This is a genomic window from Pseudomonas sp. R5-89-07, from assembly GCF_003851685.1.
Taxonomy (GTDB): domain Bacteria; phylum Pseudomonadota; class Gammaproteobacteria; order Pseudomonadales; family Pseudomonadaceae; genus Aquipseudomonas.
The window spans coordinates 1428343-1486013 of the sequence record NZ_CP027727.1 but is presented as its reverse complement, the minus strand read 5'-3'; the positions used below and the strand labels follow the sequence as shown (position 1 = coordinate 1486013).

Genomic DNA, 57671 nt, shown 5'->3' with positions numbered 1-57671 from the left:
CCGGCAACTGGATGATGTCGCACACCTCGGCGACCACGGCAGCCTGCTCGGGCTCGTGGACGTCGGTGATGATCGGCACGCCGAAGGCTTGCTTGATGTCCTGGAAGATCCGCATGCCTTCTTCAAGGCCCGGGCCGCGATAGGAGGTCACGGACGAACGGTTGGCCTTGTCGAAGCTGGCCTTGAATACATAGGGAATACCCAGCTTCTGGGTAACCCGCACGTACTCTTCACAGACCTGCATCGCCATGTCGCGGCTTTCCAGCACGTTCATGCCGCCGAACAGCACCATGGGCTTGTCGTTGGCAATTTCGATGTCGCCTACGCGAATGATCTTCTGGGCCATCAGGGTTATGCCTTCTTCTGATGTTGCGTCAGTGCAGCTTTGACGAAACCGCTGAACAACGGGTGACCGTCGCGCGGCGTCGAGGTGAACTCGGGGTGGAACTGGCAGGCCACGAACCATGGATGATCCGGTGCCTCGACCACTTCAACCAGCTTGCCATCACCGGAGCGACCGGAAATCTTCAGGCCTGCTTCCTTGATCTGCGGCAGCAGGTTGTTGTTCACTTCGTAGCGATGACGGTGACGCTCGACGATCACGTCCTTGCCGTAGCAGTCGTGTACCAGGGAACCGGCTTCCAGCAGGCAATCCTGTGCGCCAAGACGCATGGTGCCGCCCAGGTCGGACGTTTCAGTGCGGGTTTCAACGGCGCCGGTGGCGTCTTCCCACTCGGTGATCAAGCCTACGACCGGGTGGCCGCTGGTGTGATCGAACTCGGTGGAGTTGGCGTCTTTCCAGCCCAGCACGTTACGGGCGAACTCGATGACGGCCACTTGCATGCCCAGGCAGATACCCAGGTACGGCACCTTGTTCTCGCGAGCGTATTGCACCGCAGTGATCTTGCCTTCCACGCCACGCAGGCCGAAACCGCCAGGAACGAGGATTGCGTCCACGCCTTCAAGCAGCGCGGTGCCCTGGTTCTCGATGTCTTCGGAGTCGATGTAGCGCAGGTTGACCTTGGTACGGTTGCTAATACCTGCGTGGCTCATCGCTTCGATCAGCGACTTGTACGCGTCCAGCAGTTCCATGTACTTGCCGACCATGGCGATGGTGACTTCGTGCTCAGGGTTGAGCTTGGCGTCGACCACGGCTTCCCACTCGGACAGGTCCGCGCCATTGCACTGCAGGCCGAAACGCTCGACGACAAAATCATCCAGGCCCTGGGAGTGCAGGATGCCCGGGATCTTGTAGATGGTGTCGGCGTCTTCCAGGGCGATCACCGCACGTTCTTCAACGTTGGTGAACTGCGCGATCTTGCGACGCGAGGAAATATCGATCGGGTGATCGGAGCGGCAGACCAGCACGTCCGGCTGCAGGCCAATGGAACGCAGTTCCTTGACCGAGTGCTGGGTTGGCTTGGTCTTGGTTTCGCCGGCAGTGGCGATGTACGGCACCAGGGTGAGGTGCATCAGCATCGCGCGCTTGGCACCGACTTCGAAACGCAACTGACGGATGGCTTCGAGGAACGGTTGGGATTCGATGTCACCCACGGTGCCACCGATCTCGACCATCGCCACGTCGGCATCGCCTGCACCCTTGATGATGCGGCGCTTGATTTCGTCAGTGATGTGCGGGATCACCTGGATGGTTGCACCCAGGTAGTCACCACGGCGCTCCTTGCGCAGCACGTGCTCGTAGACACGGCCGGTGGTGAAGTTGTTGTTCTGGGTCATAGTCGTGCGGATGAACCGCTCGTAGTGGCCCAGGTCCAGGTCGGTCTCGGCGCCGTCATGGGTGACGAACACTTCACCGTGCTGGAACGGGCTCATGGTGCCCGGGTCGACGTTGATGTACGGGTCCAGCTTGAGCATGGTGACTTTAAGCCCCCGCGCCTCCAGGATGGCCGCCAATGAAGCGGAGGCAATGCCTTTCCCCAATGAAGAAACAACACCGCCCGTGACGAATATGTAGCGCGTCATGAAAAACCCTAGAAGTCTGCGTTAAAGCGGTACGAGCCGCCGGGGAAAGCGAAGAGAGGCCGAAGCCCCCGATCACCTGCATTAATCACAGTGCACCTTTCAAAAAAACCGCCGCGTTGTGACAGACCAGCAGTGGAACACCGGTACGTTGATCGCTACACATTTTTTGGAATCGCCCAGCAAAGACTGCTTGGTAATCGGCAACTGCTGCGATTCAGGCGAATCCACAGAAGTTGTATCAAGAAGGGAGCGTAGTCTACCGGAAAGGCTCTATCAGCTCAAACCTTGATCGCAGGTCTGTGGCATCCAATGTAATTGCCAGTCATCCGGTGAGCTGGCCCATAACCCCGCAAGGGTTGGGACAGCCAGCAATTGTTCTCCCCGATAGAGCAGCGGCAATCTGCCACGCACAAACCCCGGCAGCCCCCGCTCATTCAACAGCCGCTTCAGGTCACGTCGGCCGCGACCTGGCACTTCGACGATTTCACCGCCCTGGCGGTAGCGGACTTGCAGCGGACCTTCGGGCGCCTGGCCAATGAATTTCAACTGACCATTGCCCGGTAACTCCAGTGGTTTTTGCGGGTCTGGCCAGTTCACCGACGCATCGGAAAATTCCGACCACAGGGAGGGCAGCCACCAGATACGTTCGCCGCTACGGTGCAACTCGCCGTCGGCCAGACGCCACAGGGGGTGTGCATCGCCTTTGGCATCGCGCAGGGAATACCAGCCGGCCCAGTGGTTGCTGTCGGGTAGGCGGGTCAGTGGTGCCAGCCAATGGCGCAGCGCATTGCGCTGGCGCGCCTCGGAAAGTTCGCGCAACGGTGCAAGGGCCAGGGAGTGCAGGGGCAACCAGGGAAACCGCGAGGGTTGATCGGCACATTGCAGGTCCATGGCCGCCAGCTCATCGAGCAAGCCCTGGGCTTCGCCCAGGTGCTCAGCCGTACGGGCCAGGCTGGACACCACTTGAGGCCAGCGCTGCGCCAAAACGGGGAAGACACGGTGCCGCAAGTAATTGCGGGAGAAACGTGGATCAGCATTTGAAGGATCTTCAATCCACTTTAGATGATGTTCCCGGGCATAGGCTTCCAGCTCGACACGGGTGACATCCAGCAGCGGCCGCACCAGATGCCCCTGCGCCAAAGCGCGATGCTCGGGCATCGCCGCAAGCCCACGCACCCCGGCGCCGCGCAACAGGCGGAACAACAGGGTTTCGGCCTGATCGTCGCGATGTTGACCGGTGAGCAGCACCTCCCCTGCCCCGGTCGCCTCGGCAAAGGCCTGATAACGAGCAGCACGCGCGGCCTGTTCTACGCTGGCGCCGGGCTGCACCTGCACGCGCATCACCCGCAAGGGCACGTTTAAGCCGTCACACACACGCTGACAATGACCGGGCCAGGTGTCAGCGGCAGTTTGCAGGCCATGGTGAACATGTACAGCGCGCAGAGGTGGAGTGTTTGCCAGAGCGGCCAAGAGATGCAGCAGGACGGTGGAATCGAGCCCACCCGAAAAAGCGACGTGCCATGCCGGGGCGTTGCGCCAGGCGGCCAGACTGTTCAGGACCTTGGCGGATAAAAGTGGCTTCATCAGATAGTACCGCCGCAACCCTGGAATACGTTGACCAGCATACACAAAGCAAAAGTGGGAGGGGGCTTGCTCCCGATAGCGGTGGACCAGTCACGAAATTTTGTGACTGACACTCGGCAATCGGGGGCAAGCCCCCTCCCACATGGGTACTTCAGCGACGTTAGAGGCCGTAGCTCATCAAGCGCTCATAACGACGGGCCAGCAGTGCTTCGTTATCCAGCTTCTTGAGCATCGCCAGTTGCGAGCCCAGCTCGGCGCGGATAGTCGCGGCCGCAGCAGCCGGGTCGCGGTGAGCGCCGCCCAGTGGCTCGGCGATGACTTTGTCAACGATACCCAGGCCTTTGAGGCGATCAGCGGTGATGCCCATGGCTTCAGCAGCGTCCGGCGCTTTCTCAGCGGTTTTCCACAGGATCGAAGCGCAACCTTCCGGCGAGATGACAGCGTAGGTCGAGTATTGCAGCATGTTCAACTGGTCGCAGACGCCAATGGCCAGTGCGCCGCCGGAACCACCTTCACCGATCACGGTGGCAATGATTGGGGTCTTGAGGCGTGCCATGACGCGCAGGTTCCAGGCAATCGCTTCGCTCTGGTTGCGCTCTTCGGCATCGATACCCGGGTAGGCACCTGGGGTGTCGATGAAGGTCAGGATTGGCATCTTGAAGCGTTCGGCCATTTCCATCAGGCGGCACGCCTTGCGGTAGCCTTCCGGGCGCGGCATACCGAAGTTGCGACGCACTTTTTCGCGCACTTCACGGCCTTTTTGATGGCCGATCACCATCACCGGCTGGTCGTCCAACCGAGCGATACCGCCCACGATGGCCGCGTCGTCGGAGAAGTGGCGGTCGCCATGCAACTCGTCGAACTCAGTGAAGATGTGCTGAATATAGTCCAGTGTGTACGGACGGCGCGGGTGGCGAGCCAGGCGCGCGATCTGCCAGCTGGTCAGCTTGCCGAAGATGTCTTCGGTGAGCGTGCTGCTCTTGTCTTGCAGGCGAGCGATTTCATCGCCGATATTCAGCGAATTGTCATTGCCGACCAGGCGCAGCTCTTCGATCTTGGCTTGCAGGTCAGCGATCGGCTGTTCGAAATCAAGAAAATTCGGGTTCATAAGCGTCCGTCTTGGGTCGACGGCCAAGGGGTGCCTGGCCAGCCGGTTGTCTATTCGCGCCCTACCTTAAGGGAGAGGCGCGTTTAGGTCGAGATTAAATGTTTGGCCGAGATCAGGCGACTGCTCTTCATGGAAAAGAAAGCGCCTGGCCATCAGCGGTATTGGAGAAAGACGTTGTCACGGCCGAACTGGTCACGCAATGCTTGAATCAAGCCGTCAGCGGGATCGATTCGCCAGGTCTCGCCGAACTGCAACATGGCCTTGGCGTCGTTGCCGGTGTACTCCATGGTCACCGGGCACGCGCCACGGTGGCGCTTGAGCAGGTCACCCAGCCAGCGTAGCTGATCGCCCTTGAGCGCCTCAGTCTTGACCTTCAGGCGCAGGCTTTCGGCCAGGTTGGTCCGTGCATCTTCCATGCTCATCACGCGCTTGATGCGCAGACGCAGGCCGCCGGAGAAGTCGTCGTTGCTGACCTCCCCTTCCACCACCACCATGGCATCGGTCTGCAGCAGCGACTGGGCGGAGTGGAACGCGTCGGCAAACAGCGACGCTTCGATGCGGCCCGAACGGTCATCGAGGCTGATGAAGCCCATCTTGTCGCCCTTCTTGTTTTTCATCACCCGCAGGGCAATGATCATGCCGGCGACGGTCTGGGTATCCCGGGCCGGCTTCAGGTCGATGATGCGCTGACGGGCGAAACGGCGAATCTCGCCTTCGTATTCGTCAATCGGATGACCGGTGAGGTACAGGCCCAGGGTGTCTTTTTCGCCCTTGAGACGCTCCTTGAGGGTCAGTTCCTTGGCTTTGCGGTGGTTGGCATACACATCCGCGTCTTCTTCGACGAACAATCCACCAAACAGGTCGGCGTGGCCGCTGTCATGGGTACGGGCGGTCTGCTCGGCGGCCTTGATCGCTTCTTCCATGGCGGTGAGCAACACGGCACGGTTACGGTCGATATTGGCCTGGTAAGCCTTCGGCTCATCATGGAAATACGGGCCAAGACGGTCCAGCGCGCCACTGCGGATCAGGCCGTCTAGGGTACGTTTGTTGATACGCTTGAGGTCGACCCGCGCACAGAAGTCGAACAGGTCCTTGAACGGCCCGTCCTGACGCGCTTCGGTGATCGCTTCCACCGGCCCCTCACCCACGCCCTTGATCGCGCCGAGGCCATAAATGATGCGGCCTTCGTCGTTCACCGTGAACTTGAACTCCGAGGCGTTCACGTCCGGCGCGTCGAGGCGCAGCTTCATGGTGCGCACTTCCTCGATCAAGGTCACGACCTTGTCGGTGTTGTGCATATCCGCCGAGAGTACCGCCGCCATGAACGGCGCCGGGTAGTGGGCTTTCAGCCACGCCGTCTGGTACGACACCAGGCCATAGGCGGCGGAGTGGGATTTGTTGAAGCCGTAACCGGCGAACTTCTCCACCAGGTCGAAGATGTTACCGGCCAGGTCTGCGTCAATATTGTTGGTGGCGCAGCCTTCGATGAAACCGCCGCGTTGCTTGGCCATTTCCTCGGGTTTCTTTTTACCCATGGCACGACGCAGCATGTCCGCGCCGCCAAGGGTGTAACCGGCCATCACCTGGGCGATCTGCATCACCTGTTCCTGATACAGGATGATGCCGTAGGTCGGCGCCAGTACCGGCTTGAGCCCTTCGTACTGATAGTCGGAGTGCGGGTACGCCAGCTCGGCGCGGCCGTGCTTACGGTTGATGAAGTCATCCACCATGCCCGATTGCAGCGGCCCCGGACGGAACAGGGCCACCAGTGCAATCAAGTCTTCCAGGCAGTCGGGCTTGAGCTTTTTGATCAGCTCTTTCATGCCGCGCGACTCAAGCTGGAACACTGCAGTGGTCTCGGCTTTTTGCAGCAAGGTGTAGGTCGGCTTGTCATCCAGCGGGATGAAGGCGATATCCAGCGGCTCCTCGCCCACCTTGGCGCGGTCGCGGTTGATGGTCTTGAGCGCCCAGTCGATGATCGTCAAGGTGCGCAGGCCGAGGAAGTCGAACTTCACCAGGCCGGCCGCCTCCACGTCATCCTTGTCGAACTGGGTCACCAGGCCGTCGCCTTCTTCATCGCAGTAGATCGGCGAGAAGTCAGTGAGCTTGGTGGGCGCGATCACCACGCCACCGGCGTGTTTACCGACGTTACGCACCACGCCTTCGAGCTTGCGCGCCATGTCCCAGATTTCGGCGGCTTCTTCGTCGACCTTGATAAAGTCGCGCAGGATTTCTTCCTGCTCGTAGGCTTTTTCCAGGGTCATGCCGACTTCGAACGGGATCATCTTCGACAGGCGGTCGGCCAGGCCGTAGGACTTGCCTTGTACGCGAGCCACGTCGCGGATTACCGCCTTGGCCGCCATGGAACCGAAGGTGATGATCTGGCTCACCGCATTGCGGCCGTATTTCTCGGCCACGTATTCGATCACGCGGTCGCGACCGTCCATGCAGAAGTCGACGTCGAAGTCGGGCATGGAAACCCGCTCCGGGTTCAGGAAACGTTCGAACAGCAGGTCATATTCCAACGGGTCGAGGTCGGTAATCTTCTGCACATAGGCCACCAGCGAGCCCGCGCCTGACCCCCGGCCCGGACCTACCGGTACGCCGTTGCTCTTGGCCCACTGAATAAAGTCCATCACGATCAGGAAGTAACCGGGGAACCCCATCTGGATGATGATATCCAGCTCGAAATTCAGCCGGTCGACGTAGACCTGGCGCTTGGCTTCGTAGTCTTCGGTGGTGTCCTTTGGCAGCAGCACGCTGAGCCGCTCTTCCAGGCCATCGAACGACACCTTGCGAAAGTACTCGTCGATGGTCATGCCATCGGGAATCGGGAAGTTGGGCAGGAAGTGCTTGCCCAGCTTCACTTCGATATTGCAGCGCTTGGCAATCTCGACGGAGTTTTCCAGGGCCTCAGGCAAGTCGCTGAACAGCTCGGCCATTTCCTCGGCGCTTTTGAGGTATTGCTCTTCGCTGTAGTTCTTCGAGCGGCGCGGGTCATCCAGGGCCCGGCCCTCGCCGATGCACACGCGGGTTTCGTGGGCTTCGAAATCTTCTTTCTTGATAAAGCGCACATCGTTGGTCGCTACCAGCGGCGCGCCCAGCTTGTCGGCCAGGGCCACGGCGGCGTGCAGATGCTCTTCATCGTTGGGCCGATTGGTGCGCTGCACTTCCAGGTAGAAGCGGTCAGGGAACACCTGCATCCACTCGCGGGCCAGCACTTCAGCGTCCTGTGGGTTGCCGCCGAGCAGCGCGATACCTATCTCGCCCTCTTTGGCGGCCGAAAGCATGATCAGGCCTTCGCTGGCTTCGGCTACCCACTCGCGCTCGATGATGACCGAACCATTGCGCTGGCCATCGATAAAGCCACGGGAAATCAGTTCGGTGAGGTTGCGATAACCCACGCCGTTCATCGCTAAAAGGCTGATGCGGCTCAGCGGGTTATCCGGGTCCTTGTTGGACAGCCACAGGTCGGCGCCACAGATCGGTTTGATGCCGGCGCCCATGGCGTTCTTGTAGAACTTGACCAGCGAACACATGTTGTTCTGGTCGGTAACCGCTACCGCCGGCATGTTCATGCCCACCAGGGTTTTGACCAGCGGTTTGATCCGTACGAGGCCGTCGACCAGGGAGTATTCAGTGTGCAGGCGTAGATGAACGAATGAAGCCGGCATAGTGATCCTGTGCAGTAACATGGAAACAACAAGGCCCGGGATTGTACCGGGCCTCGAGCAAAACATCAGCCTTGCGACTACACCTCGCTGAGGCTCTCGCGCAGCTCATAAGCCTGGCGCACCGGGGCGAACGAGCGGCGATGGATAGGCGTAGGGCCGAGTCGCGCCAAGGCTTCCAGATGAACGGGCGTCGGGTAGCCTTTGTGGCCACCCATGCCGTAGCCGGGGTAAACCAATTCGAAAGCAGCCATTTCACGGTCGCGACTGACCTTGGCCAGAATCGACGCCGCTGCGATGGCTGGCACCTTGCTGTCGCCCTGGACCACCGCCTCGGCGCGCATCGCCAGTTTGGGGCAGCGGTTGCCATCGATCATCGCCAGCTTAGGCGTAATATGCAGCCCTTCAACCGCACGCTGCATGGCAAGCATGGTGGCATGCAGGATGTTCAGTTCGTCGATCTCTTCCACTTCTGCCCGGGCGATATGCCAGCTCAGGGCTTTCTCACAGATCTCGTCGTAGAGCTTTTCGCGACGGGCTTCGGTGAGCTTCTTCGAATCGTTAAGGCCAAGGATCGGACGGTTCGGGTCGAGGATCACCGCGGCCGTCACGACCGCACCGCACAACGGGCCGCGCCCGACTTCGTCGACGCCCGCCACCAGTTCGTGGGCCTCTGCAACCAGGCTGAAATCCAGGCCCATCTGCGTGCTCATAAGGCTTCCTGTTTATGGCCGATCAGGTTCAGCACGGCGTCGGCCGCCTGGTTCGAGGCATCACGGCGCAGGGTGCGGTGAATATCGTCGAAACCACGGGTCTGCTCTTCGCCGCCGTCAATCAAGGGTAGTAGCGTTTGCGCAAGCGCTTCGGGCGTAGCATCGTCCTGCAACAATTCTGGCACCAACAACCGCTGGGCCAGCAGATTGGGCAAGGAAATATATGGGCTTTTGACCATCCGCTTGAGTATCCAGTAGGTCAGCGGCGCCAGACGATAGGCCACCACCATCGGACGCTTATACAACAAGGCTTCCAGGGTGGCGGTGCCCGAGGCGATCAATACGGCATCACAGGCGGCCAGGGCCAGGTGCGACTGGCCGTCGAGCAGGGTCAACGGCAGGTTGCGCCCTTCCAGCAGTGTTTCAATTTGTGCGCGACGCTGCGGGCTGGCGCACGGCAGCACAAACCGAATACCCGGCTTGAGCGCTTGAAGACGTTCGGCAGCATCAAAAAACACGCTGCCCAGGCGTCCGACTTCGCCACCCCGACTGCCCGGCATCAGCGCGACCAGCGGTCCATCGGGCAAACCCAGCTCGGCACGCGCTGCGGCGCGATCAGCCTGCAAAGGAATGGCATCGGCCAGGGTGTGGCCAACAAACCGCACCGGCACGCCCTTTTCTTCGTAGAACCGCGCTTCGAACGGCAGCAGGGTCAGCATCAGGTCGCAGCCTTCACGGATCTTCAGCACACGCTTTTGCCGCCATGCCCATACGGACGGGCTGACATAATGCACCGTCTTGATCCCGGCCTGGCGCAACTTGAGTTCGATGTTGAGGGTGAAATCCGGGGCATCGATACCGATAAAGACGTCGGGCTTTTCTTCGATCAATGTCTTGATCAGCAGCTTACGGCGAGCGAGCAATTCACGCAGGCGCCCCAGCACTTCCACCAAGCCCATGACCGAGAGGCGCTCCATCGGGAAGTAGGAGGTGAGGCCTTCGGCCTGCATCAACGGGCCACCGACACCGATAAATTCGATGGCGGGGTGTTGGACCTTGAGGGCCCGCATCAAGCCGGCGCCGAGAATATCGCCGGAAGCTTCTCCGGCGACCAATGCGATACGTAACTTGGCCATGATCAGCGGGTGATGCCGCGAGTCGACGCCTGGATCGAGTCACGAAACACCGCGACTTCCGGGAACGACGCTGCAGGCTCAGCCAGTTCGGCGAGGGCCTGTTCAACCGTCAGCCCGTGACGGTAAACCGTCTTGTAGGCGCGGCGCAGGGCCTGGATTGCGTCATCGCTGAACCCGCGACGGCGCATGCCTTCAAAGTTCATGCTGCGGGCTTCGGCCGGGTTGCCAAACACCGTGACGAAGGCAGGCACATCCTTGCCGATGGCCGTGCCCATGCCGGAAAAGCTGTGGGCGCCGATATGGCAATACTGATGCACCAGGGTGAAACCAGACAGGATCGCCCAGTCATCCACATGCACATGCCCGGCCAACGCGGTGTTGTTGACCAGGATGCAGTGGTTGCCAATCACGCTGTCGTGGCCGATATGCGCATAGGCCATCACCAGGTTGTGATCGCCCAGCGTGGTCTCGGCCCGGTCCTGCACGGTGCCACGGTGAATGGTCACGCCTTCACGGATGATGTTGTGGTCACCGATTACCAGGCGCGTTTCTTCACCCTTGTACTTCATGTCCGGGGTGTCTTCGCCTACCGAGGAAAACTGGTAGATACGATTGTGTTTGCCAATGCGGGTCGGACCTTTAAGGATCACATGCGGCCCGATGACAGTCCCCTCGCCGATTTCCACACCTGCGCCGACGATCGACCAAGGGCCGACCTCAACGTCGGCGGCCAGTACGGCCGACGGATCGATGATTGCGCGAGGGTCAATCAAACTCATAGTTTGCGTTCCGCACAGATGATCTCGGCAGAGCACACCGGCTTGCCATCCACCGAAGCCTGGCATTCGAACTTCCAGATCTGGCGCTTGCAGCTGATGAACTTGGCTTCCAGGATCAGCTGGTCACCCGGGGTGACCGGGTTGCGGAAACGCAACTTGTCGGAGCCCACGAAATAGTAAAGCGTGCCGTCGGCAGGCTTGAGGTCGAGCATTTTGAAACCAAGGATACCGGCAGCCTGGGCCATTGCTTCGATGATCAACACGCCCGGCATGATGGGATGCGCAGGAAAGTGGCCATTGAAAAACGGTTCGTTGATGCTGACATTCTTGTAGGCACGAATGCGCTTTTCCTCAACATTGAGGTCCACTACACGGTCCACCAGCAGGAACGGGTAACGGTGAGGCAGGTATTCGCGAATCTCGTTGATGTCCATCATTTCGGGGGGAAGCCTGTAATAAAGATTGGGGGCGGGCGAACTAAAAGCACGCCCCGCTAGCAAATCAAGGAGGCAGTCTATCGGCTGTGCACACTTGATATGGAAATGGTATCAGCCTTCTGATGAAGCATTACCGCCAGGGGTCACGTCCCCAACACGCTTTTCCAGCTGTTTGAGACGTCGCGCCATGTCGTCGAGCTGTCTCAGACGCGCCGCACTCTTGCGCCATTCAGCTGCAGGCTGCATGGCGGTACCGGATGAATAAGCCCCTGGCTCGGTAATCGAGTGAGTGACCATGGTCATGCCAGTGATGAAGACGTTGTCGCAAATATCGATATGCCCCACCAGCCCCACGCCACCGGCAAGCATGCAATGCTTGCCGATCTTGGTGCTGCCGGAGATCCCCACGCAGGCCGCCATGGCGGTGTGATCGCCAATCTGCACGTTATGGGCGATCTGAATCTGGTTGTCGAGCTTCACGCCATTGCCAATCACGGTATCGGCCAGGGCCCCGCGATCGACAGCAGTGTTGACCCCGATTTCCACGTCGTCGCCGATCAATACGCCGCCAACCTGGGCAATCTTGTGCCAGACACCTTTGGCATTGGCAAAGCCAAAGCCTTCACCACCGATCACCGCGCCCGACTGAATGACCACCCGCTGCCCAATACGCACATCGTGATAAAGGGTAACGCGAGGCGCCAGCCAGCCATCGGCGCCGATTACGCAACGCGCGCCAATGAAGCAATGTGCGCCGACGGTGACGCCAGCGCCAATACGCGCGCCACTTTCGATCACCGCAAAAGCACCAATGCTCGCCGCAGGATCCACCTGGGCATCCTCGGCGATCACCGCTGACGGGTGAATACCGCCCGCCGCCTTAGGCTTGGGATCGAACAGGTGTGATGCTTTCGCGTAAGACAGGTAGGGGTCGGCCACCACCAGCGCATCCCCGACAAACCCTTCGGCGTCTGCGGCCTTCAGCAACACGGCTGCGGCTTGGCAATCGACCAGGTACTTACGGTATTGAGGATTTGCGAGGAAGCTCAACTGAGCTGGGCCAGCCTCCTGCAAGGTGGCTAGCCCAGTGATTTCTTTCTCCGGGGAGCCACGCAAGGTGGCCCCCAGGAACTCGGCCAACTCGCCAAGCTTGATAGTCGCGGTCATGGTTTACTTCAGCTGGTTCATGCGCTCGATCACCTGGCGGGTGATGTCGTATTGAGGCTTGACGTCAATCACGGCGCCACGCTCGAACACCAGGTCAAAGGCACCCTTCTTGATGACTTCTTCCACGGCGCTGTCGAGTTTCGGCTTGAGCTGCTTGAGCATTTCGCGGTCGGCAACTGCCTTGGCTTCGTTCAGTTCCTTGGACTGGAACTGGTAGTCACGGGCCTTTTGCTTGAATTCAAGCTCCAGACGCTCGCGCTCGCCCTGCTGCATCTTGTCGCCACCGGCAACCAGGCGGTCCTGGATGCCCTTGGCGCTGCTTTCCAGGGTTTTAAGCTTGGTCAGTTGCGGACCGAATTTCTTCTCGGCATCCACGGCGTACTTCTTGGCCGCGTCGGATTCAAGCAAAGCCATCTGATAGTTCAGCACGGCAATTTTCATTTCGGCGAAGGCCGGGGTGGTTACCAGCACAGTGGCCAGCAGGACCAATTGAGTCAACTTACGCACGATGTACTCCTACAGAATCCGTTGTCGTTATCTTAGGTCAGACGCTTAGAACGTCTGGCCAAGGGAGAATTGGAAAATCTGGGTTTCAGCGTTATCCGGTTTCTTGATCGGCATGGCCAGAGCAAAGCTCAACGGGCCCAACGCAGTCACCCAGGTCACACCCACGCCGACGGAGCTGGCCATGTTGCTCAGGCTCACGTCGTTGCACTGGGTGTTGGACTTCACGCCACTCGGGTTGGTGATCTGGTCGCACTTGGAGTCGAACACATTACCCACGTCCCAGAAGACCGAAGTTCGCAGGGAACGCTGGTCTTTGACGAACGGCAGCGGGAACAGAATTTCCGCACCACCCTGGATCAGCACGTTACCACCGAACGGCAGCGGATCGTTGTCCGAGTCAGCCACTGTGCCCTGGTTACCCGTCTGAGCGAAACCGCGGCTCGGAGTACCACGTGGGCCGAGGGTGCTGTCCTTGAAACCACGTACCGAGTTGAAGCCACCCGCGTAGTAATTTTCATAAAACGGCAGGCCATTGGTCGAACCATAACCGTCGCCATAGCCCAGCTCGGTGTGCAGGCGCATGGTGTAATTATCGCTCAACGGCTGGAACAACTGGCCGCGGTAGTCGAGCTTGAAGAACGACAGGTCGCTGCCCGGCGTGGTGACTTCCGCGGTCAGGCTCTGGGAGTGGCCACGGGTTGCCAGTACGCCTTTGTTCAGGGTCGACTCGGACCAGCCGGCAGACGCCTTGAAGTTCAGGAACTTGTCGCCTTCACGGCGGGTGAAGTCGAAGATCTCGTCCACGGTGTACACACCGGTCTTGATTTCATCCTGCTGAGCGGTCAGGCCGAACGTCAGACGCGAGGTCTCACTGATCGGATAACCCACGTTGACACCAGCGCCGAGGCTGTCGATCGCATAGCTTGCAACGTCAACATCGAGGTCTTTGTAGTCGGTGGTGCGGTAGAAGGCGTTGTAGCCCAGGCTCACACCGTCTGCAGTCCAGTAGGGGTCGGTGTAACCGAAGTTGTATCGGCTCTGGTATTCGCTTCGGGTCAGGCCGATGGACACACGGTTACCGGTACCCAGGAAGTTGTTCTGCGTGATCGAACCACCCAGGATCAAACCGGCGCTCTGTGCGAAACCGACACTGGCGGTGATCGAACCCGAGGCTTGCTCTTCAACGGCGTAGTTCACGTCAACCTGGTCATCCACGCCCGGTACGGCCGGGGTTTCGACGTTGACTTCCTTGAAGAAGCCCAGGCGTTCGAGACGAGTCTTGGATTGGTCGATCAGGTAAGTCGACGCCCAACCGCCTTCCATCTGGCGCATTTCACGACGCAGCACTTCGTCCGAGGATTTGGTGTTGCCACGGAAGTTGATACGGTTGACGTAGGCACGCTTGCCCGGGTCGACGACGAAGGTGATGTCGACGGTGTGGTCTTCATCGTTCGGAGTCGGCACGCCGTTGACGTTGGCGAAGGTGTAGCCTTCGTTACCCAGGCGACGGGTGATCAGTTCTGAGGTAGTGGTCATCAGCTTGCGCGAGAACACCTGGTCCTTCTGGACCAGCAGCAGAGACTTGACCTGGTCTTCAGGCACTTTCAGGTCACCGCTGAGCTTGACGTCACGAACCTTGTACTTCTCGCCTTCGTTGACGTTGACCGTAATGTAGACGTGCTTCTTGTCCGGGGTGATGGACACCTGGGTCGAAGCGATGTCCATGTTGATGTAGCCACGGTCCAGGTAGTAGGAACGCAGGCGTTCCAGGTCACCGGAAAGTTTTTCACGGGCGTACTTGTCATCGTTCTTGAAGAACGACAACCAGTTGGTGGTCTTGAGTTCGAACAGGTCGATCAAGTCTTCGTCGGCGAATTTGGTATTGCCCACCACGTTGATGTGCTGGATGGCCGCCACGGTGCCTTCGTTGATATTGACCTTCAGGCCTACGCGGTTACGCGGCTGCGGAATCACTTCCGTCTCAACGCTCGCGGAATAGCGACCCTGGGCAACGTACTGGCGTTGCAGCTCGTTACGCACACCTTCAAGGGTGGCGCGCTGGAAGATCTCGCCCTCGGCCAGACCCGACTGTTTCAGACCCTTCATCAGGTCTTCAGTGGAAATGGCCTTGTTACCTTCGATCGTGATGCTCGCGACAGAAGGACGCTCGACGACGGTGATGACCAGGACATTGCCTTCGCGACCCAGTTGGATATCTTGAAAGAACCCGGTTTTGAACAGCGCACGAGTGGATTCCACCAGGCGACGATCATCAGCCTGTTCCCCGACGTTCAACGGCAAGGCACCAAAGACGCTACCCGCGGAAACCCGCTGGAGGCCGTTGACGCGAATATCGGAGATGGTGAAGGACTCGGCGTGAACTTCGGCGATCATCAATACGGTGAGAACCGCAGTTAGCAGCAGACGTTTCATGAAGTCCTTTCTTATTCCAACTGGCAATAAACAAACTGCCGCAAAATGCGGCAGATTCGCAATTCAGCGAAGCGTTACAGTCGTCCCAGATCGTTGACCAGAGCTAACAACATCACCCCGACCACCAAACTGATACCGATCTGTATCCCCCAACCCTGCACCCGATCCGACAAGGGGCGACCACGCACCCACTCGACCAGATAAAACAGCAGATGCCCCCCATCCAATACTGGAATGGGCAGCAAATTCAGAACTCCAAGGCTGATACTCAGATAAGCCAGGAAATTCAGGAAATCCGCGACACCCGACTGGGCAGAAGCGCCCGCCACTTTAGCAATGGTTATCGGTCCACTCAAGTTTTTTACCGAGAGCTCGCCGAACAACATTTTCTTGAGGGATTCGAGGGTCAGCACGCTCATGGTCCAAGTGCGTTTCGCACCCTCTCCAATCGCCGCCAACGGCCCGAAGCTGACCTCTCGCACCATCGATGGCGGCCACTCGACACCTTTGACCCCGGCACCCAGGTAACCCCCGGCGGCCTTGGCCTCCCCACGAACCGACAAGGTCACGGGGACGTCGATTTGAGCACCTTCGCGCTCAACTTTCAGCACAATTTTGGTATCAGGCCGTACACGCACCTGGTCGACCACTTGCTGCCAGTCGCCCAGTGCCTGGCCATCGAGAGCCAACAGGCGGTCGCCGGTTTTCAGGCCAGCAGCCTGGGCCGGGCCTTTAGGGTCCAACTCGGCGAGCACTGGCGGCAACGCCGGACGCCACGGACGAATGCCCAGGGATTTGATCGGGTCCGGCTCGTCGGCGCCTTTAAGCCAATGGTCCAAAGCCAGCTCACGTGGGCTTTCGGCACTGGAGTCCTGTTCGCGCACCACTACATTGACGGTACCGCTCTCGCCCAGTCGACGCACCAATTGCAAATTGACCGCGCCCCAACCCGTGGTGGGCTCGCCATCAATGGAAACAATTTCCTGCCCAGCCACCAGGCCAGCCTTGGCCGCCATGCTCCCCGCCTCGACCGCACCGATGACCGGACGCACTTGCTGGCTGCCCAGCATGGCAAGGACCCAGAAAAACACCATCGCCAACAGGAAGTTGGCAATCGGGCCGGCGGCCACGATGGCGATACGCTGACGAACGGTCTTGCGATTGAAGGATTGGTCCAACTGGTCCGCAGGCACTTCGCCTTCGCGCTCATCGAGCATCTTCACGTAGCCACCCAACGGGATGGCGGCGATCACGAACTCGGTGCCGCGACGGTCGTGCCAGCGCACCAGCGGCATGCCGAAACCGACGGAAAAGCGCAATACCTTGACGCCGCAACGACGCGCCACCCAAAAGTGGCCGAATTCGTGGAAGGTAACCAGCACACCCAGAGCAACCAGGGTGCCGACAATCATGTAGAGCGCACTCATCTAATTTCTCCGCATTTCAATCCAATGCCTGAAGGCGCTTAACCGCCCACAGCCTGACGCGCGTTGCGGTCCAGCCATTGCTCGGCCAGGACCCGAGCCTTGGTATCAGCCTCGAACACCGCTCCCAGGTCATTCACCGCCACTACCGGCTCGAGATCCAGAACGTCCTCGATGATACTCGCGATCTGCGGAAAGCGGATGCGCCGTTCGAGAAACGCTGCCACGGCCACCTCATTGGCTGCATTGAGCATGGCCGGCGCGCTGTTACCCGCCTCAGCCGCCTGCCGGGCCAGACGCAGGCATGGAAAGCGCTCTTCGTCCGGCGCCTGGAAATCCAGGCGCGCAACTGCAAACAGGTCCAACGGCGCCACACCAGAATCGATCCGCTCCGGCCAAGCCAGGGCATTGGCGATCGGTGTGCGCATATCAGGGTTGCCCAACTGCGCCAATACCGAGCCATCCACATAATCCACCAGGGAATGAATCACACTTTGCGGGTGGATCACCACCTCCACTTGATCAGGCCGCGCATCGAACAGCCAGCAGGCCTCGATCAGCTCCAGGCCCTTGTTCATCATGCTCGCCGAATCCACGGAGATCTTGCGCCCCATGGACCAGTTCGGGTGCGCACACGCCTGGTCTGGCGATACATGCTCCAACTCATCCAGAGGAGTTTGCCGGAAGGGGCCACCGGACGCCGTCAGCAAAATCCGGCGCACACCAACCTGGCTCAAGCCGCGGGCAAAATCAGCGGGCATGCACTGGAAGATTGCGTTGTGCTCGCTGTCGAGGGGCAACAGGACCGCACCACTCTTGCGCACGGCTTGCATGAAGAGCGCACCGGACATGACCAGGGCTTCTTTATTGGCCAGCAGGATCTTTTTGCCCGCGTCGACTGCAGCCAGTGTCGGGCGCAAACCCGCCGCCCCGACGATTGCGGCCACGACAGTATCCACTTCGGCATCCGCAGACACCTGGCACAACCCCTCTTCCCCCACCAATACCTGGGTGGCAAGGCCGGCAGCCCGCAGGTCATCCTGCAAGCTACGGGCAGCAGCGGCCTGCGGCACCACCGCAAAACGCGGAGAGTGGCGCACGCATAACGCCAGCAATTCACTCATGCGCGTGAAGCCGGTCAGGGCAAACACCTGGTAACGATCAGGATGACGAGCGATCACATCCAGGCTGCTCAGCCCGACCGAGCCTGTCGCGCCCAGCACGGTAACCTGCTGCAGACGGCTCAAGATGCGATCATCCACAGCAACACGGCAAAGATCGGCAACGCTGCGGTGAGGCTGTCGATACGATCCAGCACGCCGCCATGACCTGGCAGCAGGTTGCTGCTGTCCTTGATCCCGGCCTGGCGCTTGAACATGCTTTCGGTGAGGTCGCCCACCACCGAAATGAACACGACGACGGCAGTCCCCAGCAGAGCCAGGAAAATCTCCTTCACCGACCAATCGCGCAACACACCGACCACCAGCGCAATCAGCAGCGTCAGGGCCAGACCGCCGTATACGCCTTCCCAGCTCTTGCCCGGGCTGACGGCGGGCGCAAGTTTACGCTTGCCAAAGGCACGGCCCGAAAAGTAGGCGCCAATGTCGGCGCCCCAGACCAGCACCATGACCGCCAGGATCAATTCATTGCCATTCGGGAAACGCTTGATTTCCACCAGCCCTTGCCAGGCCGGCAGCAGGATCAGCAAGCCGATCACCAACTTGCAGGCCACACTGGACCACTTGCCACTGGTGCGCGGATAGGTCAGCACCAGGAAAGTCGCCAAGGCCCACCACAGTACCGACGCCCCCAGCACCCAGGGCGCGAGATCAGGCAGGATGTACATCAGGAACAGCAGCAGCGCGACGATCACGGCGTACACCACACGCGGCAATTGCTCGCTGAACCCCGCCAGACGCGCCCATTCCCAGGCGCCCAGGCTTACGACCAGGCCGATAAACAGCGCAAAGCCGGAACCCTCGAGCAGGAAAAAACCGCACAAGGCAATCGGCAGCAGGATCAGTGCCGTGATGATTCGTTGTTTAAGCATTTAAACCCGGGCTCCAGCTTCGATCTGCTCGCTCGTTTTACCGAAGCGACGCTGACGGGAAGCGAAATCGGCCAGCGCATTGCGCATGGCATCGTGTTTGAAGTCCGGCCAGAACAGGTCGGAGAAGTACAACTCGGTATAGGCTAGCTGCCACAGCAGGAAATTGCTGATGCGATGCTCGCCACCGGTACGGATGCACAAATCCGGCAACGGCAGGTCACCGGTTACCAGACAGGTTTGCAACAGTTCGGGCGTAATGTCGTCGGGGCGCAGATGACCGGCCTGTACCTCGCGAGCCAGTCGCTGCGCAGCCTGGGCGATGTCCCACTGGCCACCGTAATTGGCTGCGATTTGCAGCACAAAGCGGTTGCTGCCGGCAGTAATGGCCTCGGCTTCACGCATGGCCGTTTGCAGTTCCGGATGGAACCGGGAGCGGTCACCAATGATGCGCAGGCAGATGTTGTTCTCGTTGAGGCGCTTGGCCTCGCGACGCAGCGCCTTGAAGAACAGGTCCATCAAGGCCGTCACTTCTTCGGCGGGCCTTTGCCAGTTCTCACTGGAAAAGGCAAACAGCGTCAGCACTTCGACCTTGGCCTCGGCACACACTTCGATGACAGCGCGCACCGCATCGACACCCGCTTTATGCCCGGCAACACCCGGCATAAAGCGTTTTTTCGCCCAGCGATTATTCCCATCCATGATGATCGCGACATGGCGCGGCACCACAGAGGGCACAGTCTGCTTGGTCTTTTCCATGAAGGCGTCCTGACCCCTTATACGGCCATCAGGTCCTTTTCTTTTTCTTCGGTGGCCTTGGTGATCTGGGCCTCCGCATCCTTGGTCAGCTTGTCGATATCGGCAACGGCACGGCGCTCTTCGTCCTCGCTGATTTCCTTGTCCTTGACCAGTTTTTTCAGGTCACCCAAGGCATCGCGACGGATGTTGCGCACGGCAACACGTGCATCTTCAGCCGCACTGCGCGCCTGTTTGGTGAAGCCCTTGCGGGTTTCCTCGGTCAGGGCAGGCATGGAGATCAGCAGCAACTCGCCCAGGTTGGTCGGGTTGAGGTTCAGGCCGGCGCTCTGGATAGCTTTGTCGACAGCGCCGAGCATGTTGCGCTCAAAGGCCACGACTTGCAGGGTGCGCGAGTCTTTCACGGTGATGTTGGCCACCTGCGTGATCGAGGTGTCTGTGCCGTAGTACGGCACCATCACGCTACCCAGGATGCTTGGGTGAGCCTTGCCGGTACGAATCTGACCAAATGCATGGTTCAGAGACTCCAGGGATTTGTGCATACGCTCTTGAGCGTCTTTCTTGATTTCGTTGATCATTGTTGGCCTTCCTCGATCAGAGTCCCTTCCGCGCCGCCGTGTACGATATTCAGCAGGGCGCCGGGCTTGTTCATGTTAAATACGCGCAGCGGCATGTTGTGGTCGCGGCACAGGCAAATAGCCGTCAGGTCCATCACACCCAGCTTGCGATCCAGCACTTCATCGTAGGTCAGATGATCGAACTTCTCGGCATGCGGGTCTTTGAATGGATCTGCAGTGTATACGCCATCCACCTTGGTCGCCTTCAGCACCACATCGGCATCGATTTCGATAGCGCGCAGGCACGCGGCCGAATCGGTGGTGAAGAACGGGTTGCCGGTGCCGGCAGCGAAGATCACCACTTCCTTGGCATTCAGGTGACGCATGGCCTTGCGGCGATCGTAGTGATCGGTCACGCCAACCATGGAAATAGCCGACATCACGATGGCCGAGATATTGGCACGCTCCAGGGCGTCGCGCATGGCCAGGGCGTTCATCACAGTGGCCAGCATGCCCATGTGGTCGCCGGTGACTCGGTCCATGCCGGCAGCGCTCAGTGCCGCACCGCGGAACAGGTTGCCGCCACCGATCACCAGACCCACCTGAACACCGATACCGACCAATTGGCCGACTTCAAGCGCCATGCGGTCAAGCACCTTTGGGTCGATCCCGAACTCTTCCGAGCCCATCAGGGCCTCGCCGCTGAGCTTGAGTAGAATGCGTTTATAGCGAGCCTGATAACCACTGCCCTGCTGAGCCATTGCGAATCTCTCCTGCGGCGTATTTTTTAAAAAATTCTTGGCGAGCCGTTTACGGCTTGCGTTCACTCTAGCTGGACGCTATCACAGCGCCATCGGAACACGGCTTTGTAAGCCAGTTCCGAGGGGAAGCCAAATAAAATTAGCCTTCCCATTTGAAAAGAGGCTGCGCGCGTGAGCGGGCAGCCTCTTTCGGGCGACAGTTGAAAACTGTCTTATTGCTTGGCGGCAGCCAGCTGGGCAGCAACTTCTTCAGCGAAGTTGTCGACCGGCTTCTCGATGCCTTCGCCTACCTTGAAGTAGGTGAAGGAAACGATTTCAGCACCGGCTTTCTTAGCCAGTTCGCCAACCTTGATTTCAGGGTTCTTGACGAACGCCTGCTCAACCAGGCTTGCTTCAGCCAGGAACTTGCTGATACGGCCCTTGACCATGTTCTCAACAATGTTTTCTGGCTTGCCTTTGATTTTTTCTTCGTTCAGCTGCAGGAACACAGCTTTTTCACGCTCTATCGCTTCGGCAGAAACTTCCGAAGGCAGCAGGAACTCAGGGTTGCTGGCCGCTACGTGCATAGCGATATCGTTCGCCAGCTCAATGTCGCCGCCTTTGAGGACAACTGCAACACCGATCTTGTTACCGTGCAGGTAACCACCCACCACGTCGCCTTCAACGCGAACCAGGCGACGGATATTGACGTTTTCGCCAACCTTGCCGACCAGCACCAGGCGCGCAGCTTCTTGAGCTTCGATCAGCGGAGCGACGTCAGTCAGTTTGTCGGCGAACGCTTTTTCAACGCTGGCGGCAACAAATGCCTTGAAGTCATCCTGCAGAGCCAGGAAGTCGGTCTGCGAGTTCACTTCCAGCAGAACGGCGGCTTTGCCGTCAGTTTTCAGAGCGATAGCGCCTTCAGCAGCCACGTTGCCTGCTTTCTTGGCAGCCTTGATGGCGCCGGAAGCACGCATGTCATCAATGGCTTTTTCGATGTCGCCGTCAGCCTTTTCCAGGGCCTTCTTGCAGTCCATCATGCCTTCGCCAGTACGCTCACGCAGTTCTTTAACCAACGCTGCAGTAATTGCTGCCATTTTCAAATTCCTCTTGGATAGGTTTTCAACCATTCCACCCGATCGAACGGGGGATCAATTCTTCCCGAATCTCCGTTGTAGGCCGCTGCACGTTACAGAGTAAGGATGCGCTGCCACAAATGGGCGCCAACAAACGGTTTTCGAGGTGGCAAAAAGGGGGCCAAGCCCCCTTTTTGCTTACTGAGTCAACGCCAGGGCGTCAATTACTCAGCTGCGGCTACCGGAGCTTCTTCGACGAACTGCTCGGTACCACCAGCAACGTGGTTGCGACCACGGATTACAGCGTCAGCCATCGAACCCATGTACAGCTGGATAGCGCGGATTGCGTCATCGTTGCCTGGGATGATGTAGTCAACGCCTTCCGGGCTGCTGTTGGTATCGACTACGCCGATAACAGGGATGCCCAGCTTGTTGGCTTCGGTGATCGCGATGCGCTCGTGATCAACGTCGATAACGAACAGCGCGTCAGGCAGACCGCCCATGTCCTTGATACCACCCAGGGAACGATCGAGCTTTTCCAGGTCGCGAGTGCGCATCAGCGCCTCTTTCTTGGTCAGCTTAGCGAAAGTACCGTCTTCGGCTTGCACTTCAAGGTCACGCAGACGCTTGATGGAAGCACGGATGGTTTTGAAGTTGGTCAGCATGCCGCCCAACCAGCGGTGATCGACGTACGGCGAACCGCAACGTGCTGCTTCTTCAGCAACGATCTTGCCAGCGGAACGCTTGGTGCCGACGAACAGGATCTTGTTTTTGCCCTGGGCCAGACGCTCTACGAAAGTCAGCGCTTCGTTGAACATTGGCAGGGTTTTTTCAAGGTTGATAATGTGAATCTTGTTACGCGCGCCGAAAATGTACTTACCCATTTTCGGGTTCCAGTAACGGGTCTGGTGACCGAAGTGCACACCGGCCTTCAGCATATCGCGCATGTTGACTTGGGACATGATAGTTCCTTAATAAGTCGGGTTTGGCCTCCACGTATCCCAATGACCAACCAGCGGCTTCAAGGCCTCCGGCACCCAGGTCATCGTGTCGACACGTGTGTGGATTTAAGCTCTACGGGGCATCCCCGGAAAGCGGCGCATTTTATACCACAGCCAGGGCAAAAACGGAACCCGCAATCACATTTGCCTTGAGCCGCCCCGCCCCAACCCTTTGAATAGCGTCGATTTAGCCCCACTCTATAGAGAGAAGCGATCGTCAGGGGCTCATGGTTTGCCGCCCGCGTCTGTTAGAATCGCGTTTTTTGTGGCCTGTGCGAATTGGCAACCTTGTGTCGCACGCCCGTGAACCGTATTGATTTCAGCGCCTGTCGCTAGAGAGAGCCTGTATGACCGTTAGTTTGAAAACCGCCGAAGACATCGCCGGCATGCGTATCGCCGGCAAACTGGCCGCCGACGTGCTGGAAATGATTGCCGAACACGTCAAGCCCGGCGTCACCACCGAAGAACTGAACCAGATCTGCCATGACTATATCGTCAATGTGCAAAAAGCCATCCCAGCCCCGCTGAACTACAAAGGCTTCCCCAAGTCGATCTGCACCTCGGTCAACCATGTGGTGTGCCACGGCATTCCGGGTGACAAGCCGTTGAAGGATGGCGACACCCTCAACATCGACGTTACCGTGATCAAGGACCGCTACTTCGGCGACACCAGCCGCATGTTCCACGTCGGCACCGTGCCGGTCTGGGCCGAGCGCCTGTCCCAGGTGACCCAGGAATGCATGTACAAGGCCATCGAGATCGTCAAGCCCGGCTGCCGCCTGGGCGATATTGGTGAAGTGATCCAGAAGCACGCCGAAAAGAACGGCTTCTCGGTGGTGCGCGAGTTCTGCGGCCACGGCATCGGTACCGTCTTCCACGAAGAACCGCAGATTCTGCACTACGGCCGCGCCGGCACCGGCATGGAACTCAAGGCCGGCATGACCTTTACCATCGAACCGATGATCAACCAGGGCAAGGCAGACACCAAGGTATTGGGCGACGGCTGGACCGCCATCACCAAGGACCGCAAGCTCTCGGCCCAGTGGGAACACACCCTGCTGGTCACCGAAACCGGCTACGAGATCTTCACCCTGCGCGCCGATGACACCATCCCGCGCACTTCGGGTGCAGCTTCGGCGTAAGGGTGGCCCAGGTTTTCCCCAACCGTGTTGTGACTGACTGATAGATAGAAAGGAAAGCCGATCGATGCCCCAGGTGGATCCCGAACTCTTCGACCGTGGCCAGTTCCAGGCCGAACTGGCACTGAAGGCAAGCCCCATCGCCGCGTTCAAGAAGGCGATCCGCCAGGCGCGCGAGGTGCTCGATGCGCGCTTTCGCAGTGGCCGCGACATCCGTCGGCTGATCGAGGACCGCGCCTGGTTCGTCGACAACATCCTGCAAAAGGCCTGGGAACAGTTCAGTTGGAGCGCCGAGGCGGATATCGCGCTGGTGGCGGTCGGCGGCTACGGGCGTGGCGAGTTGCACCCCTATTCCGATATCGACCTGCTGATCCTGCTGGACAGCGCCGACCATGAGATGTTTCGCGACTCCATCGAGCGGTTTCTGACGCTGCTGTGGGACATCGGCCTGGAAGTTGGCCAGAGCGTACGCTCGGTGGACGAGTGCGCAGAAGAGGCCCGCGCCGACCTGACGGTGGTCACCAACCTGATGGAAAGCCGCACCATCTGCGGCCCCGAGCGCCTGCGCCAGCGCATGCTCGAAGTCACCAGCACCGCCCACATGTGGCCGAGCAAGGACTTCTTCCTGGCCAAGCGCGCCGAGCAAAAGGCCCGCCACCACAAGTACAACGACACCGAATACAACCTGGAACCCAACGTCAAAGGCTCGCCGGGCGGGCTGCGCGATATCCAGACAATTTTGTGGGTCGCCCGCCGCCAGTATGGCACCTTGAACCTGCGTGCCCTGGCCGGCGAGGGTTTTCTGGTGGAGAGCGAAAACGCCCTGCTGGCCTCGTCCCAGGAATTCCTGTGGAAAGTGCGCTACGCCCTGCACATGCTTGCCGGGCGCTCCGAGGACCGCCTGCTGTTCGACCACCAGCGCTCCATCGCCACCCTGCTGGGGTTTGAAGGCGAAGATGCGAAGACCAGCATCGAAAGCTTCATGCAGCAGTATTACCGGGTGGTGATGAGCATTGCCCAGCTCAGCGACCTGATCATCCAGCACTTCGAAGAAGTGATCCTGGCCCCCGAAGACGAAGCGCCGCCGCAACCGATCAATGCGCGCTTCCAACTGCACGATGGCTATATCGAAGCGCGCAACGACAACGTGTTCCGCCGCACGCCATTCGCCATGCTGGAAATCTTCGTGCTGATGGCCCAGCAGCCAGAAATCAAAGGCGTGCGTGCCGACACCATCCGCCTTCTGCGGGAAAACCGTCACCTGATCGATGACGAGTTTCGTAACGACATCCGCAACACCAGCCTGTTTATCGAACTGTTCAAGTGCAAGATCGGCATCCACCGCAACCTGCGGCGGATGAACCGCTACGGCATCCTCGGGCGCTACCTGCCGGAGTTCGGCTTTATCGTCGGGCAGATGCAGCACGACCTGTTCCACATTTACACCGTGGACGCCCACACCCTGAATCTCATCAAACACCTGCGTAAGTTGCAGTACACCCAGGTGTCAGAGAAATTCCCGCTGGCCAGTAAGCTCATGGCCAAACTGCCCAAACCGGAGCTGATTTACCTGGCCGGCCTGTACCATGACATCGGCAAAGGCCGGCATGGCGACCACTCGGAGATCGGCGCGGTCGATGCCGAGGCGTTCTGCCAACGCCACCAGTTGCCGCTGTGGGACAGCCGCCTGATCGTCTGGCTGGTGCAAAACCACCTGGTGATGTCGACCACCGCCCAGCGCAAGGACCTGTCCGACCCGCAGGTCATCCACGACTTCGCGCAGATCGTCGGCGATGAAACCCGTCTCGACTACCTCTACGTGCTGACCGTCTCCGACATCAACGCCACCAACCCAACGCTATGGAACTCCTGGCGCGCCAGCCTGCTGCGCCAGTTGTACACCGAGACCAAGCGCGCGCTGCGCCGTGGCCTGGAAAACCCGGTGGATCGCGAAGAGCAGATCCGCCGCACCCAAAGCGCGGCCCTGGATATCCTGGTGCGCGGCGGCAACGACCCGGACGATGTCGAACAATTGTGGTCGCAACTGGGCGATGACTACTTCCTGCGTCATACCGCCGGCGATGTCGCCTGGCACACCGACGCCATCCTGCAACAGCCGGCCGATGGCGGCCCGCTGGTGCTGATCAAGGAAACCACCCAGCGCGAGTTCGAAGGCGGCACGCAGATCTTCATCTATGCGCCGGACCAACACGACTTCTTCGCCGTAACCGTGGCGGCCATGGACCAACTCAACCTGAACATTCATGACGCCCGAGTGATCACCTCCAGCAGCCAGTTCACCCTCGACACCTACATTGTGCTCGACACCGATGGCGACTCGATCGGCGACAATCCAGCGCGTGTGAAGAAGATCCGCGAGGGACTTACCGAAGCCCTGCGCAACCCGGACGATTACCCGACCATCATCCAGCGCCGGGTACCGCGCCAGCTCAAGCATTTTGCCTTTGCGCCCCAGGTGACTATCTCCAACGATGCCCAGCGCCCGGTGACGCTGCTGGAACTCAGCGCGCCGGATCGCCCGGGCCTGCTGGCGCGCATTGGCGGGATTTTCCTGGAGTTCGACCTGTCGCTGCAGAACGCCAAGATCGCGACCCTCGGCGAGCGCGTGGAAGACGTGTTCTTCATCACCGACGCCGATAACCAGCCGCTGTCCGACCCCGAGCTGTGCCGCCGGCTGCAGGATGCGATCGTGGAGCAATTGAGCGTGACCCAGGAACCCGGCGTCGAGCTGACGCGCCTGACCATTTGAACCGCGGCCTTACTCAGTCGAGTCTGCCGCGCCCGGTACACCGCATTACCACCGAATTGAATGAGATGCTCCCATGAACAACGCCCTGAACCAGTTGCAGCCCTACCCGTTCGAGAAACTGCGCGCCCTGCTGGGCAGCGTCACCCCGAACCCGGACAGACGCCCGATTGCACTGTCGATTGGCGAGCCCAAGCACACATCCCCAAGGTTTGTGGCCGAGGCGCTGAGCAATAACCTGGACCAGATGGCGGTGTACCCGACCACACTGGGCATCCCAGCCCTGCGCGAGGCCATTGGCGCCTGGTGTGAGCGCCGGTTCAACGTACCTGCCGGCTGGCTGGACCCGGCGCGCAATATCCTGCCGGTCAATGGCACGCGCGAGGCGCTGTTCGCCTTTACCCAGACCGTGGTCAATCGCAGTGACGACGCGCTGGTGGTGAGCCCGAACCCGTTCTACCAGATCTACGAAGGCGCCGCGTTCCTCGCCGGCGCCAAGCCGCACTACCTGGCGTGCCTGGACAGCAATGGCTTCAACCCGGACTTCGATGCCGTGTCGCCGGACATCTGGAAACGCTGCCAGATCCTGTTCCTGTGCTCCCCGGGCAACCCGACCGGCGCACTGATTCCGGTGGACACCCTGAAAAAGCTGATCGCCCTGGCCGACGAATACGATTTCGTGATCGCCGCTGATGAGTGTTACAGCGAACTGTACTTCGACGAGCAGACACCGCCGCCGGGCCTGCTGAGCGCCTGTGTCGACCTGGGTCGCCAGGACTTCAAACGTTGCGTGGTATTCCACAGTTTGTCCAAGCGCTCCAACCTGCCGGGCCTGCGCTCGGGCTTTGTGGCTGGCGACGCTGAGATTCTCAAGGCTTTCCTGCTGTATCGCACCTATCACGGCTGCGCGATGCCGGTACAAACCCAACTGGCCAGCATCGCCGCCTGGCAGGACGAAGCCCACGTACTGGCCAACCGTGACCTGTATCGTGAGAAGTTCGACGCGGTGCTGGCAATCCTCAAGCCGGTGCTGGATGTGCAAAGCCCGGACGGCGGCTTTTATTTGTGGCCAAACGTGAACGGAGACGATGCGGCGTTCTGCCGTGATTTGTTCGTGGAGGAACATGTGACGGTGGTGCCAGGTTCTTACCTGTCCCGCGAAGTAGATGGCTTCAACCCAGGCGCCGGGCGCGTGCGCCTGGCATTGGTTGCGCCCTTGGCCGAATGTGTCGAAGCGGCTGGGCGGATTCGCGATTTCATCCAGCGCCGCGCTTAAGGTTCAAGCCGCTCCCACACCGTGGGGGCGGCCGTTGAGCGGGACAGAACTACTTGAGGCGGCCCAAGTTCGCTTCACTCATATCCAGATCAGCCAGGACTTCGCGCAATACGTCATCGCCAATCTGATGTTGGCGGCTCAAACGATACAACTCCAGCCGTTGCGCGCGCAGCCCCTTGAGGCGCAGCTTGCGTTCCAGCTGGTCCATCTGCAGCGCCAGTGCCTGGGCTTCGGCGGAATCGTTGAATACCTCGAGCTGGTGGCGATATTCAGACATCAGTCGGGCCTTGAGCTCTGTGGCCAATGCCGCTTGAGCCGCATCCGGCACTGCACTTTCTTCAGGCTCTTCAGCTTCCAGCGCATGGATCGCCGCCACGGCGGTTTTTTTCCAGGCTTCGCGGACTTCTCTGTGACGCTTTTCATCGGGGCTCTTTTCGATGCCACGAAGCAGCAGCGGCAGCGCGATACAGGCGGCGACCAGCGACAACAGGATGACACCGGCCGCGATGAAGATCAGCAGGTCGCGCTCCGGAAAAGCCTGGCCCGGCGCCAGCAGCAATGGCACCGACATTACGCCCGCCAGTGTCACCGCACCGCGCACACCGCCCACCGTCAGCAACCAGCAGGACCGTGCCGTGGGCACCAGGGTCAGCTCGGGCTTCCCACGCACGCGCCGCAGCAGGCCTGACAGCCGCCAGATGCTTTGCACCCAGATAAAGCGCAGCACCACCAGCACCAGGAAGATTGCAATCACATCCAGGCAGCGATACATCAAGGTCGGCCACAACGTCGTTTCATGGCTCACCACCGCTTTGATGATGTCCGGCAATTGCAGGCCCAGCAGCAGAAAGATCAAGCCATTGAACGCAAACTCCAGCAGCGACCACACGCTGCGATTGAGCAGCCGTGTACTGGTTTGACGCGGCAGCAGGTCCAGCCAGCTCTGCATCATTCCCGCCGCCACCGCCGACAAAATGCCCGACGCGCCCAAGCGTTCGGCCAGGACGTAGGCCGCGAACGGCAGCAGCAACATGAACACCACGTGGGTGGCCGGGTCATCCCAACCTCGCGCGATCATCCAGGCGCGCAGGCGACCGACCAGCCAACTCAACGCCACACCGACCGCCAGCCCACCCACGGCGACCAGGACAAAGGTCAGGCTGGCATCGGCCAGGGAAAACACTCCGGTCAGGGCGGCCGCCAGGGCAAACTTGAAGGTCACCAGGCCCGACGCGTCATTCATCAAGGCCTCGCCCTGGAGCATGTGCATCAAGGGCGTGGGCAAGCGGTTCTGGGAAATGGCCGACACCGCAACGGCATCCGTCGGCGACAACACGGCCGCCAGGGCGAAAGCCACCGGCAACGGAATCGTCGGCACAATCCAGTGGATGAAATAACCCGCGCCGACCACCGTGAACAGCACCAGCCCGACGGCCAGTGTCAGGATCGGCCCGCGCAAGCGCCACAGTTCACGCTTGGGCATGCGCCAGCCATCGGAAAACAGCAGCGGTGGCAGGAATAGAAACAGGAACAGCTCCGGGTCCAATGCCACGTGCAGGCCCAACGTGGGCCACGCCAGCAGGGCCCCGGCGGCAATCTGCACCAGGGGCAGCGGAAGGGGAATGATGCGCCCGACCAAGCGCGAAACGCTGACCAGCATCAGCAGGATAAGAACGGTGTAGGCGGTTTGCATAACGCGGATTTCCCAGACAATCAACTTGCAACGACACACATCAGGCAACGATTGGCCGTTGAAGTGCCATATTACCCGGCTATGTTAAGCGCTGGCTTTTGCACAAAAGTCGCAGCCTGCTGACGAGCGGCGCCGAAACGCGCCGAGCGTGGCATAATCCGTGATCTTCCATTTTTCATTGGTCAAAAGGGGGCAATTCCTTGACTGCTTCAAGCAAAACCCTGCACCTTTTCGGCATCAAAGCCTGCGACACCATGAAAAAGGCGCGCACCTGGCTCGATGAGCACGCTGTGAGCTATGAGTTCCATGATTACAAAACGGCCGGTATCGACCGCGAACACTTGACCCAATGGTGCAACGAGCACGGTTGGCAGGTGGTTTTGAACCGTGCGGGCACCACCTTTCGCAAACTCGAAGACGAACGCAAAGCCGATCTCGACCAGTCGAAAGCCATTGAATTGATGCTCGCACAACCCTCGATGATCAAGCGCCCGGTGCTCGATCTCGGTGACAGAACCCTGATTGGCTTCAAGCCAGATAGTTATTCGGCGGCCCTCAAGTAGGCCAGCTTTCCATTTTTGTAGAGGTAACAGCATGTCCAATTCCCTGTTCAGCCTGGGCTTCGGCGTCGGCACTCAGAACCGCCAAGGTGCTTGGCTGGAAGTGTTTTACGCACAGCCCTTGCTCAACCCGTCGGCTGACATCGTCGCGGCCATCGCGCCGATCCTCGGTTACACCGAAGGCAACCAGGCGATTAGCTTCACCGTCACCCAGGCCCTGCAACTGGCCGACGCACTCAAAGGCGTTGACGCCGCCCAGGCCGCCCTGCTCAGCCGCCTGGCCGAAAGCCATACCCCGCTGGTTGCGACCTTGCTGGCCGAAGATGCCGCACTGACCTCCACGCCTGAGGCCTACCTCAAGCTGCACCTGCTGTCCCATCGCCTGGTCAAGCCTCACGGCCTTAATCTAGCCGGTGTGTTTCCGCAACTGCCGAACGTGGCCTGGACCAGCCAGGGCGCCATCGATATCGCCGAACTGGCCGAACGCCAGCTGGAAGCGCGCCTGCGTGGCGATCTGCTGGAAGTGTTCTCGGTGGACAAATTCCCGAAAATGACCGACTACGTGGTGCCGAGCGGTGTGCGTATCGCTGACGCCGCCCGCCTGCGCCTGGGCGCCTACGTGGGCGAAGGCACCACCGTCATGCACGAAGGTTTCATCAACTTCAATGCCGGTACCGAAGGCCCTGGCATGATCGAAGGCCGCGTCTCGGCTGGCGTGTTCGTCGGCAAGGGGTCCGACCTGGGCGGCGGCTGCTCGACCATGGGCACCCTGTCGGGTGGCGGCAACATCGTGATCAAGGTCGGCGAAGGCTGCCTGATCGGCGCCAACGCCGGTATTGGCATCCCATTGGGCGACCGCAACACCGTGGAGTCCGGCCTGTACGTTACCGCCGGCACCAAGGTTGCCTTGCTGGACGAGAAGAACCAACTGGTCAAAGTGGTCAAGGCGCGTGAACTGGCGGGCCAGCCGGACCTGCTGTTCCGTCGCAACTCCGAGACCGGTGCCGTGGAGTGCAAAACCCACAAATCGGCCATCGAACTGAACGAAGCGCTGCACGCTCACAACTAAGCAGCCACTCGATGCCGCCCAGCGCGCCGCACCTTCGGGGGCGGCTCGCTTATACGAGTCTTGAACATCATGCTTGTGCCCTCCCCCTGGCGTGCTGACTTTCCAGCCATCGCCACCCTGCAACGGCAAGACCAGACCTACCTGGACAACGCCGCGACCACGCAAAAACCCCAAGCCCTGCTGGATGCGATCAACCATTACTACGCCAATGGCGCAGCCAATGTGCACCGTGCCCAGCATCTGCCGGGTGCCCACGCGACCCAGGCGTTTGAAGACAGTCGCAGCAAGGTTGCGCAGTGGTTGAATGCGGGCGACAGCGGGCAGGTGGTGTTCACCCACGGCGCAACCTCTGCGCTGAACCTCCTGGCCTACGGCCTGGAGCACTTATTCAATGCGGGCGATGAGATTGCCATCAGCGCCCTGGAACACCACGCCAACCTGCTGCCGTGGCAGCAACTGGCCAAACGTCGCGCACTGACCCTGGTGGTATTGCCACTGGACGCTGACGGGGTGGTTGACCTTGAGGCCGCCGCCCGGCTGATCGGCCCGCGCACCCGCCTGCTGGCGGTGAGCCAGCTATCCAACGTACTCGGCGCCTGGCAGCCGCTCGACGCCTTGCTCGGGCTGGCCCGCACCCACGGCACACTGACGGTGATCGACGGCGCCCAAGGCATCGTCCACGGCCGCCACGATGTGCAGGCCTTGGGCTGCGACTTCTATGTATTTTCCAGCCACAAGCTGTACGGCCCGGACGGGGTCGGCGTGTTATACGGCCGCCACGACGCCTTGCATCATCTGCGCCACTGGCAGTTCGGCGGCGAGATGGTGCAGCAGGCCGATTACCACAGCGCCAGCTTCCGCCCTGCCCCGCTGGGTTTTGAAGCGGGAACGCCGCCGATTGCCAGCGTGATCGGCCTGGGCGCGACGCTCGACTACCTGACTTCGCTGGATCAACAGGCGGTGGTCAGGCACGAGGCGGCGTTGCACGACTATCTGCTGCGGGGATTGAAGGCGCGCAATGGCGTGCGCATATTGGGCACGCCTCAGGTGGCACTGGTCAGCTTTGTCGTCGAGGGCGTGCATAACGCCGACCTTGCTCACCTGCTGACCGAACAGGGAATTGCCGTGCGTGCCGGTCATCACTGTGCGATGCCGTTGCTCAAGGCGCTGCAGTTGTCGGGGGCGATTCGCGTGTCCCTGGCGCTGTACAACGACTCCGATGATCTGGAGCGCTTCTTTGAAGCGCTGGACCAGGCGCTGGATATGTTGCGATGAGCTTGCCGGCAGATGCGGTGGCTGCGCTGGAAGCCTTTCAGGCCGTAGGCGGCTGGGAACAACGCGCCCGGATGCTGATGCAATGGGGTGAACGTCTGCCCGTATTGGCGGATGAGGATAAGATCGATGCCAACCTCGTACAGGGCTGTGAAAGCCTGGTGTGGTTGGTGGGACGCTTAGAGGACGGTCACTGGCAATTTGCTGCCAGCAGCGACGCGCGGATGATTCGTGGACTGGTGGCGTTGTTGCTGGCACGGGTCAATGGGTTGTCGGCTGCGCAGTTGCAAGCGGTTGACCTGCCTGAGTGGTTCAATCAACTAGGATTGTCGCGCCAGCTCTCACCGTCACGCAGCAATGGCTTGAATGCTGTGCTGCAGCGCATGCGCTCCATGAGCCAAACCCAAAACTGACTGTGGGAGGGGGCTTGCCCCCGATGGCTGAGTGTCAGTCACTGAATGAGCTGATTGATCCACCGCAATCGGGGGCAAGCCCCCTCCCACATTTTGAGCAAGGCAGCGTACTGAGATTCAGGCGGGCTTGACCCGCTCCGACGGCCGGCGCACCCCGGCCACAATCTTGTCCACCGCCTTGGTCGCCGCCACCATGCCGAACGTAGCGGTCACCATCATCACCGCGCCAAACCCACCGGCACAATCGAGCTTCACGCCGTCGCCGACGAAACTCTTCTGCAAACAGATGCTGCCGTCCGGCTTGGGGTAGCGCAGTTGCTCGGTGGAAAACACACACGGCACGCTGTAATGACGGGTCACCGTGCGGGAGAAGCCATAGTCGCGGCGCAACGTGGAGCGCACTTTCGAGGCCAGCGGGTCATTGAAGGTGCGGTTCAGGTCACACACCTGGATCAGCGTCGGGTCGATCTGCCCGCCGGCGCCACCGGTGGTGATGATCTGGATCTTGCGGCGCTTGCACCAGGCGATCAGCGCCGCCTTGGCGTTGACCGCGTCAATGCAGTCGATCACGCAATCGATATTGGGGGTGATGTACTCGGCCATGGTGTCGCGGGTCACGAAGTCCGCCACCGCATGTACCGTGCACGCCGGGTTGATGCCACGCAGGCGTTCGGCCATCACTTCAACCTTGGGTTTGCCCACGGTGCTGTCCAGCGCATGTAACTGGCGGTTGCTGTTGCTGACGCAGACGTCATCCAGATCGAATAGCGAAATCTCGCCCACCCCGCAGCGGGCGATGGCTTCCGCCGCCCACGAGCCCACGCCGCCAACGCCGACGATCGCCACATGGGCCGCTTTCAAGCGTTCCAGGCCTTCAATGCCATACAAGCGGGCAACGCCTGCAAACCGTGGATCTTCTGTGCTCATGACCATTACCCCAAAAACCGGCGCGCATTATGAGCTACACAGCGGCAAGTTTTAAGCTACAAGTTACAAGTAAAGAACTTAGGTGAACATTCGCGGACTAACGTCCGGCTTTTCTCTGTCTGCTATACGCTCAGGGAACGGCCGGTGTAGGATGCGCGCCGTTCGGCGCAGGCCGACACCTCTTTTCGTTCCACACCCTTTGGAACCCGAAATCGCCATGTCATCGCGTAAATTTGGACTCAACCTGGTGGTGGTGCTGGCTATTGCCGCACTGTTCACCGGCTTCTGGGCGCTGATCAACCGCCCGGTCACTACCCCCAACTGGCCTGAACAGATTTCCGGCTTTTCTTACTCGCCGTTCCAGCAAGGCCAGTATCCGCAGAAAGAGCAGTACCCCAGCGACGAACAGATGCGTCGCGACCTCGAGATCATGAGCAAGCTGACGGACAACATCCGTACCTACTCGGTCGACGGCACCCTGGGCGATATCCCTAAGCTTGCGGAAGAGTTCGGCCTGCGGGTGACCCTGGGTATCTGGATCAGCCCGGATCTTGAACGCAATGAACGCGAAATCCAGCGCGCCATCGAGATCGCCAACAGCTCGCGCAGCGTGGTGCGCGTGGTGGTGGGTAACGAAGCGCTGTTCCGTGAAGAGATCACCCCCGAGGCGCTGATCGTGCTGCTGGACCGGGTGCGCGCCGCCGTGAAAGTGCCGGTGACCACCTCCGAGCAATGGCACATCTGGGAAAAGAACCCGCAACTGGCCAAGCACGTCGACCTGATCGCCGCGCACATCCTGCCGTTCTGGGAGTTCATTCCGATGGATAAGGCCGGCCAGTACGTACTCGACCGCGCCAGGGACCTGAAAAAAATGTTCCCGAAAAAGCCGTTGCTGCTGTCGGAAGTCGGCTGGCCAAGTAACGGACGCATGCGCGGCGGTAATGAATCGTCGCCAGCAGACCAGGCGATTTACCTGCGCACACTGGTCAACAAACTCAATCGCCAAGGCTTCAACTATTTTGTGATCGAAGCCTTCGACCAACCCTGGAAAGTCAGCGACGAAGGCTCGGCCGGTGCCTATTGGGGCGTGTACAACGCCGCGCGCCAGCAGAAATTCAACTTTGAAGGCCCGGTGGTCGCCATTCCGCAATGGCGTGTGCTGGCGATCGGCTCGGTGGTGCTCGCCCTGCTGTCGCTGACCCTGCTGATGATCGACGGCTCGGCCTTGCGCCAGCGCGGCCGTACTTTCCTGACGTTTATCGCGTTCCTGTGCGGGTCGGTGCTGGTGTGGATCGGCTACGACTACAGTCAGCAGTACAGCACCTGGTTCAGCCTGACCGTCGGTTTCTTGCTGGCCCTGGGTGCCATGGGCGTATTCATCGTGCTGCTGACCGAAGCCCACGAGCTGGCGGAGGCGGTGTGGACTCACAAGCGCCGGCGTGAATTCCTGCCGGTCGAAGGGGAATCGGACTACCGCCCGAAGGTGTCGATCCATGTGCCGTGCTACAACGAGCCGCCGGAGATGGTCAAACAGACCCTCGACGCCCTGGCCGCACTCGATTACCCGGACTTCGAAGTGCTGATCATCGACAACAACACCAAGGACCCGGCGGTATGGGAACCGGTGCGCGACTACTGCGAAACCCTGGGCCCGCGCTTCAAGTTCTTCCACGTCGCGCCATTGGCCGGTTTCAAGGGCGGCGCGCTGAACTACCTGATTCCGCACACCGCCAAGGACGCCGAAGTGATCGCGGTGATCGACTCGGATTACTGCGTGTCGCCCAACTGGCTCAAGCACATGGTGCCGCACTTCGCCGACCCGAAAATCGCCGTGGTGCAGTCGCCGCAGGATTACCGCGACCAGAACGAAAGCACCTTCAAGAAGCTCTGCTATGCCGAATACAAAGGCTTCTTCCATATCGGCATGGTCACCCGTAACGACCGTGACGCGATCATCCAGCACGGCACCATGACCATGACCCGTCGCTCGGTACTCGAAGAACTGGGCTGGGCCGATTGGTGCATCTGTGAAGATGCCGAACTGGGCCTGCGCGTGTTCGAAAAAGGCCTGTCGGCGGCGTATTACCACGACAGCTACGGCAAAGGCTTGATGCCCGATACCTTTATCGACTTCAAGAAACAGCGTTTCCGCTGGGCCTACGGCGCGATTCAGATCATCAAGCGCCACACCGCCAGCCTGCTGCGCGGCAAGGACACCGAACTGACCCGTGGCCAGCGCTATCACTTCCTCGCAGGCTGGCTGCCATGGGTGGCGGACGGCATGAACATCTTCTTCACCGTCGGCGCGCTGTTGTGGTCGGCGGCGATGATCATCGTGCCGACCCGCGTCGATCCGCCGTTGCTGATCTTCGCCATCCCGCCGTTGGCGCTGTTCGTGTTCAAGGTGGGCAAGATCATCTTCCTCTACCGCCGTGCGGTCGGGGTGAACCTCAAGGACGCATTCTGCGCGGCGCTGGCCGGCCTGGCGTTGTCGCACACCATCGCCAAGGCGGTGCTGTACGGCTTCTTCACCACCAGCATTCCGTTCTTTCGTACACCGAAAAACGCCGATAACCACGGCTTCTGGGTGGCGATTTCCGAAGCCCGCGAAGAAATGTTCATCATGCTGCTGTTGTGGGGCGCGGCGCTGGGGATCTACCTGGTGCAGGGCCTGCCGAGCAATGACATGCGCTTCTGGGTGGTGATGCTGCTGGTGCAATCGCTGCCGTATGTGGCCGCGTTGATCATGGCGTTCCTGTCTTCGCTGCCCAAACCTGCGGCGAAGGCTGAGCCCGCACCCGCTGCGTAAAAACTTGCGCAATCCACTAAACGGCGGCCTCTGGTCGCCGTTTTGCTATAAGATAACGGCCGTTTTGTTGGATCAGGCAAGCACCGATTGCCTTATGTGGGAGGGGGCTTGCCCCCGATAGCAGCGTGTCAGTCAGCTAATTGGTTGCTGATAAACCGCCATCGGGGGCAAGCCCCCTCCCACATTGAATCTGCGCCGTTTCAGCACATTCGTCCTGCGCCCATTACACGCTTTCCGGAGTTTTCCCATGACGGCCCATGCCGACCTTTCGCCGACCCTTCAACTCGCCATCGACCTGATCCGTCGCCCGTCGGTCACACCGATCGATGCCGACTGCCAGAAGCTGATGATGCAGCGCCTGGGCGACGCCGGTTTTGCGCTCGAGCCGATGCGCATCTTCGAGGTGGATAACTTCTGGGCCACCCATGGCAAACACGACGGCCCGGTGCTGTGCTTTGCCGGCCACACTGACGTGGTGCCGACCGGCCCGGTGCAGGCCTGGCAGAACGATCCGTTCGACGCGCTGATCGACGAACACGGCATGCTGTGCGGCCGTGGCGCGGCGGACATGAAAGGCAGCCTGGCGGCGATGCTGGTGGCGTCGGAGCGTTTTGTCGCCGACTACCCGGACCACAAAGGCTCGGTGGCCTTCCTGATCACCAGCGATGAAGAAGGCCCGGCGCACCATGGCACCAAGGCCGTGATCGAACGCCTGGCCGCGCGCAAGGAGCGCCTGGACTGGTGCATCGTCGGCGAGCCGTCGAGTACCACGCTGGTGGGTGACGTGGTCAAGAATGGCCGTCGTGGCTCCCTCGGCGCCACCCTGACCGTGCGCGGCGTGCAAGGCCACGTGGCGTATCCGCACCTGGCGAAGAACCCGATCCACCTGGCCGCACCGGCATTGGCCGAACTCGCTGCCGAGCATTGGGATGATGGCAACAGCTTCTTCCCGCCGACCAGCTTCCAGATCTCCAACCTCAATTCCGGTACCGGCGCCACCAACGTGATTCCCGGCGACCTGACGGCGGTGTTCAACTTCCGTTTCTCCACCGAATCCACCGTGGAAGCGTTGCAACAGCGGGTGGCAGCGATCCTGGATAAACACGGCCTGGACTGGCATGTGGACTGGGCACTGTCAGGCCTGCCATTCCTTACCGAGCCGGGCGCGTTGCTCGACGCGGTATCGGCCAGCATCAAGGCGATCACCGGTCGTGAGACCCAGGCGTCCACCAGCGGCGGCACCTCGGATGGCCGCTTCATCGCGACCCTGGGCACGCAAGTGGTCGAGCTGGGCCCGGTGAATGCGACGATCCATCAGGTCAACGAGCGCATCCTCGCCAGCGACCTCGATGTGTTGACCGAAATCTACTACCAGACCCTGATCAAGTTGCTCGCCTGATGCTCGCTTGCCCCCTTTGCAGCGCCCCGCTCAACCCGGTGGACAACGGCGTGGCGTGCCCGGCCGGGCACCGTTTCGACCGTGCACGCCAGGGTTACCTGAACCTGCTGCCGGTGCAGCACAAGAACAGCCGCGACCCGGGCGATAACCTGGCGATGGTCGAGGCGCGCCGCGACTTTCTCAATGCCGGGCACTACGCCCCTGTGGCCCGGCGCCTGGCCGAGCTGGCCGCTGAACGCGCGCCGCAGCGCTGGGTGGACATCGGCTGCGGCGAGGGTTACTACACCGCGCAGATCGCCGACGCCCTGCCCCACGCCGACGGTTACGCCCTGGATATTTCCAGGGAAGCGGTCAAGCGGGCATGCAAGCGCAACCCGGCGCTGACCTGGTTGATCGCCAGCATGGCCCGCATCCCCTTGGCCGACGCCAGTTGCCAGTTTCTCGCCAGCGTGTTCAGCCCGCTGGACTGGCAGGAAGCCAAGCGCTTGCTCAGCCCAGGTGGCGGCTTGATGAAGGTCGGTCCCACTCGCGGCCATCTGATGGAGTTGCGTGAGCGCTTGTACGACGAGGTGCGCGAGTACACCGACGACAAACACCTGGCGCTGGTGCCGGATGGCATGAGCCTGGCCCACAGCGAAACCCTTGAGTTCACCCTGAGCCTGGCCGAGCCCACCGACCGCGCCAACCTGCTGGCCATGACCCCGCACGGCTGGCGCGCCAGTGCCGAGCGGCGCAGCGAGGTGATCGAGGCCGCCGAGCCGCTGCAGGTCACCGTGTCGATGCGCTACGATTATTTCGTGCTTCAATAACCGACTTTTCAGCACCCGCGAATGGATTTTCGAATCCCGCGACGAGGAACATCCATGCGCCAACCCGATATTGAGATTTACCTGAAGGACGCCGACGTCGACCACAAGGCCATCGCCGCCTGGCTGGGCGCCGCCCTGGGCCCGTGCACCGACTGGGTCCAGAAGGGCCAGACCTACAAGTGCAAGGCCGGCAACGTGCCGGTGACCTGGCTGCCAAAAGCGGTCGGCAAGTGGAACAGCCTGTTCCTGGAAAGCGACCAGACCCCGTGGGACGACGACATCGCCTGCGCCCGCGCCGCATTTTCCGCATTGAACGTTGAAGTGCGTTGCGCACCGGGGACCTGGGTCGAGGAAGAAGGCGAGGACAGCGCCGACACCTGGATTCGCATCAGCGCAGACGGTGAAGAACAGATCACCTGGAAAACCGCCTGATTCCGAGCTGAGAACCCAATCAAATGTGGGAGGGGGCTTGCCCCCGATTACTGAGTGTCAGTCACCAGATACATTGGCTGACCCACCGCTATCGGGGGCAAGCCCCCTCCCACAGGGGGCCAGCGGTGGTCTTACAGACCCACTACATCCTCCGCCTGCAAGCCTTTCTCTCCAGTCACCACGGCATACTCCACCTGCTGGCCTTCGGCCAACGAACGGTGACCATCCCCGCGAATGGCGCGGTAGTGCACGAACACGTCCTTGCCATCCTCACGCTGGATAAAGCCATAGCCCTTGGCATCGTTGAACCACTTCACATTGCCGGTTTCGCGCGTTGTCATCTGTTCACTCCCACTGGTTTTTATTATTGAGTCGCTGACGTTGAACTGCCGAGTATAAGACAGGTTCAAAAACCATCAACCCAACTTTACATCGCCGCTTTTTTGCCGATTTTCGGCGAATACGGCACACTACCTGCCCGAGCATCTGCTCGGTTTATTCTCACTTGAAGCAGCTCGCCTATGACCCGCTCCCCGTTCCGTCGCCTGGTGTTTGGCACCCTGCGTCGACTGCTGTACCTCTGGGTTCGCTCGGAGACGATCAACCAGTCGTCCCTAACCCTGAACCTGGACCGCAGCCGGCCGGTGTTCTACGTCCTGCAATCGCCGTCCCTGACCGAATTGGCCGTGGTCGATGCCGAGTGCACCAAGGCCGGCCTGCCGCGCCCGGTGCTGCCGGTATCGGTAGGTCCGTTGATGGAGCCTGCGGCGTTCTTTTACCTGACGCCGGACCCGGATTGGCTCGGCCGTCAGGACAAGCGCGGCGCACCGCCAACCCTGACGCGCCTGGTCAACACCCTCACCGAACATGCCGAAGAGAATGCACAAATCATTCCGGTCAGCGTGTTCTGGGGCCAATCCCCCGAAAGCGAGTCCAGCCCGTGGAAACTGTTGTTCGCCGACAGCTGGGCGGTCACCGGGCGCTTGCGCCGGTTGTTGAGCATCCTGATCCTGGGTCGCAAGACCCGCGTGCAATTCTCCGCGCCCATCAACCTGCGTGAATTGATCGAGCACAATAAAGGGCACGAACGCACCGTGCGGATGGCCCAGCGCATCCTGCGTGTGCACTTTCGTAACCTGAAGACCGCCGTGATCGGCCCCGACCTGTCTCACCGCCGCAACCTGGTGAAGGGCCTGGTGAACATGCCGCTGGTGCGCCAGGCCATTGCCGATGAAGCCGAGCGCGAAAAGATCTCGCCAGAGAAAGCCAAGGCCCTGGCCCTGCGCTATGGCAACGAGATCGCCTCGGACTACACCTACACCGCGATCCGCTTCCTGGAAGTGGTGCTGAGCTGGTTCTGGAACAAGATCTACGACGGCATCAAGGTCAATAACATCGAAGGCGTGCAACAGGTTGCCCAAGGCTACGAAGTGATCTACGTGCCGTGTCACCGCAGCCATATCGACTACCTGTTGCTGTCCTACCTGCTGTTCAAGAACGGCCTGACCCCGCCGCACATTGCCGCCGGCATCAACCTGAACATGCCCGTGATCGGCAGCCTGCTGCGCCGTGGCGGTGCGTTTTTCATGCGCCGCACCTTCAAGGGCAACCCGCTGTACACCTCGGTGTTCAACGAATACCTGCACACCCTGTTTACCAAAGGTTTCCCGGTCGAGTACTTCGTCGAAGGCGGACGCTCGCGCACCGGTCGCATGCTGCAGCCGAAAACCGGGATGCTGGCGATCACCCTGCGCAGTTTCCTGCGCTCTTCGCGCATGCCTATCGTTTTCGTGCCGGTGTACATCGGCTATGAACGTGTGCTGGAAGGCCGTACCTACCTCGGCGAACTGCGCGGTGCGAGCAAGAAGAAAGAGTCGATCTTCGATATTTTCAAAGTGGTGGGCGCGCTCAAGCAGCGCTTCGGCCAAGTGGCGGTCAACTTCGGCGAGCCGATCAAGCTGGCGGAATTCCTCGACAACGAACAACCGGATTGGCGCGTTCAGGAACTGGGCCCGAACTACAAGCCGGCGTGGCTGAATGAAACCACCAACCGCCTCGGCGAGCAGGTGGCGCGCCACCTGAATGAAGCCGCAGCGGTGAACCCGGTGAACCTGGTGGCGTTGGCGCTGCTGTCGACCACCCGCCTGGCCCTGGATGAACAAGCCATGGCCCGCCAGTTGGACCTGTACCTGGCGCTGCTGCGCCGCGTGCCCTATTCACCGCATACCACCCTGCCGGAAGGCGATGGTCTCGCCCTGATCAAGCACGTCAAGGACATGAACCTGCTGTCGGAACAGAGCGATGCCCTGGGCAAAATTGTCTACCTGGATGAGCAAAACGCCGTCCTGATGACCTATTACCGCAACAACGTGCTGCACATCTTCGCCCTGCCGGCGCTGCTGGCGAGCTTCTTCCAGAGCAGTTCGCGCATGAGCCGCGAGCAGATCCTGCGCTACACCCAGGCGCTGTATCCCTACCTGCAATCGGAGCTGTTTATCCGCTGGTCACTGGAGGAGCTGGATGCGGTGGTCGACCAATGGCTGGACGCATTCGTCGAACAGGGCCTGCTGCGCTTCGAAAACAATGTGTACCTGCGCCCGGCCCCGAGCTCGCGGCATTTTGTGCTACTGACGCTGCTGTCAAAAAGCATCGCCCAAACCCTGCAGCGCTTCTACATGGCCATTTCGCTGCTGCTCAACAGCGGGCAGAACAGCATCAGCGCCGAAGAGCTCGAAGACCTGTGCACGATCATGGCCCAGCGGCTGTCGATCCTGCATGGCCTCAATGCCCCGGAATTCTTCGACAAGAGCCTATTCCGACATTTCATCCAGACCTTGTTGGAGCAAGATGTGCTGCGCCGCGATGAAGCCGGCAAGCTGAGCTACCACGACTTGCTCGGCGAGCTGGCTGAAGGCGCGGCCAAACGTGTTTTGCCGGCGGACATTCGCCTGTCGATTCGCCAAGTGGCGTTGCATCGCGTCGATGGCGCGGCCGAGCAACCGGTGGAACCTGCGCAAACCCGCTAGATTGAACAAGGCGTCGGGCAGTTTCCGGCGCCGTTGAAAAGGAGCAGCACTATGAAAAAGATCATCCTCCTGGGCCTCACCGCCTTGCTCGGAGCCTGCCAATCCATGCCCCCTGCACCCAAAGCCAGCCTCGACGGCGAGGTGTTCTACCTGCAACGCATCGCCCTGCCGCCTACCGCCACCTTGAGCGTCAGCCTGCATGACGTGTCGCTGATGGACGCCCCGGCCGTGGTGCTCGCCGAACAGAAAGGCCCGATCAAAGGCCAGGTGCCGCTGCCGTTTCACCTGAGCTATGACCCGGCGCAGGTCAAGCCTGGCCACAGCTACTCGGTCAGTGCTCGCATCGAAGTGGACGGCAAGCTACTGTTCATCACCACTGAACGGCACGCCGTGCAACTCAACGGCCAGGATCAACAGCCGCTGCGCTTGCGCGTCGACGCGGTAGCCCACTGAATTCAACCACAAGGAAGCGCCCATGCTCCGTAACCCTCTTCGCCTCACTACCCTGTTCGCCGGCCTTCTGCTGGGCGCCAACGCCATGGCGCTGGACCTTGGCAGCCTGTCCCAGGGCGACGCCAGCGGCGGTCTCAAGGACGCCCTGACCCAGGGCGCACAGATCGCCGTGAAACAACTAGGCACCCCCGGCGGTTTCAGCAATAACCCTGAAGTGAAGATCGGCCTGCCGGGCAAGCTGGGCAAGGTCGCTGACAAGCTGAAGATGTTCGGCATGGGCGATCAGGTCACCCAGCTGGAAACCAGCATGAACAAGGCAGCGGAAACCGCCGTTACCCAGGCCCAGCCGATTCTGGTCAATGCCGTGAAAAACATGAGCGTGACCGATGCCAAAGGCATCCTCAGCGGCGGCCAGGACTCCGCTACCCAGTACCTGAACAAGAGCAGTCGCGAACAGATCCGCGCCAAGTTCCTGCCCATCGTCAAGGCCGCCACCGATAAGGTCGGCGTGGCCCAGCAGTACAACGCGCTGGCCGGCAAGGCGGCTGCGTTTGGCGCAGTGGACGCCAAAAGCGCCAATGTTGAAAACTACGTGACCGAACAAGCGCTGGACGGCTTGTTCAAGATGATCGCGCAGCAGGAAGAAACGATTCGCAAGAATCCGGCAGCTGCCGCCACCAGCCTTGCCAAGAAAGTGTTTGGCGCGCTGTAAACACCTGTGTGCACCCGGGCAGGCGGGGAAGGACACCTGCCCGGGTGCGCTTACTCCACCGTCAAAACATCTTGCCGGCCAGCCCGCCAAAGATCACCGCGCCCAGCGGCATCACACTGACGCCGAACTTGATCGACCCGCCGTCGCTAGGGCAGGCGGGCTTGGGTTTGCACTTGTCATTACAGTCATCTGCAGGTGGCTTGGGTTTGGAGCAGTTTGCGCCGCCGAAACTGCTGTTCACAGAAACGCTCAGCGATTTACCGATGAATAACCCCATTGGACACTCCTTGAATCATCAGATTTGAGATCCGGCCCGGCGGCGTGAAGTCCGACGAACCGGATACCTGTCATCAGGTAGTCCATGAGTGGCGAAACCTTAAGAAACGTTCCTCGTTAAGACCATTATCATGGCCGCTTGACCCTGAACCACGCGGCATAAAGCGCCGGCAGAAACAGCAGCGTCAACGCCGTCGCCACAATCAACCCGCCCATGATCGCCACCGCCATCGGCCCGAAGAACACACTGCGCGACAGTGGAATCATCGCCAATACCGCAGCGAGTGCCGTGAGCACGATTGGCCGAAAGCGCCGCACCGTGGCTTCGATGATCGCCTGCCAGGGTGCCAGCCCCGCCTTGATGTCCTGTTCGATCTGATCGACCAATATCACCGAGTTGCGCATGATCATCCCCGACAGTGCGATAGTGCCGAGCATCGCCACGAAACCGAAGGGTTGACGAAACACCAGCAGGAACAGGGTCACGCCGATCAAGCCCAAGGGTGCCGTCAGAAACACCATCGCGGTGCGTGAGAAGCTGCGCAGCTGCAGCATGAGCAAGGTCAGCACTACCACGATGAACAACGGCACGCCGGCCTTCACCGAGTTCTGTCCGCGTGCGGAGTCTTCCACGGTGCCCCCGACCTCCAGCAAGTAGCCGTCAGGCAACTCGGCACGCACCCCTTCGAGGGTCGGCAGAATCTGCTGGACCAGGGTCGCCGGCTGTTCCTTGCCATAGATATCGGCGCGCACGGTCACCGTCGGCAGGCGATTACGGTGCCAGATGATGCCTTCTTCAAAGCCATACTCAAGGGTCGCGATCTGCGACAGGGCCACACTTTTACCGTTGTCGGTCGGTACGGCCAGGCTCGGCAGTCGCGACAATTCGGTGCGCTCATGGACGGTGCCGCGCAGGAGAATCTCGATCAACTCGTTATCCTCGCGATACTGGCTGACCGTGGAGCCGGTCAGGGAGCTTTGCAGGAACTTCGACAGGTTGGCCGTGCTTACGCCCAGCGCGCGGGCGCGGTCCTGGTCAATATTCAGATAGACGATTTTGCTCGGTTCTTCCCAGTCCAGATGCACATTGACCACGTGGGTATTCTCGCGAACCCGGGTCGCGACTTTGAGCGCCAGGGCGCGGACTTCTTCAATGTGCTCACCGGTCACGCGAAACTGCACCGGGTAGCCTACGGGCGGGCCATTTTCCAGGCGAGTCACGCGCGAGCGCAGGTCGGGAAACTGTTCGTTAAGGGTTTCGATCAGCCAGGTGCGCAGGCTTTTGCGTTCTTCGATGGTGTGTGCCAGCACCACAAACTGCGCAAAGCTGGCAGCCGGCAGTTGCTGGTCGAGCGGCAGGTAGAAACGCGGCGATCCGGTGCCCACGTAGGCCACGTAGTTGTCGATGCCGGCGTGTTCCTTGAGCAAGGTTTCGAGGCGTTTGACCTGCTCGGCCGTATTGCTCAGGGAGGCGCCTTCGGCCAGTTTCAGGTCGACCATCAGTTCCAGGCGACCGGAGGCCGGGAAGAACTGTTGCGGCACGAAACGAAACAGCCCCACGGAGCCGATAAACAGCAGCAGCGTCAGGATGATCACCGTCTTGCGCCGTCGCACGCACCACTCCACTAAGCGTCTTACACGCTGATAGAAGGGCGTGCCGTAGGGATCAGGCCCGTCAGAACCGTGTTTGGCTGCATGAATCTTCGCCAGGTCCGGCAGGAGCTTTTCTCCCAGATACGGTACAAACACCACCGCAGCGACCCATGAAGCCAGCAACGCGATGGTCACCACCTGGAAGATCGAGCGGGTGTACTCACCGGTACTCGACTGCGCCGTAGCAATCGGCAGAAAGCCCGCGGCGGTGATCAACGTACCGGTCAGCATAGGGAATGCGGTGCTGGTCCAGGCGAAGCTCGCGGCCTTGAGCCGGTCGTAGCCCTGCTCCATTTTGATCGCCATCATCTCCACCGCGATGATCGCGTCATCCACCAGCAAGCCCAGGGCCAAGACCAGCGCGCCCAGGGAAATTTTATGCAAGCCGATGCCGAGGTAGTACATGGTGGCGAAGGTCATCGCCAGCACCAGCGGAATCGCCAGGGCCACCACCATGCCGGTGCGCACGCCCAGGGAAAAGAAGCTCACCAGCAACACAATGGCCAACGCTTCAGCCAGCACCTGGACGAATTCGCCGACACTGGTTTTCACCGCTGCCGGTTGGTCCGAGACCTTGCGCAATTCCATGCCTGCCGGAAGGTTTTTCTGCAACCGTGCGAACTCGTTTTCCAGCGCCTTGCCCAGTACCAGAATGTCGCCGCCATCACGCATGGCCACGGCCAGTCCGATCGCGTCAGCGCCCATGAAACGCATGCGCGGTGCCGGTGGGTCGTTGAAACCACGCTGGATATCAGCCACGTCGCCGATACGGAAGGTGCGGTCGCCCACCCGGATAGGAAAGTTGCGGATTTCTTCCACGGTCTTGAAATTACCGGACACCCGCAACTGCACCCGTTCGGTCGGCGTTTCAAAGAAACCGGCGGTCGAGACCGCGTTCTGCTCCTGCAAGGCCTGCTGCACAGCGGCCAATGGCAGGCCGAGGGTGGCGAGCTTGAGGTTGGACAGTTCGATCCAGATTTTTTCGTCCTGCAGGCCAAGCAGCTCGACCTTGCCCACATCCGGCACCCGTTGCAGCTGGATCTGGATACGGTCGGCGTAGTCCTTGAGCACGGCGTAGTCGAAACCGTCACCGGTCAAGGCGTAGATATTGCCGAACGTGGTGCCGAACTCATCGTTGAAAAACGGCCCCTGGATATCCGGCGGCAAGGTTTGACGGATATCGCTGACCTTCTTGCGCACCTGGTACCACAGCTCGGGAATCTGCGCCGAGTGCATGGCGTCGCGGGCGATAAAGGTGACTTGGGACTCACCGGGGCGCGAGAACGAGACGATGCGCTCGTACTCGCCCGTCTCCATCAGTTTTTTCTCGATGCGCTCGGTGACCTGGCGTGAGACTTCCTGGGCCGTGGCGCCCGGCCAGTTGGTCTTGATCACCATGGCCTTGAAGGTAAAGGGCGGGTCCTCGCTTTGCCCCAGCTTGGTGTAGGACAAGGTGCCAACCACTGCCAGCAGAATCATCAGGAACAGTACGATCTGGCGATTACGCAACGCCCACTCGGAAAGATTGAAACCCATCGGGGACTACTCCTTCGCCGCCAGATTCACCACGCGGTTCGCACGATCCACCGGCCGCACTTGCTGGCCCTCGTGCAGCACATGCACACCCGCTGCGATCACCCAATCGGTGGGCGCCAGGCCTTCGAGTACCGGCACGGTCTTCTCGCCAAACGCGCCGATGCGCACATGTGTGCGCTTTAGGGTGTTGTCCGGCGCCACCCGCCAGACGTAAGACGCACCGTCCTGCGCACTGAGCGCCGACAGCGGCACCGAGAGTGGAATGACACCGTCGGCCTGTATGAAGACGCGCGCGCTTTGGCCAAGTTCTGCCTGGGTCTTGCCGCCTGTGAAAGCCACCCTTGCTGCGAAGGTGCGCGACTTCGGATCGGCGGCGGGCGACAGCTCGCGAATGCGCCCGGCAAAGCGTTGATCCGGCTGGCTCCACAGCTCGACCGACACTGGCTGGCCGACCTTGAAGCGGCCGAAGCCTTGCTCGGGCAGGCTGATCAACACCTCACGTTCGCCATCGGTGGCCAGGGTGAAAACGGTTTGGCCCGCAGAGACGACCTGGCCCACTTCCACTGCACGCTTGGCGACGACACCGTCCTGGGGCGCACGCAGCACGGCATAGCCAGCCTGATTGCTGGACACGTCGAATTCAGCCTTGATCTGCTTGAGCCGCGCAACACCTGATCGATACAGATTTTCGGAATTGTCGTACTGGGAGCGGCTGACCATCTGACGATCCATCAGGGTCTTGTAGCGGTCACGTTCGGCGCGCACCAGGCTCAGATTGGCCTCGGCGGCGGCCACTTGGGCACGGGTGGCTTCCAGTTGCAGGCGCACATCCTGCGGGTCGAGTTCTGCCAGTGGCTGGTTGGCCTTGACCCGCTCGCCCTCCTCCACCAGGCGCTTGCTGACTTTGCCTGGGATGCGAAAGGCCAGATCCGGTTCATAGCGGGCACGCACTTCACCTGGATAGCTGTCCATCGCCTGCGCCGAGGGCTGCGGTTGCACCACCAGGGCCGGGCGGACGGTGGTTTGAGCCGCTTCTTCGTGGCCGCAGGCGGCTAACAGGAAGACCAGGCTGACAGGCAACGCAAGGGGCAGGAAAGTACTGCGCATGCTGTAGGACCTTTCGCAAATGAAGCTAAGAATAATTATACTGACCAGTATGTTATTAATACCAAACTCACCAGTCCAGTATTAAGGTGAAAATGTCCGACAATCCTGTAAACACCATCAGTCCCGGGCGTCCCAAGGACATGGCAAAACGCCAGGCAATTCTCGAAGCCGCGAAAATTCTGTTTTTGAGCAACGGCTACGCCAGCACCAGCATGGACGCCGTGGCGCAGGAAGCGGGCGTGTCGAAACTGACCGTCTACAGCCACTTTACTGACAAGGAAACCCTGTTCACTGCCGCCGTCGTCGCCAAGTGCGAGGAACAGTTGCCAGTGATGTACTTCGAACTACCCGAAGCCATGCCTGTGCAAACCGTGTTGTTGAATATCGCGCGCGGGTTCCATCGGCTGATCAACAGCGAGGAATCGGTGAACCTGCATCGCCTGATGATGACCACTGGCAATCAGGATGTGAAACTGTCGCAGATCTTCTTTGAAGCAGGGCCAATGCGCATGCTGCTGGGCATGGAGCGTCTGCTCGGTCGGATCGACCAGACTGGTGCCCTGAGCATCGACAAGCCCTTCAAGGCAGCCGAGCACTTCTTTTGCCTGCTTAAAGGCACGGCGAACTTTCGCCTGCTGTATGGCTGCGGCGGGCATTTGAGTGAGGCAGACGCCGAGGCGCATGTGCAGGAAGTGGTGGGGTTGTTTATGCGCGCTTACCGCTCATGAAGCCTTGCGCCGCCTGGGCTGGCGCTATCGCAGGCAAGCCAGCTCCCACATTGGAACGCATTCCCCTGTGGGAGCCGGGCTTGCCCGCGATGGGGCTCTCGAGGCCAGAGACGTTTTAAGGCTTGAGTGCTTTCTTGGGATAAATATCGTACCGACTGGACTTGCCGTCCAGCGCATGGCTCGGCTTGGGCCCTTCAATACACGGAGCCTTGCGCGGGCGCTTGACCACCACACGATGGCTGGCAAGGGCCAGGGCGGCAGCCAACAGTGCCGGTGCGTCCGGGTCATCACCGACCAGCGGCCGGAACAGGCGCATTTCCTTCTTCACCAATGCCGTTTTCTCACGGTGCGGGAACATCGGGTCAAGGTAGATCACCTGCGGCGGCTCGCCTGCCCAATTGAGCATCACATCAATGGAGTTGCCCTTGAGCAGCTTCATCCGCGCCACGATCGATGCCACTTCGAAATCCTGTGCAGCGCGTGCCAGGCCGTCTTCAAGCAAGGCGCCGATCAATGGCTGACGCTCGATCAGGCTCATCTCGCAACCCAGGCTGGCCAGCACAAAGGCATCCTTGCCCAGGCCCGCCGTGGCGTCGAGCACGCGCGGGCGAACGCCCTGGGCGATGCCCACAGCCTTGGCGATCATCTGCCCACTGCCGCCGCCGTACAAACGCCGGTGCGCCGCGCCGCCTTCGATAAAGTCGACCCGTACCGGCCCCGGCGCGTCAGGCCCGAGCTGTTGCAATTGCAGGCCCTGTTCCCCGACTTGCAGGGAAAAATCCGCATCATCGAGCTGCACAGGCAAGCCAAGCAGTGCCGCCCACTGCTCGGCACGGGCCTGGAAGTCTTCGGCCAAAGCCTCGACCCGAATGCGGCTGGCCGCTGGTTGTTCGCTCATCAATCGCTACGCTCAAAAATATTAAGGATCGGCAAACCGCGGCCGATAAAAACAACAGTCAGGTATTTTGCCAGAGCTGAGCGTCGACCGAAAAAAATGTCAGACATTCTTCCCCTAACGATCGGTGTACTGCCGACCCACAACCACTACGGCCTGCGCAATACTCAAGCGCTGGCCGGGGTGAGCCATGTGTGGCAGGACTTCTTCGCCCGCGCCCTGGCCGAGCAGCTCGGTGCCACGCCGGGTGCGCTTGCCGCCACGGCACCTGCGCCGAAAGATCCGGCGGTGGAACCCAGCGAAGGCGCCGACCTGCTGGCGCAGATCCTCACCCAGCGTGAGTGCGACGTGAAAGACATCGAGATCGCCCCGCCGGAGCCGCTGTTCCTGCCGATTGCCGAGTTCGAGACCGAGTTGCTGCCACCGGCGGCGCCCCCCTTCCCTGACGAAGAGATCGCCGCCCAGCAACGCCAGCAGAATTTCGAAAGCGGCTGGGTACGACCGATTGTCCTGAATGCGGGTCAACCCGTGGCTGAACCTGGCCCGGCGCCACAACCTCGCCCGCTGCATCTGCCGATTGCCGAGTTCGAGCTGGACTTGCTACCCCCGGCCGCGACGCCCTTCACTGAGCAAGATCGGGTGGCCCAACAGAAGGCCCTGGATTTTGACTATTACTGGGCACGCCCGCTGATCGCCAACAACCTGCGCCTGGCCGCCTGACGCTTAGCGACACACCCACCAGCGCCCCATATCCAGATGGAAGTGGTTACGGTGCGCGGCGTTATAGTCTGGGCTCAACACCACGTTGAAAGCGTTACAGGCACCGTCGCGCAGCTGACGCAAAAACCGTGCATCAGTGCCCTCCCCCGGCCAATCCTCGAGCACACTGACACTGCGTCCATTCGCCAGGCGAAACCCGGCGATATCCAGTGCATTGGCCGAAGCGTGCTGACTGAGTCGACCATCGGCGCGGTTGTAGACATTGCGACAGGCAAAACTGCCCAAGTGATCGACCCGCGTCACCGCCTGGCCGTATATGGCCTGGGCAGCCGGTTGCAAGCTGTGGCGCTCGAACAACGCAAACGCTACCGCCAAGGGGCAACTGGCCAGAAAGCTGCTGCTCAAGCCAACCTCCGCGCTTTGTACCCTCAATGTGTTACGCAAGGGGCACGCGGCGTCGGCGGGTGAGTCCGCCTGATGGCTCACCCGCAACCCCGTTGTTTTCAGCACCTGGTCGCACAGCGCGGGATCATCCTGCAGCCGCCCCAGCTTGTAGCGCGTCAACAGGTTCGGGCTGGCGCGCACGTCCAGCGGCGCCCAGGGGTTCCATTCATTCGGCACCCAGCCCCGCCATACGCCCACGGCGACAGCGCCGCCGAGCAACAGCAACGCGCCCAAAAAGGTGATCGACCGCACGGCCTAGCCCTTGAAGAATCGGTTGGCCTGGTCGAACGGCATCTTGCGCTCGGTAAAGGTAAAGGTGCCCAGCCCGTAGACCTCCTGCGCGGCCCGATAGAACTCGCCATAGGCCGCCAGCGCCAGGGCCGAGCCCACGCTGATGCGACGCACGCCCAGTTCGCTCAACTGCGCGACGCTGAGGTTCAAGCCACCGGACATCAACACATTCACCGGTTTGGGCGCGACCGCCTTGACCACCGCCAGCACTTCTTCGGCACTGCGCAGGCCCGGCGCATACAGCACATCGGCTCCCGCCTCGGCATAGGCCTGCAGGCGGCGGATGGTGTCGGGCAAATCCAGGCGGCCGTGCAGCAGGTTTTCTGCGCGCGCCGTCAGCGTGAAGGGAAAACCCAGGCTGCGGGCGGCAGCGACGGCAGCCTCGACGCGCTCGACGGCCAGGTCAAAGGGGTAGATGGGGTCGACGGCAACGCCGGTGGCGTCTTCGATGGAGCCGCCGACAATACCGGTGGCGGCGGCTAGCACAATAGTCTGGGCGCAGCCTTCTGGCGTGTCGCTGAAGCCGTTTTCCAGGTCAGCGGCAACCGGCAGCGAAGTCGCCCTTGCGATGGCGCCCGCATTGCCCAGGGTATCTTCCAGCGACAGCGCGCCTTCCGCATCCGGCCGCCCCAGGCTGAACGCAAAGCCCGCGCTGGTGGTGGCCAGCGCTTCGAAGCCCAGGCTGGCAAGCATGATGGCTGACCCTGCATCCCATGGATTGGGCATGACAAAGGCACGCTCGCGCTCGTGCAGGGCTTTGAAGGTTTCGGCGCGAAGGGTTTGGGCATCCATGGCTGACTCCAGGCGAACAAAGATGCCTTAGAGTAACCCCAGTTGCTCCGCGACGGGTTCCCGATGCAAGGTCGGCAGTGGCGCGAGGCCGGGCAAGCGCGCCATCAGTTGATCATGGAAACGCAAGGCCAATTGGGCGGCGAGACGGTTGTCCGAGGTGTGCAGGAAGATGTACGGAGTGCGCCCCTCTTCGATCCAGGCGGCGATCTTTTCGACCCAGGGAACCAGGAACGGGTCGTTGGCTTCAAGCTCCGGATGCCCGATAAAGCGCACCTGGGGAAACTGCGTAAACGCCGCTGGGCGCGGCGGCACCCTGGGCTTTTTCGACTGGGCATGCAGTACCGCCGCCGAGGTGGAGGTGCAACTGAACAGCGCACGCGGATCGAGGCAGATACGCTCCACGCCGCGGTCACGTAGCAGGCGATTAAGCCTGCGCTCGGCCTCGCCTTTGGCAAAGAACTCATCGTGACGGACTTCAACGGCTAGCGGACGCTCAATGCCATCCAGGAACCCAGCCAGTTCGCCGAGGCGTTGCGGTGTAAAACCCTTTGAAAGTTGCAGCCACAGCGGCGAAACGCGCTCGCCCAACGGGCTCATCAGCCCGACAAAACTTTCCGCCGCGGGCAGTTGCTCGCGCAAGTCGCCGGCATGGCTGATATCACCCGGAAATTTGGCGGTGAATCGAAAATGCTCGGGCATGATTTCGGCCCAGCGCTGCACCGTGGCGGCCGAGGGACGTGCGTAAAAAGTGGTGTTGCCTTCAACCGCGTTGAAGACCTGGGAATAGAGCGCCAGGTAATCGTTGGCGCGCGCATCGACCGGGTACAGATAGTCGCGCCAGGCGTTTTCACTCCAGGACGGACAGCCAATGTAGTAAGGCAGATGCATCAGATGTGAATGTCGAGACCCAGCACTTCCATATCCCATTCGACAAAGCCTGCGGTGGTCAGGTAACTGGCCAGGGCGGTGGCAACGCTTTTGCTCATGGAGCGGGGGAAGACCATGTCTTGCTGACGGGCGGGAAGACCGCTGATACGTGCTTGGGCACCGGCCTGCGCATCGGACTGGACTTCAATGAAGTCCGGCGAGTCCTCGACTGAATCGTCCACAGTGGCGTTCGCCTTACGCGGCTTACGCTTGATCGGGTACGACTGTGAGGAAAAGCCATCAATACGCATGGGCGCGAACTCGCTATCAGTAATGGCATTTTAGTGGCGCGATCCGTAGCGCGCAAATGCTCTGGTGATAACTAGAACACATAATTTGAAAAAGGTTTAAAACCCGGCGCAAATTCTGACGATTGGCGATATTTGCCGCAGACTTACCACAATTCTGGCGTCAAATAATCCCTCTCTCCGCCTTGGTCTGCGCGACTTTATCGCGCAAGTAAACTGGCGCCGCCAGATCCGCCGCAATCGCCTCGCCCCGCTCGAAAGCAAAACGTGCGAGGGTCAGCAGGTCTTGCGCATGGGGCAGCATCGCAGCGTCCTGATCCGCCAGTTGCACCCCCATGCGCTCGCCATATCCCCAACCAGTGCCAGCGCCAAACCAGTCGCCGCTGGCATCCTGCGGCAACACCGATGATTCTGGTGCCTGCACAGCTTCCACGCCCACCAGGCGCATTTCACCGGCGCTCTCACGGTAGCAGCCCCAATAGACTTCATCCATGCGCGCATCGATCGCCGCCGCCACTTGCGAGGCGCCATGTTCACGCAGTGCGCGCTGGGCCAGCACCGCGAGGTTGGAGAACGGCAAAACCGGACGCTCCAACGCAAACGCCAGGCCCTGCACCACGCCAATGGCAATGCGCACGCCGGTAAACGCGCCGGGGCCACGGCCGAAAGCGATGGCATCCACGGCGGCCAGGCTGGTGCCGGCGTCTTCCAGCAGTTGCTTGATCATCGGCAGCAGCTTCTGCGCGTGCAGGCGCGGGATCACCTCGTAGTGGCTGGTTACCTTGCCATCGTGCAGCAAGGCAACGGAACAAGCTTCAGTCGCGGTGTCCAGGGCCAGCAGGGTGCTCATGGGTGTGGGTGTCCAAGTCGAAAAAAAGTGCGCCAGTATAAACAACAACGGCCCGCAAGCGGGCCGTTGTCAGTGCAGCCGGTCAACGCATCAGCTCAGTGCTTGCAGCACCTTGGCCGTAATCGCTTCCACGGAGCCGACGCCAGGGATATGGCTGTATTTAGGCTTGCCCTGGGCAGCGGACAGCTTCTGGTAGAAATCCACCAGCGGCTTGGTCTGGGAATGGTAGACCGACAGGCGATGACGCACGGTTTCTTCGGTATCGTCCTTGCGCTGCACCAGGTCTTCACCGGTGACGTCGTCCTTGCCGGCCACTTTCGGCGGGTTGTAGACGATGTGGTACACGCGGCCCGAGCCTTCGTGAACGCGACGACCGGCAATGCGCTGGACGATCTCTTCGTCTTCAACGGCGATCTCGACCACCGCGTCCAACTCGACGCCCGCTTTCACCAGGGCTTCAGCCTGGGGAATGGTGCGTGGGAAACCGTCGAACAGGAAACCGTTCTTGCAGTCTTCCTGGCTGATGCGTTCCTTGACCAGGTTGATGATCAGGTCATCGGAGACCAGGCCGCCGCTGTCCATCACGCTCTTGGCGATAAGGCCCAGCTCGGTGCCGGCCTTGACGGCCGCGCGCAGCATGTCACCGGTGGAGATTTGTGGAATGCCGAATTTTTCAGTGATGAACTTTGCCTGAGTACCTTTACCGGCCCCGGGAGCTCCCAGCAGAATGACGCGCATCGATGTGCTCCTCAATTTTTTATAGAGATGACGCTCGGATTCGCCGCGTGGGGCCAATCTCGTAAAAATATGGTTCCAGGCCGATCAAACGGCCAAAGGCTGATCAAGATACACAGCGGGCCCTTACCACACAAGCCGCCGAAAGTAGGAGAAACCCGCGCCCGGCGTGCGTCAACCAGAGGGTTTGCCCGAGCGCAACCCACCTCCTCAAACAACGACCGCCCTCTTCAGGGCGGTCGTCATGGTTGATTCGCAAGCCGTTGAGAACAGGCGAAAAACCTCAACCGGTGTTGCGTAAACCGGCGGCAATACCGGCGACGGACACCAGCAGCGCCTGTTCCAGAGGGCTGCCTTGCGCCGCTTCGCGTTGGCGCGAGCGAGCGAGCAATTCGGCCTGCAACAGGTGCAAGGGGTCGAGGTAGGTATTGCGCAGGCGGATGAACTCCAGGGTGTCCGGACTATGGGCCAGCAGCTGCGACTGGCCGGTCAGGCCAAGCACCACGTCGCAGGCCTGCGACAATAGGTCGCGTAAATGCGCGCCCAATGGCAGCAGATCAGGCTGCACCAGGCGCTCGTCATAGAGGCGGGCGATGTCAGCATCGGCCTTGGCCAGCACCATTTCCAGCATATCGATGCGCGTGCGGAAGAAGGGCCACTGCTCACGCATCTGCCCCAGCAATTGCCCCTCGCCGCGCTCCAGGGCCTTGCTCAATGCCGCTTCCCAGCCGAGCCAGGCGGGTAGCATCAAGCGGGTCTGGGTCCAGCCGAAGATCCAGGGAATCGCGCGCAGACTTTCAATGCCGCCAGCACGCCGCTTGGCTGGGCGACTGCCCAGCGGCAAACGTCCCAGCTCCTGCTCCGGTGTGGACTGGCGGAAATACTCGACAAATTGCGGATTTTCCCGCACCACCGCGCGGTAGGCGCTGACGCCATCGGCCGCCAATTCATCCATCAGATGACGCCAGGCCGGCTCAGGCGGCGGCGGTGGCAACAACGTGGCTTCGAGTACCGCCGCCAGGTAGAGGTTGAGGTTCTGCTCGGCGATGTCCGGCAGGCCGAACTTGAAGCGGATCATCTCGCCTTGTTCGGTGGTACGGAACCGCCCCGCCACCGAACCTGGCGGCTGCGACAGGATCGCCGCATGCGCCGGGCCACCGCCACGGCCGACGGTGCCACCACGGCCGTGGAACAACAGCAATTCCACCTGCTGCTCGCGGCAGATCTCCACCAGACGTTCCTGCGCCCGGTACTGCGCCCAGGCGGCAGCGGTGGTGCCGGCGTCCTTGGCCGAGTCCGAATAACCGATCATCACTTCCTGCGGGCCCTGCAGCCGCGCGCGATAGCCCGGCAGTTGCAACAGCCGCTCCATTACCGGCCCGGCGTTATCCAGGTCGGCCAGGGTCTCGAACAGCGGCACGACGCGCATGGGCCGCTGCACGCCCGACTCTTTGAGCAGCAGTTGCACCGCCAGCACATCCGACGCGGCGCCGGCCATGGAGATGACATAGGAGCCCAGCGACGCGGCCGGGGCAGCGGCGATTTCGCGGCAGGTGTTCAGGACCTCGGCGGTGTCCGCCGACGGTTTGAAATAACCCGGCAGCAGCGGTCGACGATTGGTCAGCTCTTTGCTCAGAAAGCCGATGCGCGTGTCTTCGTCCCAGTCCTCATAACGCCCCAGGCCCAGATAGTCGGTGATCTCGGTCATGGCCGAGGCGTGACGGGTGGAGTCCTGGCGCACATCCAGGCGCACCAGGAACAGGCCGAAGGTGACGGCGCGGCGCAGGCAGTCGAGCAACGGGCCATCGGCAATCACGCCCATGCCGCACTCATGCAACGATTGGTAGCACAGCTCCAGCGGACCGAGCAGGTCGCGATTGTCCTGCAGCACCTGTGCCGGTGCCGGAGTACTGGCCGTCAATGAGGCATGGGCCCACTGGCGCGTGGCGCGCAGGCGTTCGCGCAGTTGCTTGAGTACGGCGCGGTAGGGCTCGACGCTCTCCCCCACCTGGGCCTGCAACGCCGGGCTGGCCTGTTGCATCGACAGCTCGGAAGCGAGCTGGTCGACATCGCGCAGGTACAAGTCCGCCGCCATCCAGCGCGCCAGCAGCAACACTTCGCGGGTGACCGGCGCCGTGACATTAGGGTTGCCGTCACGGTCACCGCCCATCCATGAGGCAAAGCGAATCGGCGCGGCCGTCAGCGGCAGACGCAAGCCGGTGGCGGCATGCAAGGCCTGGTCGGCCTTGCGCAGATAGTTGGGAATGGCCTGCCACAATGAATGCTCGATCACTGCAAAGCCCCATTTGGCTTCGTCCACCGGGGTGGGTCGCACGCGACGGATTTCTTCCGTGTGCCAGGCCTCGGCGATCAAGCGTTGCAAGCGTTCACGGATCTGATCGCGCTCAGCGCCGGTGAGGTCGCGGTGATCCTGCAGCGCCAGTTGCGCGGCGATCGCATCGTATTTCTGAATCAGCGTGCGGCGCGCGACTTCGGTGGGGTGGGCGGTGAGCACCAACTCGATGTCCAGCCGCGCCAATTGGCGGGCCAGGGATTCATCGCTGTGGCCTTCGCTTTGCAGGCGGGCCAGCAAC

50 protein-coding genes (2 of these 50 only partly in view) are annotated in these 57671 nt (G+C 60.8%); 16 read left to right on the top strand and 34 right to left on the bottom strand.

The window, feature by feature from the left end:
• From kdsA to rpsB, 20 genes are all read right to left on the bottom strand, one after another.
• On the bottom strand, window positions 1-346 hold the beginning of the coding sequence (gene kdsA, locus C4J94_RS06760) for a 3-deoxy-8-phosphooctulonate synthase (protein ID WP_124385460.1). The gene continues 500 nt to the left of window position 1, outside the view; 346 of the gene's 846 nt are visible here — the first part of the coding sequence; the start codon lies at window positions 344-346; the stop codon falls past the left edge of the window.
• A gap of 5 nt (window positions 347-351) precedes the next feature.
• Complete coding sequence (locus C4J94_RS06755; RefSeq protein WP_034118464.1) at window positions 352-1983, bottom strand: CTP synthase; 1632 nt, start codon at window positions 1981-1983, stop codon at window positions 352-354.
• 273 nt (window positions 1984-2256) lie between these two features.
• Window positions 2257-3567, bottom strand: coding sequence for a tRNA lysidine(34) synthetase TilS (gene tilS, locus C4J94_RS06750; RefSeq protein WP_124385459.1), 1311 nt, complete (start codon window positions 3565-3567; stop codon window positions 2257-2259).
• 160 nt (window positions 3568-3727) lie between these two features.
• Complete coding sequence (locus C4J94_RS06745; protein ID WP_016976871.1) at window positions 3728-4675, bottom strand: acetyl-CoA carboxylase carboxyltransferase subunit alpha; 948 nt, start codon at window positions 4673-4675, stop codon at window positions 3728-3730.
• A gap of 152 nt (window positions 4676-4827) precedes the next feature.
• Window positions 4828-8349: a DNA polymerase III subunit alpha gene (gene dnaE, locus C4J94_RS06740; RefSeq protein WP_124385458.1), complete on the bottom strand. Its 3522-nt coding sequence runs from the start codon at window positions 8347-8349 to the stop codon at window positions 4828-4830.
• A 77-nt stretch (window positions 8350-8426) separates the two neighbouring features.
• The gene (rnhB, locus tag C4J94_RS06735) at window positions 8427-9059 is read right to left on the bottom strand and encodes a ribonuclease HII (protein WP_124385457.1); all 633 of its coding nucleotides are present in this window, start codon (window positions 9057-9059) and stop codon (window positions 8427-8429) included.
• Window positions 9056-10195: a lipid-A-disaccharide synthase gene (gene lpxB / locus C4J94_RS06730; protein WP_124385456.1), complete on the bottom strand. Its 1140-nt coding sequence runs from the start codon at window positions 10193-10195 to the stop codon at window positions 9056-9058. The genes rnhB and lpxB overlap by 4 nt, the downstream gene beginning before the upstream one ends.
• 2 nt (window positions 10196-10197) lie before the next feature.
• A complete protein-coding gene (gene lpxA / locus C4J94_RS06725; RefSeq protein ID WP_124385455.1) occupies window positions 10198-10974 on the bottom strand; it encodes an acyl-ACP--UDP-N-acetylglucosamine O-acyltransferase in 777 nt (258 codons plus the stop codon).
• Window positions 10971-11411 (bottom strand): 3-hydroxyacyl-ACP dehydratase FabZ, encoded by a 441-nt coding sequence (fabZ, locus tag C4J94_RS06720; RefSeq protein ID WP_003172281.1) that lies wholly within the window; start codon window positions 11409-11411, stop codon window positions 10971-10973. The genes lpxA and fabZ overlap by 4 nt, the downstream gene beginning before the upstream one ends.
• 111 nt (window positions 11412-11522) lie before the next feature.
• The gene (lpxD, locus tag C4J94_RS06715; protein ID WP_124385454.1) at window positions 11523-12578 is read right to left on the bottom strand and encodes a UDP-3-O-(3-hydroxymyristoyl)glucosamine N-acyltransferase; all 1056 of its coding nucleotides are present in this window, start codon (window positions 12576-12578) and stop codon (window positions 11523-11525) included.
• 3 nt (window positions 12579-12581) lie between these two features.
• Entirely contained in the window at window positions 12582-13085 is a 504-nt protein-coding gene (locus C4J94_RS06710) for an OmpH family outer membrane protein (protein ID WP_003172279.1), read from the bottom strand.
• Between the two features lie 45 nt (window positions 13086-13130).
• Entirely contained in the window at window positions 13131-15518 is a 2388-nt protein-coding gene (gene bamA, locus C4J94_RS06705) for an outer membrane protein assembly factor BamA (protein WP_124385453.1), read from the bottom strand.
• A gap of 74 nt (window positions 15519-15592) precedes the next feature.
• The gene (gene rseP / locus C4J94_RS06700; protein WP_124385452.1) at window positions 15593-16945 is read right to left on the bottom strand and encodes a sigma E protease regulator RseP; all 1353 of its coding nucleotides are present in this window, start codon (window positions 16943-16945) and stop codon (window positions 15593-15595) included.
• A 38-nt stretch (window positions 16946-16983) separates the two neighbouring features.
• Window positions 16984-18189 (bottom strand): 1-deoxy-D-xylulose-5-phosphate reductoisomerase, encoded by a 1206-nt coding sequence (gene ispC, locus C4J94_RS06695; RefSeq protein WP_124385451.1) that lies wholly within the window; start codon window positions 18187-18189, stop codon window positions 16984-16986.
• A complete protein-coding gene (locus C4J94_RS06690) occupies window positions 18186-18992 on the bottom strand; it encodes a phosphatidate cytidylyltransferase (protein ID WP_124385450.1) in 807 nt (268 codons plus the stop codon). The genes ispC and C4J94_RS06690 overlap by 4 nt, the downstream gene beginning before the upstream one ends.
• Window positions 18993-19748 (bottom strand): polyprenyl diphosphate synthase, encoded by a 756-nt coding sequence (gene uppS / locus C4J94_RS06685; RefSeq protein ID WP_124385449.1) that lies wholly within the window; start codon window positions 19746-19748, stop codon window positions 18993-18995. It lies immediately after the preceding gene.
• Between the two features lie 17 nt (window positions 19749-19765).
• Window positions 19766-20323, bottom strand: coding sequence for a ribosome recycling factor (gene frr / locus C4J94_RS06680; RefSeq protein ID WP_065886088.1), 558 nt, complete (start codon window positions 20321-20323; stop codon window positions 19766-19768).
• Window positions 20320-21063: a UMP kinase gene (gene pyrH, locus C4J94_RS06675; RefSeq protein WP_124385448.1), complete on the bottom strand. Its 744-nt coding sequence runs from the start codon at window positions 21061-21063 to the stop codon at window positions 20320-20322. Before pyrH ends, frr begins: the two co-directional genes overlap by 4 nt.
• A 212-nt stretch (window positions 21064-21275) precedes the next feature.
• Window positions 21276-22139 (bottom strand): translation elongation factor Ts, encoded by an 864-nt coding sequence (tsf, locus tag C4J94_RS06670; RefSeq protein ID WP_124385447.1) that lies wholly within the window; start codon window positions 22137-22139, stop codon window positions 21276-21278.
• A gap of 203 nt (window positions 22140-22342) precedes the next feature.
• Window positions 22343-23080 (bottom strand): 30S ribosomal protein S2, encoded by a 738-nt coding sequence (rpsB, locus tag C4J94_RS06665; RefSeq protein WP_003219330.1) that lies wholly within the window; start codon window positions 23078-23080, stop codon window positions 22343-22345.
• Between the two features lie 386 nt (window positions 23081-23466).
• Here rpsB and map point away from each other — a divergent pair, with 386 nt between their 5' ends.
• From map to dapC, 3 genes are all read left to right on the top strand, one after another.
• Window positions 23467-24261 carry a type I methionyl aminopeptidase gene (map, locus tag C4J94_RS06660; RefSeq protein ID WP_124385446.1) on the top strand — a complete coding sequence of 265 codons (795 nt, stop codon included), beginning with the start codon at window positions 23467-23469 and terminating at the stop codon, window positions 24259-24261.
• A 64-nt stretch (window positions 24262-24325) separates the two neighbouring features.
• Window positions 24326-27028 carry a [protein-PII] uridylyltransferase gene (locus C4J94_RS06655; protein ID WP_124385445.1) on the top strand — a complete coding sequence of 901 codons (2703 nt, stop codon included), beginning with the start codon at window positions 24326-24328 and terminating at the stop codon, window positions 27026-27028.
• 73 nt (window positions 27029-27101) lie between these two features.
• A complete protein-coding gene (gene dapC / locus C4J94_RS06650; protein ID WP_124385444.1) occupies window positions 27102-28301 on the top strand; it encodes a succinyldiaminopimelate transaminase in 1200 nt (399 codons plus the stop codon).
• Between the two features lie 49 nt (window positions 28302-28350).
• Here the strand turns inward: dapC and C4J94_RS06645 are convergent, their stop codons facing one another.
• Entirely contained in the window at window positions 28351-29994 is a 1644-nt protein-coding gene (locus tag C4J94_RS06645; RefSeq protein WP_124385443.1) for a Na+/H+ antiporter, read from the bottom strand.
• A 200-nt stretch (window positions 29995-30194) separates the two neighbouring features.
• On the opposite strand from C4J94_RS06645, the gene C4J94_RS06640 reads away from it, so the two are divergent.
• The 4 genes from C4J94_RS06640 (at window position 30195) to C4J94_RS06625 (ending at window position 33308) form a co-directional block, all read left to right on the top strand.
• Window positions 30195-30557 (top strand): ArsC family reductase, encoded by a 363-nt coding sequence (locus tag C4J94_RS06640; RefSeq protein WP_053137275.1) that lies wholly within the window; start codon window positions 30195-30197, stop codon window positions 30555-30557.
• Window positions 30558-30588: 31 nt separating this feature from the next.
• Window positions 30589-31623 (top strand): 2,3,4,5-tetrahydropyridine-2,6-dicarboxylate N-succinyltransferase, encoded by a 1035-nt coding sequence (gene dapD, locus C4J94_RS06635; RefSeq protein WP_124385442.1) that lies wholly within the window; start codon window positions 30589-30591, stop codon window positions 31621-31623.
• A gap of 69 nt (window positions 31624-31692) precedes the next feature.
• Entirely contained in the window at window positions 31693-32898 is a 1206-nt protein-coding gene (locus tag C4J94_RS06630) for an aminotransferase class V-fold PLP-dependent enzyme (RefSeq protein WP_124385441.1), read from the top strand.
• A complete protein-coding gene (locus C4J94_RS06625; protein ID WP_124385440.1) occupies window positions 32895-33308 on the top strand; it encodes a SufE family protein in 414 nt (137 codons plus the stop codon). Before C4J94_RS06630 ends, C4J94_RS06625 begins: the two co-directional genes overlap by 4 nt.
• Before the next feature lie 117 nt (window positions 33309-33425).
• Here C4J94_RS06625 and tcdA read toward each other — a convergent pair whose 3' ends face one another.
• Complete coding sequence (gene tcdA, locus C4J94_RS06620) at window positions 33426-34235, bottom strand: tRNA cyclic N6-threonylcarbamoyladenosine(37) synthase TcdA (protein WP_124385439.1); 810 nt, start codon at window positions 34233-34235, stop codon at window positions 33426-33428.
• Between the two features lie 217 nt (window positions 34236-34452).
• Here tcdA and C4J94_RS06615 point away from each other — a divergent pair, with 217 nt between their 5' ends.
• The 4 genes from C4J94_RS06615 to C4J94_RS06600 all read left to right on the top strand — a co-directional run bounded on the left by C4J94_RS06615 (window position 34453) and on the right by C4J94_RS06600 (window position 39684).
• A complete protein-coding gene (locus C4J94_RS06615; protein ID WP_124385438.1) occupies window positions 34453-37044 on the top strand; it encodes a glycosyltransferase in 2592 nt (863 codons plus the stop codon).
• Between the two features lie 247 nt (window positions 37045-37291).
• On the top strand, window positions 37292-38443 hold the full coding sequence (dapE, locus tag C4J94_RS06610; RefSeq protein ID WP_124385437.1) for a succinyl-diaminopimelate desuccinylase: 1152 nt from the start codon (window positions 37292-37294) through the stop codon (window positions 38441-38443).
• Entirely contained in the window at window positions 38443-39252 is an 810-nt protein-coding gene (locus C4J94_RS06605) for a putative RNA methyltransferase (RefSeq protein ID WP_124385436.1), read from the top strand. The genes dapE and C4J94_RS06605 overlap by 1 nt, the downstream gene beginning before the upstream one ends.
• 54 nt (window positions 39253-39306) lie before the next feature.
• The gene (locus tag C4J94_RS06600) at window positions 39307-39684 is read left to right on the top strand and encodes a hypothetical protein (protein ID WP_124385435.1); all 378 of its coding nucleotides are present in this window, start codon (window positions 39307-39309) and stop codon (window positions 39682-39684) included.
• Between the two features lie 131 nt (window positions 39685-39815).
• Here C4J94_RS06600 and C4J94_RS06595 read toward each other — a convergent pair whose 3' ends face one another.
• On the bottom strand, window positions 39816-40025 hold the full coding sequence (locus C4J94_RS06595) for a cold-shock protein (protein ID WP_065886074.1): 210 nt from the start codon (window positions 40023-40025) through the stop codon (window positions 39816-39818).
• 180 nt (window positions 40026-40205) lie between these two features.
• Here C4J94_RS06595 and plsB point away from each other — a divergent pair, with 180 nt between their 5' ends.
• The 3 genes from plsB to C4J94_RS06580 are packed head-to-tail and all read left to right on the top strand — an operon-like array spanning window position 40206 to window position 43875.
• Window positions 40206-42710, top strand: a complete 2505-nt coding sequence (plsB, locus tag C4J94_RS06590) for a glycerol-3-phosphate 1-O-acyltransferase PlsB (RefSeq protein WP_124385434.1) — start codon at window positions 40206-40208, stop codon at window positions 42708-42710.
• 51 nt (window positions 42711-42761) lie between these two features.
• A complete protein-coding gene (locus C4J94_RS06585; RefSeq protein WP_124385433.1) occupies window positions 42762-43163 on the top strand; it encodes a YbaY family lipoprotein in 402 nt (133 codons plus the stop codon).
• Window positions 43164-43185: 22 nt separating this feature from the next.
• The gene (locus C4J94_RS06580; protein ID WP_124385432.1) at window positions 43186-43875 is read left to right on the top strand and encodes a DUF4197 domain-containing protein; all 690 of its coding nucleotides are present in this window, start codon (window positions 43186-43188) and stop codon (window positions 43873-43875) included.
• Window positions 43876-43936: 61 nt separating this feature from the next.
• Here the strand turns inward: C4J94_RS06580 and C4J94_RS06575 are convergent, their stop codons facing one another.
• The 3 genes from C4J94_RS06575 to C4J94_RS06565 form a co-directional block, all read right to left on the bottom strand.
• Window positions 43937-44152, bottom strand: a complete 216-nt coding sequence (locus C4J94_RS06575; RefSeq protein ID WP_124385431.1) for a hypothetical protein — start codon at window positions 44150-44152, stop codon at window positions 43937-43939.
• 128 nt (window positions 44153-44280) lie between these two features.
• Complete coding sequence (locus C4J94_RS06570; RefSeq protein WP_124385430.1) at window positions 44281-47340, bottom strand: efflux RND transporter permease subunit; 3060 nt, start codon at window positions 47338-47340, stop codon at window positions 44281-44283.
• Between the two features lie 6 nt (window positions 47341-47346).
• Window positions 47347-48447 carry an efflux RND transporter periplasmic adaptor subunit gene (locus C4J94_RS06565; protein WP_124385429.1) on the bottom strand — a complete coding sequence of 367 codons (1101 nt, stop codon included), beginning with the start codon at window positions 48445-48447 and terminating at the stop codon, window positions 47347-47349.
• A gap of 92 nt (window positions 48448-48539) precedes the next feature.
• Here C4J94_RS06565 and C4J94_RS06560 point away from each other — a divergent pair, with 92 nt between their 5' ends.
• Window positions 48540-49175, top strand: a complete 636-nt coding sequence (locus C4J94_RS06560; protein ID WP_124385428.1) for a TetR/AcrR family transcriptional regulator — start codon at window positions 48540-48542, stop codon at window positions 49173-49175.
• 115 nt (window positions 49176-49290) lie between these two features.
• On the opposite strand, the gene C4J94_RS06555 is transcribed toward C4J94_RS06560, so the two are convergent.
• Window positions 49291-50073 carry a class I SAM-dependent methyltransferase gene (locus C4J94_RS06555; protein WP_124385427.1) on the bottom strand — a complete coding sequence of 261 codons (783 nt, stop codon included), beginning with the start codon at window positions 50071-50073 and terminating at the stop codon, window positions 49291-49293.
• 96 nt (window positions 50074-50169) lie between these two features.
• On the opposite strand from C4J94_RS06555, the gene C4J94_RS06550 reads away from it, so the two are divergent.
• The gene (locus C4J94_RS06550; RefSeq protein ID WP_124385426.1) at window positions 50170-50790 is read left to right on the top strand and encodes an energy transducer TonB; all 621 of its coding nucleotides are present in this window, start codon (window positions 50170-50172) and stop codon (window positions 50788-50790) included.
• A gap of 3 nt (window positions 50791-50793) precedes the next feature.
• Here C4J94_RS06550 and C4J94_RS06545 read toward each other — a convergent pair whose 3' ends face one another.
• From C4J94_RS06545 to ppc, 7 genes are all read right to left on the bottom strand, one after another.
• Window positions 50794-51486, bottom strand: coding sequence for an extensin family protein (locus C4J94_RS06545; protein ID WP_124385425.1), 693 nt, complete (start codon window positions 51484-51486; stop codon window positions 50794-50796).
• A 3-nt stretch (window positions 51487-51489) separates the two neighbouring features.
• Entirely contained in the window at window positions 51490-52317 is an 828-nt protein-coding gene (locus tag C4J94_RS06540) for an isocitrate lyase/phosphoenolpyruvate mutase family protein (RefSeq protein ID WP_124385424.1), read from the bottom strand.
• Window positions 52318-52344: 27 nt separating this feature from the next.
• Window positions 52345-53205 carry a DUF72 domain-containing protein gene (locus tag C4J94_RS06535; protein WP_124385423.1) on the bottom strand — a complete coding sequence of 287 codons (861 nt, stop codon included), beginning with the start codon at window positions 53203-53205 and terminating at the stop codon, window positions 52345-52347.
• Window positions 53205-53495 carry a hypothetical protein gene (locus tag C4J94_RS06530; RefSeq protein WP_124385422.1) on the bottom strand — a complete coding sequence of 97 codons (291 nt, stop codon included), beginning with the start codon at window positions 53493-53495 and terminating at the stop codon, window positions 53205-53207. Before C4J94_RS06530 ends, C4J94_RS06535 begins: the two co-directional genes overlap by 1 nt.
• Before the next feature lie 160 nt (window positions 53496-53655).
• Window positions 53656-54342 (bottom strand): tRNA (adenosine(37)-N6)-threonylcarbamoyltransferase complex dimerization subunit type 1 TsaB, encoded by a 687-nt coding sequence (gene tsaB / locus C4J94_RS06525; protein ID WP_124385421.1) that lies wholly within the window; start codon window positions 54340-54342, stop codon window positions 53656-53658.
• A gap of 90 nt (window positions 54343-54432) precedes the next feature.
• Window positions 54433-55080: an adenylate kinase gene (adk, locus tag C4J94_RS06520; protein ID WP_124369856.1), complete on the bottom strand. Its 648-nt coding sequence runs from the start codon at window positions 55078-55080 to the stop codon at window positions 54433-54435.
• A 280-nt stretch (window positions 55081-55360) separates the two neighbouring features.
• On the bottom strand, window positions 55361-57671 hold the 3' portion of the coding sequence (gene ppc / locus C4J94_RS06515; RefSeq protein WP_124385420.1) for a phosphoenolpyruvate carboxylase. It continues 317 nt past the right edge of the window; 2311 of the gene's 2628 nt are visible here — the last part of the coding sequence; its start codon lies off the right edge, out of view — the gene reads right to left on this strand; its stop codon occupies window positions 55361-55363.

Coding starts and splice junctions, on each gene's coding strand:
- C4J94_RS06755 (WP_034118464.1), bottom strand. CDS start 1,983: ATGACGCGCTACATATTCGTCACGGGCGGTGTTGTTTCTTCATTGGGG.
- tilS (WP_124385459.1), bottom strand. CDS start 3,567: ATGAAGCCACTTTTATCCGCCAAGGTCCTGAACAGTCTGGCCGCCTGG.
- C4J94_RS06745 (WP_016976871.1), bottom strand. CDS start 4,675: ATGAACCCGAATTTTCTTGATTTCGAACAGCCGATCGCTGACCTGCAA.
- dnaE (WP_124385458.1), bottom strand. CDS start 8,349: ATGCCGGCTTCATTCGTTCATCTACGCCTGCACACTGAATACTCCCTG.
- rnhB (WP_124385457.1), bottom strand. CDS start 9,059: ATGAGCACGCAGATGGGCCTGGATTTCAGCCTGGTTGCAGAGGCCCAC.
- lpxB (WP_124385456.1), bottom strand. CDS start 10,195: ATGGCCAAGTTACGTATCGCATTGGTCGCCGGAGAAGCTTCCGGCGAT.
- lpxA (WP_124385455.1), bottom strand. CDS start 10,974: ATGAGTTTGATTGACCCTCGCGCAATCATCGATCCGTCGGCCGTACTG.
- fabZ (WP_003172281.1), bottom strand. CDS start 11,411: ATGATGGACATCAACGAGATTCGCGAATACCTGCCTCACCGTTACCCG.
- lpxD (WP_124385454.1), bottom strand. CDS start 12,578: ATGACCGCGACTATCAAGCTTGGCGAGTTGGCCGAGTTCCTGGGGGCC.
- bamA (WP_124385453.1), bottom strand. CDS start 15,518: ATGAAACGTCTGCTGCTAACTGCGGTTCTCACCGTATTGATGATCGCC.
- rseP (WP_124385452.1), bottom strand. CDS start 16,945: ATGAGTGCGCTCTACATGATTGTCGGCACCCTGGTTGCTCTGGGTGTG.
- C4J94_RS06690 (WP_124385450.1), bottom strand. CDS start 18,992: ATGCTTAAACAACGAATCATCACGGCACTGATCCTGCTGCCGATTGCC.
- uppS (WP_124385449.1), bottom strand. CDS start 19,748: ATGGAAAAGACCAAGCAGACTGTGCCCTCTGTGGTGCCGCGCCATGTC.
- frr (WP_065886088.1), bottom strand. CDS start 20,323: ATGATCAACGAAATCAAGAAAGACGCTCAAGAGCGTATGCACAAATCC.
- pyrH (WP_124385448.1), bottom strand. CDS start 21,063: ATGGCTCAGCAGGGCAGTGGTTATCAGGCTCGCTATAAACGCATTCTA.
- tsf (WP_124385447.1), bottom strand. CDS start 22,139: ATGGCAGCAATTACTGCAGCGTTGGTTAAAGAACTGCGTGAGCGTACT.
- rpsB (WP_003219330.1), bottom strand. CDS start 23,080: ATGTCCCAAGTCAACATGCGCGATATGCTGAAGGCCGGTGTGCACTTC.
- map (WP_124385446.1), top strand. CDS start 23,467: ATGACCGTTAGTTTGAAAACCGCCGAAGACATCGCCGGCATGCGTATC.
- C4J94_RS06655 (WP_124385445.1), top strand. CDS start 24,326: ATGCCCCAGGTGGATCCCGAACTCTTCGACCGTGGCCAGTTCCAGGCC.
- dapC (WP_124385444.1), top strand. CDS start 27,102: ATGAACAACGCCCTGAACCAGTTGCAGCCCTACCCGTTCGAGAAACTG.
- C4J94_RS06645 (WP_124385443.1), bottom strand. CDS start 29,994: ATGCAAACCGCCTACACCGTTCTTATCCTGCTGATGCTGGTCAGCGTT.
- dapD (WP_124385442.1), top strand. CDS start 30,589: ATGTCCAATTCCCTGTTCAGCCTGGGCTTCGGCGTCGGCACTCAGAAC.
- C4J94_RS06630 (WP_124385441.1), top strand. CDS start 31,693: ATGCTTGTGCCCTCCCCCTGGCGTGCTGACTTTCCAGCCATCGCCACC.
- C4J94_RS06625 (WP_124385440.1), top strand. CDS start 32,895: ATGAGCTTGCCGGCAGATGCGGTGGCTGCGCTGGAAGCCTTTCAGGCC.
- tcdA (WP_124385439.1), bottom strand. CDS start 34,235: ATGAGCACAGAAGATCCACGGTTTGCAGGCGTTGCCCGCTTGTATGGC.
- C4J94_RS06615 (WP_124385438.1), top strand. CDS start 34,453: ATGTCATCGCGTAAATTTGGACTCAACCTGGTGGTGGTGCTGGCTATT.
- dapE (WP_124385437.1), top strand. CDS start 37,292: ATGACGGCCCATGCCGACCTTTCGCCGACCCTTCAACTCGCCATCGAC.
- C4J94_RS06605 (WP_124385436.1), top strand. CDS start 38,443: ATGCTCGCTTGCCCCCTTTGCAGCGCCCCGCTCAACCCGGTGGACAAC.
- C4J94_RS06600 (WP_124385435.1), top strand. CDS start 39,307: ATGCGCCAACCCGATATTGAGATTTACCTGAAGGACGCCGACGTCGAC.
- C4J94_RS06595 (WP_065886074.1), bottom strand. CDS start 40,025: ATGACAACGCGCGAAACCGGCAATGTGAAGTGGTTCAACGATGCCAAG.
- plsB (WP_124385434.1), top strand. CDS start 40,206: ATGACCCGCTCCCCGTTCCGTCGCCTGGTGTTTGGCACCCTGCGTCGA.
- C4J94_RS06585 (WP_124385433.1), top strand. CDS start 42,762: ATGAAAAAGATCATCCTCCTGGGCCTCACCGCCTTGCTCGGAGCCTGC.
- C4J94_RS06580 (WP_124385432.1), top strand. CDS start 43,186: ATGCTCCGTAACCCTCTTCGCCTCACTACCCTGTTCGCCGGCCTTCTG.
- C4J94_RS06575 (WP_124385431.1), bottom strand. CDS start 44,152: ATGGGGTTATTCATCGGTAAATCGCTGAGCGTTTCTGTGAACAGCAGT.
- C4J94_RS06570 (WP_124385430.1), bottom strand. CDS start 47,340: ATGGGTTTCAATCTTTCCGAGTGGGCGTTGCGTAATCGCCAGATCGTA.
- C4J94_RS06565 (WP_124385429.1), bottom strand. CDS start 48,447: ATGCGCAGTACTTTCCTGCCCCTTGCGTTGCCTGTCAGCCTGGTCTTC.
- C4J94_RS06560 (WP_124385428.1), top strand. CDS start 48,540: ATGTCCGACAATCCTGTAAACACCATCAGTCCCGGGCGTCCCAAGGAC.
- C4J94_RS06555 (WP_124385427.1), bottom strand. CDS start 50,073: ATGAGCGAACAACCAGCGGCCAGCCGCATTCGGGTCGAGGCTTTGGCC.
- C4J94_RS06550 (WP_124385426.1), top strand. CDS start 50,170: ATGTCAGACATTCTTCCCCTAACGATCGGTGTACTGCCGACCCACAAC.
- C4J94_RS06540 (WP_124385424.1), bottom strand. CDS start 52,317: ATGGATGCCCAAACCCTTCGCGCCGAAACCTTCAAAGCCCTGCACGAG.
- C4J94_RS06535 (WP_124385423.1), bottom strand. CDS start 53,205: ATGCATCTGCCTTACTACATTGGCTGTCCGTCCTGGAGTGAAAACGCC.
- C4J94_RS06530 (WP_124385422.1), bottom strand. CDS start 53,495: ATGCGTATTGATGGCTTTTCCTCACAGTCGTACCCGATCAAGCGTAAG.
- tsaB (WP_124385421.1), bottom strand. CDS start 54,342: ATGAGCACCCTGCTGGCCCTGGACACCGCGACTGAAGCTTGTTCCGTT.
- adk (WP_124369856.1), bottom strand. CDS start 55,080: ATGCGCGTCATTCTGCTGGGAGCTCCCGGGGCCGGTAAAGGTACTCAG.